The sequence below is a fragment of the Streptomonospora sediminis genome (assembly GCF_054778995.1).
Genome location: NZ_BAAGYZ010000112.1, coordinates 1 through 57,671, shown reverse-complemented (window position 1 = coordinate 57,671; position 57,671 = coordinate 1). Strand labels below are relative to the sequence as shown.

At 72.0% G+C, this 57,671-nt stretch carries 46 protein-coding genes and 1 pseudogene (1 of these 47 running past the window's edge); 27 read left to right on the top strand and 20 right to left on the bottom strand.

From position 1 onward, the window contains the following. The 9 genes from ACYVD5_RS21645 to ACYVD5_RS21605 form a co-directional block, all read left to right on the top strand. A protein-coding gene (locus ACYVD5_RS21645; protein ID WP_461002940.1) for a glycoside hydrolase family 18 protein crosses the window boundary here: on the top strand, window positions 1–630 show its 3' portion. 378 nt of this gene lie to the left of the window's left edge; 630 of the gene's 1,008 nt are visible here — the last part of the coding sequence; its start codon lies beyond the left edge, outside the window; it ends in the stop codon at window positions 628–630. 271 nt (window positions 631–901) lie between these two features. Beyond that, window positions 902–1,174: a 30S ribosomal protein S20 gene (rpsT, locus tag ACYVD5_RS21640; RefSeq protein ID WP_461002939.1), complete on the top strand. Its 273-nt coding sequence runs from the start codon at window positions 902–904 to the stop codon at window positions 1,172–1,174. Between the two features lie 165 nt (window positions 1,175–1,339). After that, window positions 1,340–2,371 (top strand): phosphotransferase, encoded by a 1,032-nt coding sequence (locus tag ACYVD5_RS21635; protein ID WP_461002938.1) that lies wholly within the window; start codon window positions 1,340–1,342, stop codon window positions 2,369–2,371. 99 nt (window positions 2,372–2,470) lie between these two features. Next, a complete protein-coding gene (locus ACYVD5_RS21630) occupies window positions 2,471–3,244 on the top strand; it encodes an SDR family NAD(P)-dependent oxidoreductase (RefSeq protein ID WP_461002937.1) in 774 nt (257 codons plus the stop codon). A gap of 709 nt (window positions 3,245–3,953) precedes the next feature. Next, window positions 3,954–5,297, top strand: a complete 1,344-nt coding sequence (locus ACYVD5_RS21625) for a helix-hairpin-helix domain-containing protein (RefSeq protein WP_461002936.1) — start codon at window positions 3,954–3,956, stop codon at window positions 5,295–5,297. Window positions 5,298–5,433: 136 nt separating this feature from the next. Beyond that, the gene (locus tag ACYVD5_RS21620) at window positions 5,434–7,956 is read left to right on the top strand and encodes a ComEC/Rec2 family competence protein (protein ID WP_461002935.1); all 2,523 of its coding nucleotides are present in this window, start codon (window positions 5,434–5,436) and stop codon (window positions 7,954–7,956) included. Between the two features lie 126 nt (window positions 7,957–8,082). Then, window positions 8,083–8,967, top strand: a complete 885-nt coding sequence (locus ACYVD5_RS21615) for an LLM class flavin-dependent oxidoreductase (protein WP_461002934.1) — start codon at window positions 8,083–8,085, stop codon at window positions 8,965–8,967. 62 nt (window positions 8,968–9,029) lie between these two features. Beyond that, window positions 9,030–9,998, top strand: coding sequence for a DNA polymerase III subunit delta (gene holA, locus ACYVD5_RS21610; protein WP_461002933.1), 969 nt, complete (start codon window positions 9,030–9,032; stop codon window positions 9,996–9,998). Window positions 9,999–10,095: 97 nt separating this feature from the next. Further along, window positions 10,096–10,881, top strand: a complete 786-nt coding sequence (locus ACYVD5_RS21605; protein WP_461002932.1) for a GNAT family N-acetyltransferase — start codon at window positions 10,096–10,098, stop codon at window positions 10,879–10,881. A 471-nt stretch (window positions 10,882–11,352) separates the two neighbouring features. Here the strand turns inward: ACYVD5_RS21605 and ACYVD5_RS21600 are convergent, their stop codons facing one another. Further along, a complete protein-coding gene (locus ACYVD5_RS21600; protein WP_461002931.1) occupies window positions 11,353–12,561 on the bottom strand; it encodes an amidohydrolase family protein in 1,209 nt (402 codons plus the stop codon). 286 nt (window positions 12,562–12,847) lie between these two features. After that, window positions 12,848–14,371: a GTPase HflX gene (gene hflX, locus ACYVD5_RS21595; protein WP_461002930.1), complete on the bottom strand. Its 1,524-nt coding sequence runs from the start codon at window positions 14,369–14,371 to the stop codon at window positions 12,848–12,850. Window positions 14,372–14,633: 262 nt separating this feature from the next. Here hflX and aceB point away from each other — a divergent pair, with 262 nt between their 5' ends. The 6 genes from aceB to ACYVD5_RS21565 all read left to right on the top strand — a co-directional run bounded on the left by aceB (window position 14,634) and on the right by ACYVD5_RS21565 (window position 22,195). Next, the gene (gene aceB, locus ACYVD5_RS21590; RefSeq protein ID WP_461002929.1) at window positions 14,634–16,238 is read left to right on the top strand and encodes a malate synthase A; all 1,605 of its coding nucleotides are present in this window, start codon (window positions 14,634–14,636) and stop codon (window positions 16,236–16,238) included. A 160-nt stretch (window positions 16,239–16,398) separates the two neighbouring features. Beyond that, window positions 16,399–17,862 (top strand): FAD-linked oxidase C-terminal domain-containing protein, encoded by a 1,464-nt coding sequence (locus tag ACYVD5_RS21585; RefSeq protein ID WP_461002928.1) that lies wholly within the window; start codon window positions 16,399–16,401, stop codon window positions 17,860–17,862. A 92-nt stretch (window positions 17,863–17,954) separates the two neighbouring features. Further along, a complete protein-coding gene (locus ACYVD5_RS21580; RefSeq protein ID WP_461002927.1) occupies window positions 17,955–19,217 on the top strand; it encodes an FAD-binding oxidoreductase in 1,263 nt (420 codons plus the stop codon). A 192-nt stretch (window positions 19,218–19,409) separates the two neighbouring features. Continuing rightward, window positions 19,410–20,738, top strand: a complete 1,329-nt coding sequence (locus ACYVD5_RS21575; protein ID WP_461002926.1) for a (Fe-S)-binding protein — start codon at window positions 19,410–19,412, stop codon at window positions 20,736–20,738. Window positions 20,739–21,041: 303 nt separating this feature from the next. Then, on the top strand, window positions 21,042–21,926 hold the full coding sequence (locus tag ACYVD5_RS21570) for an RpnC/YadD family protein (RefSeq protein ID WP_461002925.1): 885 nt from the start codon (window positions 21,042–21,044) through the stop codon (window positions 21,924–21,926). Window positions 21,927–21,970: 44 nt separating this feature from the next. Next, a complete protein-coding gene (locus ACYVD5_RS21565; RefSeq protein WP_461002924.1) occupies window positions 21,971–22,195 on the top strand; it encodes a hypothetical protein in 225 nt (74 codons plus the stop codon). A 27-nt stretch (window positions 22,196–22,222) separates the two neighbouring features. Here ACYVD5_RS21565 and dapF read toward each other — a convergent pair whose 3' ends face one another. Then, window positions 22,223–23,047 (bottom strand): diaminopimelate epimerase, encoded by an 825-nt coding sequence (gene dapF, locus ACYVD5_RS21560; RefSeq protein WP_461002923.1) that lies wholly within the window; start codon window positions 23,045–23,047, stop codon window positions 22,223–22,225. A 177-nt stretch (window positions 23,048–23,224) separates the two neighbouring features. Here dapF and miaA point away from each other — a divergent pair, with 177 nt between their 5' ends. Further along, window positions 23,225–24,187 (top strand): tRNA (adenosine(37)-N6)-dimethylallyltransferase MiaA, encoded by a 963-nt coding sequence (gene miaA, locus ACYVD5_RS21555; protein ID WP_461002922.1) that lies wholly within the window; start codon window positions 23,225–23,227, stop codon window positions 24,185–24,187. Between the two features lie 25 nt (window positions 24,188–24,212). On the opposite strand, the gene ACYVD5_RS21550 is transcribed toward miaA, so the two are convergent. After that, entirely contained in the window at window positions 24,213–24,893 is a 681-nt protein-coding gene (locus tag ACYVD5_RS21550; RefSeq protein ID WP_461002921.1) for a class III extradiol ring-cleavage dioxygenase family protein, read from the bottom strand. A gap of 186 nt (window positions 24,894–25,079) precedes the next feature. Here ACYVD5_RS21550 and ACYVD5_RS21545 point away from each other — a divergent pair, with 186 nt between their 5' ends. Both ACYVD5_RS21545 and ACYVD5_RS21540 read left to right on the top strand, forming a co-directional pair. Further along, window positions 25,080–25,838, top strand: coding sequence for a TetR/AcrR family transcriptional regulator (locus ACYVD5_RS21545; RefSeq protein WP_461002920.1), 759 nt, complete (start codon window positions 25,080–25,082; stop codon window positions 25,836–25,838). Window positions 25,839–25,860: 22 nt separating this feature from the next. Next, on the top strand, window positions 25,861–27,150 hold the full coding sequence (locus ACYVD5_RS21540) for a cytochrome P450 family protein (RefSeq protein ID WP_461002919.1): 1,290 nt from the start codon (window positions 25,861–25,863) through the stop codon (window positions 27,148–27,150). A gap of 54 nt (window positions 27,151–27,204) precedes the next feature. Here ACYVD5_RS21540 and miaB read toward each other — a convergent pair whose 3' ends face one another. The 4 genes from miaB to ACYVD5_RS21520 all read right to left on the bottom strand — a co-directional run bounded on the left by miaB (window position 27,205) and on the right by ACYVD5_RS21520 (window position 32,694). After that, window positions 27,205–28,671 carry a tRNA (N6-isopentenyl adenosine(37)-C2)-methylthiotransferase MiaB gene (gene miaB, locus ACYVD5_RS21535; RefSeq protein WP_461002998.1) on the bottom strand — a complete coding sequence of 489 codons (1,467 nt, stop codon included), beginning with the start codon at window positions 28,669–28,671 and terminating at the stop codon, window positions 27,205–27,207. Window positions 28,672–28,777: 106 nt separating this feature from the next. After that, window positions 28,778–31,075 carry a TRAP transporter permease gene (locus ACYVD5_RS21530; protein WP_461002918.1) on the bottom strand — a complete coding sequence of 766 codons (2,298 nt, stop codon included), beginning with the start codon at window positions 31,073–31,075 and terminating at the stop codon, window positions 28,778–28,780. Between the two features lie 52 nt (window positions 31,076–31,127). After that, window positions 31,128–31,718: a DUF1850 domain-containing protein gene (locus ACYVD5_RS21525; protein ID WP_461002917.1), complete on the bottom strand. Its 591-nt coding sequence runs from the start codon at window positions 31,716–31,718 to the stop codon at window positions 31,128–31,130. Next, on the bottom strand, window positions 31,705–32,694 hold the full coding sequence (locus tag ACYVD5_RS21520) for a TAXI family TRAP transporter solute-binding subunit (protein ID WP_461002916.1): 990 nt from the start codon (window positions 32,692–32,694) through the stop codon (window positions 31,705–31,707). The genes ACYVD5_RS21525 and ACYVD5_RS21520 overlap by 14 nt, the downstream gene beginning before the upstream one ends. 309 nt (window positions 32,695–33,003) lie before the next feature. On the opposite strand from ACYVD5_RS21520, the gene ACYVD5_RS21515 reads away from it, so the two are divergent. After that, entirely contained in the window at window positions 33,004–35,187 is a 2,184-nt protein-coding gene (locus ACYVD5_RS21515; RefSeq protein ID WP_461002915.1) for a S9 family peptidase, read from the top strand. A gap of 91 nt (window positions 35,188–35,278) precedes the next feature. Then, window positions 35,279–35,800, top strand: a complete 522-nt coding sequence (locus tag ACYVD5_RS21510) for a GNAT family N-acetyltransferase (protein ID WP_461002914.1) — start codon at window positions 35,279–35,281, stop codon at window positions 35,798–35,800. 38 nt (window positions 35,801–35,838) lie between these two features. Here ACYVD5_RS21510 and ACYVD5_RS21505 read toward each other — a convergent pair whose 3' ends face one another. The 4 genes and pseudogenes from ACYVD5_RS21505 to ACYVD5_RS21490 all read right to left on the bottom strand — a co-directional run bounded on the left by ACYVD5_RS21505 (window position 35,839) and on the right by ACYVD5_RS21490 (window position 39,413). Beyond that, window positions 35,839–36,414, bottom strand: a complete 576-nt coding sequence (locus tag ACYVD5_RS21505) for a regulatory protein RecX (protein WP_461002913.1) — start codon at window positions 36,412–36,414, stop codon at window positions 35,839–35,841. Next, complete coding sequence (gene recA / locus ACYVD5_RS21500) at window positions 36,407–38,677, bottom strand: recombinase RecA (protein ID WP_461002997.1); 2,271 nt, start codon at window positions 38,675–38,677, stop codon at window positions 36,407–36,409. Before recA ends, ACYVD5_RS21505 begins: the two co-directional genes overlap by 8 nt. Continuing rightward, window positions 38,669–38,896: pseudogene (locus tag ACYVD5_RS21495) on the bottom strand (recombinase RecA); the annotation flags it as partial. The pseudogene ACYVD5_RS21495 and the gene recA, both read right to left, overlap by 9 nt. A 322-nt stretch (window positions 38,897–39,218) precedes the next feature. Then, the gene (locus ACYVD5_RS21490) at window positions 39,219–39,413 is read right to left on the bottom strand and encodes a DUF3046 domain-containing protein (RefSeq protein ID WP_461002912.1); all 195 of its coding nucleotides are present in this window, start codon (window positions 39,411–39,413) and stop codon (window positions 39,219–39,221) included. Between the two features lie 175 nt (window positions 39,414–39,588). On the opposite strand from ACYVD5_RS21490, the gene ACYVD5_RS21485 reads away from it, so the two are divergent. After that, window positions 39,589–44,496, top strand: a complete 4,908-nt coding sequence (locus tag ACYVD5_RS21485; RefSeq protein ID WP_461002911.1) for a DEAD/DEAH box helicase — start codon at window positions 39,589–39,591, stop codon at window positions 44,494–44,496. A 10-nt stretch (window positions 44,497–44,506) separates the two neighbouring features. On the opposite strand, the gene ACYVD5_RS21480 is transcribed toward ACYVD5_RS21485, so the two are convergent. Further along, window positions 44,507–44,851: a hypothetical protein gene (locus ACYVD5_RS21480; protein ID WP_461002910.1), complete on the bottom strand. Its 345-nt coding sequence runs from the start codon at window positions 44,849–44,851 to the stop codon at window positions 44,507–44,509. Window positions 44,852–45,010: 159 nt separating this feature from the next. On the opposite strand from ACYVD5_RS21480, the gene ACYVD5_RS21475 reads away from it, so the two are divergent. After that, window positions 45,011–45,535, top strand: a complete 525-nt coding sequence (locus ACYVD5_RS21475; protein WP_461002909.1) for a GNAT family N-acetyltransferase — start codon at window positions 45,011–45,013, stop codon at window positions 45,533–45,535. A 181-nt stretch (window positions 45,536–45,716) separates the two neighbouring features. Here ACYVD5_RS21475 and ACYVD5_RS21470 read toward each other — a convergent pair whose 3' ends face one another. Beyond that, window positions 45,717–46,931 carry an ROK family transcriptional regulator gene (locus tag ACYVD5_RS21470; protein ID WP_461002908.1) on the bottom strand — a complete coding sequence of 405 codons (1,215 nt, stop codon included), beginning with the start codon at window positions 46,929–46,931 and terminating at the stop codon, window positions 45,717–45,719. Between the two features lie 261 nt (window positions 46,932–47,192). Here ACYVD5_RS21470 and ACYVD5_RS21465 point away from each other — a divergent pair, with 261 nt between their 5' ends. The 5 genes from ACYVD5_RS21465 to ACYVD5_RS21445 all read left to right on the top strand — a co-directional run bounded on the left by ACYVD5_RS21465 (window position 47,193) and on the right by ACYVD5_RS21445 (window position 52,682). Then, a complete protein-coding gene (locus ACYVD5_RS21465; RefSeq protein WP_461002907.1) occupies window positions 47,193–48,479 on the top strand; it encodes an extracellular solute-binding protein in 1,287 nt (428 codons plus the stop codon). 77 nt (window positions 48,480–48,556) lie between these two features. After that, a complete protein-coding gene (locus tag ACYVD5_RS21460; RefSeq protein ID WP_461002906.1) occupies window positions 48,557–49,555 on the top strand; it encodes a carbohydrate ABC transporter permease in 999 nt (332 codons plus the stop codon). Further along, window positions 49,552–50,481, top strand: coding sequence for a carbohydrate ABC transporter permease (locus ACYVD5_RS21455; protein ID WP_461002905.1), 930 nt, complete (start codon window positions 49,552–49,554; stop codon window positions 50,479–50,481). The genes ACYVD5_RS21460 and ACYVD5_RS21455 overlap by 4 nt, the downstream gene beginning before the upstream one ends. A 128-nt stretch (window positions 50,482–50,609) precedes the next feature. Next, window positions 50,610–52,067, top strand: a complete 1,458-nt coding sequence (locus tag ACYVD5_RS21450) for a glycoside hydrolase family 3 protein (protein ID WP_461002904.1) — start codon at window positions 50,610–50,612, stop codon at window positions 52,065–52,067. A 162-nt stretch (window positions 52,068–52,229) separates the two neighbouring features. Further along, entirely contained in the window at window positions 52,230–52,682 is a 453-nt protein-coding gene (locus ACYVD5_RS21445) for an RrF2 family transcriptional regulator (RefSeq protein ID WP_461002903.1), read from the top strand. A gap of 60 nt (window positions 52,683–52,742) precedes the next feature. Here the strand turns inward: ACYVD5_RS21445 and ACYVD5_RS21440 are convergent, their stop codons facing one another. The 6 genes from ACYVD5_RS21440 to ACYVD5_RS21415 form a co-directional block, all read right to left on the bottom strand. Beyond that, window positions 52,743–53,210, bottom strand: coding sequence for a Dps family protein (locus ACYVD5_RS21440; RefSeq protein WP_461002902.1), 468 nt, complete (start codon window positions 53,208–53,210; stop codon window positions 52,743–52,745). 237 nt (window positions 53,211–53,447) lie between these two features. Next, a complete protein-coding gene (locus tag ACYVD5_RS21435) occupies window positions 53,448–53,807 on the bottom strand; it encodes a helix-turn-helix domain-containing protein (protein WP_461002901.1) in 360 nt (119 codons plus the stop codon). Window positions 53,808–53,965: 158 nt separating this feature from the next. Continuing rightward, window positions 53,966–54,481 carry a CinA family protein gene (locus ACYVD5_RS21430; protein WP_461002900.1) on the bottom strand — a complete coding sequence of 172 codons (516 nt, stop codon included), beginning with the start codon at window positions 54,479–54,481 and terminating at the stop codon, window positions 53,966–53,968. Then, window positions 54,481–55,077 (bottom strand): CDP-diacylglycerol--glycerol-3-phosphate 3-phosphatidyltransferase, encoded by a 597-nt coding sequence (gene pgsA / locus ACYVD5_RS21425; protein WP_461002899.1) that lies wholly within the window; start codon window positions 55,075–55,077, stop codon window positions 54,481–54,483. Before pgsA ends, ACYVD5_RS21430 begins: the two co-directional genes overlap by 1 nt. Continuing rightward, window positions 55,074–56,522 carry a 30S ribosomal protein S12 methylthiotransferase RimO gene (rimO, locus tag ACYVD5_RS21420; protein ID WP_461002898.1) on the bottom strand — a complete coding sequence of 483 codons (1,449 nt, stop codon included), beginning with the start codon at window positions 56,520–56,522 and terminating at the stop codon, window positions 55,074–55,076. The genes pgsA and rimO overlap by 4 nt, the downstream gene beginning before the upstream one ends. A 172-nt stretch (window positions 56,523–56,694) precedes the next feature. Further along, window positions 56,695–57,671: DUF4115 domain-containing protein (locus tag ACYVD5_RS21415; RefSeq protein WP_461002897.1), on the bottom strand; the 977-nt coding region annotated here is incomplete at its 5' end.

The window sequence follows — 57,671 nt, the reverse complement described above, 5'->3', positions numbered from 1 at the left end:
CTGGACCTCGGCGACGAGGAATCGAGGGACCGCGTGGTCGGGGCCGCCGACGGGCTCATCGAGGCCGGGTTCGACGGCATCCACTACAACTTCGAACCCGTACCCAACAACGACCCCGGTCTCGTCTCGCTGCTGGAGCAGACCCGCGGGGAACTGCCCGATGGCACGCTGCTGTCCAGCGCGGTGCCGACGGTCGAGCCGCTGGGCGGGTTGGCCTTCACGCTCGGCCTGCTGCTGCCCAAGGACCCGTTCTGGTCGAGCGGGTACCTCGGCCGGGTGGCCGAACACCTCGACCAGGTCGCGGTGATGTCCTACGACACCGGGATGCCCACCGAAGGCCTCTACGGCGGTTTCGTGGTGCGGCAGACACAGGTCGCGCTGGATGCGGTTCCCGATGACGTGCAGCTGCTCATGGGCGTGCCCGCCTACTCCGACGAGCACGCCGCCCGCAACCCTGAGGCCGAAACGACCGGGACGGCGGCGCGTGCGATCCGCATCGGGCTGTCCGAGGGCGGCGAGCGCCGCGAACGGTTCGGCACGGCCTTCTACGCGGACTTCTCGGCGACCGACGGGCAGTGGCGGTCCTACCTGGAAACCTGGTCCCGTCCCGCGAACGCCGATGCCGGGTAACGGCGGTCAGGTGCTGACGCGGCGGCGGCGCCGGCCGGCTGCGGCGAGCGGCGGCCGGAAGACCTGGGGCCGCAACAGGTGCGTCCTGCGCACTCCTGCGCGCTGGCATAATGGGAATACCGTGTCTCGGATGTTCCACGTTCAGTTTTGAGCCCTTGGGACTCATACACCTGGCGTAGGCGCGCGACCGGCCCGCCCGCGGAACGGCTGCCCGCGGCCGGGACACGCGCGACCGACCCGTAGATCAGAAGTTACTGGAGCACGTTTACGCATGGCGAACATCAAGTCGCAGAAGAAGCGCATCCGGCAGAACGAGCAGGCCCGGCAGCGCAACCAGTCGGTGCGCTCCTCGCTGAAGACCGCCATCCGCAAGTTCCGGGTGGCGGCCGAGGCCGGAAACGTCGAGCAGGCCGTCGTGCTGCAGCGCTCGGCTGCGCGCCAGCTCGACAAGGCGGCAAGCAAGGGCGTCATCCACAAGAACCAGGCGGCCAACCGCAAGAGCGCCATCGCCAAGCGGCTGGACAAGGTGCAGAACGCCGGCTGAGACCGCGCCGGGCTTTCCCGACCGCGGTTTCCGTGTGCCAAGCCGCCTCCCGCCCAGCGGGGGGCGGCTTTGTGCTGCCAAGCCCGGTCCGGTCCCGGCGCGCCGGCGGGTGCACCGGGCCGGCTTCGCCCGGCCACGGCCCGCCCCATCAGTAGCGTAGAGCCCGTGGACTTCACCGACCTCCGACTGCGGTTGTGGGACGATCCCGGCCGACGCGACGGAATTCACCACTGGGTCCAGGCGTGCCTGGCCGAACGCGGTGAGCGGCTGCTGGCCGACCCTCCGCGGGTGCGGGTGCGGCCGTGGTCGACAACGGCGCGGTTCTCCTCCACGGCAGGGCCGGTCTGGTTCAAGGCCAACGCCCCGGGCGGCGCGTTCGAGGCGGCACTGCACGGTGCCCTGTACACGTGGGTGCCCGGCAGGGTCCTCACTCCGCTGGGCGTGGACGTCCAGCGCGGCTGGTCGCTGCTGCCCGACGCAGGCGGCACCCTGCGGGACCGGATGGCCGCCATCGACGACTTCGCCGTGTGGGAGGCGATTCTCGGTACTTACGGCGAGACCCAGCGCACGCTCGCGGCCCACGCCGCGGACCTGGTGGCCCTGGACGTGCCCGACCTGCGGCCGGCGGCGCTGGGACACCTGCTCGACGGCTTCCTCGCCGACCCCGGGGTGACCGCGGCCCTCGGCGACGGCACCGACCTGCTGATGCGCCACCGATCGGCGTTCGACGCCGACTGCAAGGCGCTCGACGACTCCGGTGTCCCGCCGTCGCTGGACCACTCCGACCTGCACGTCGGCAACGTCTTCGTGCTCGACGGCGGCTACCGGTTCGCCGACTGGGGCGATGCCGTGGTGAGCCACCCCTTCTTCAGCCTGCTGGTACCGCTGCGCATCGCAGCCCGCGAACTGGGCGCCGGCACCCGCACCCTGCAGCGGCTGCGCGACGCCTATCTGGAGCCCTGGACCCGGTCCCAACCCGCCCCGCTGCTGCGCACCGCAGTGCCGCGGGCCACCCGCCTGGCCGCCCTCAGCCGCTCGCTGGCCTGGAGCCGCGCATTCACCGAACTCCGCCCAACGGTGGGCCCGGCCCAGGACCGCGAGATCGCCGCGCTACTGCGTACGCTGACCGCCGCACCGGACGTACCGGGAACCGGCACGGCGGCGGCCGAAGACAACGACGGCGACGGCATGGGGTGAGATTGCCGCCTCGGAGCACCCGGCCGGAACGGCCCGTCCTTGCCATCAGCGCCCGGTAACCTTTGGCTTCCGCCGAACCGTCCGTCCTAGACTGCCGGCGTGATCGACCCAGGGCTCAAGGGCAAGACGGTGCTCGTAACCGGCGGCGCGATGAACATCGGTGCTGCGATCTCGCAAGCGTTCGCAGCACAGGGTGCGCGGGTGGCCGTGCACTACGTTGCAGGCACCGCCTCGGCACCGCGCGAGCATGCCCGGGCCCGACGAGAAGAGGCCGAGGCGTTCGCCGCGACGCTACCCGACGCAGTCACCGTGGAAGCGGACTTTCTCGAACCAGGAGAAGCGGGGCGCCTGCTCGACCAGGTCGAAGAGCGCCTCGGTCACATCGACGTGCTGGTCAACAATGCCGGGCACGCCGAGGACGAGGACACGTTCGACACTCTGGCCCAGGACGGTGTCGAACGTACCTTCCGCGTGAACGTCACTACTCCCGCGATGCTCGTGACCGAACTCTCGCGTCGAATCCCTGTCGACGCGGGCAAGGGGTCCCGGAGCGTGGTCAACATCTCGACAGATGCGGCTCGGGGATTCCCCGGGCAGGTCGCCTACGGTGCCTCGAAAGGTGCTCTGGAGTCTTTCACCCGCGGTGCGGCACTGGATCTCGGCCCCGTGGTTCGCGTGAACGCGATCGCTCCGGGGCCGGTGCAAACCGGGTGGATGAGCGATGATCTGATCGCCTCGGTGGAACCGAGCATCCCGCTGGGCCAGGTGGGCGACCCGAGCGATATCGCAGATGCCGCGGTCTTCCTCGCCTCCGACCAGGCCCGGTGGATCACGGGACAGGTTGTCCAGGTCGCCGGCGGGCACTGGCTCTGAGCGCGAGCGGACGACCGGCCGCCCTGATCGACTGGCCAACCCCTGCCGATTCCCATCAACGATCTCCAGAGGCGCGGCCGGGACCGATACCCGTTTTGGGTGATCAGGCTCGTCTCGTCCTTACGGAACCGTTCGGAAATCCGCGGGTTATCCACAGGCGGAAAATCCGAGCGGACGGCAAGGGGCCCAGGTATCTAGCGTCTTAACCATGTCGCCTGCTCCGTGGCGTTCCCGCCGCCCACCCGCCCACTCCTCTGCTTCCGGATCCGGATCCACCGGCTCCACGGCCGCTGCGCTGCACCGGCTGCAAGCCCTATCCTGCCGATCTGGGTGCGGCCCGCCGACCGGCGGGCGCCAACCGCACGAACCGACCGACCGGGCCGACCACAGCAACTACGCAGCCCCTGCCCACCGGGCCGCCCGAACCGGCCCGGCCGCTCGCGCACACCACACCACCCGAGGCATCCAAGCGCCCCGAACCGCCGATTGGCCGCGGCCATCCGGCACCGGGCAATCGCCTGAAACCTGCGCCGCTCGGGCGGTGGAGGCAGCGCCGCCTCCGCCCTATGCCATCCGCCCCGGAACCTCCCCGCCCGCCCGACCGCGGCAGCACCCGGCCGCCCCCGTCCTCCAGCACCGTAAACCGCCCCATCCGGCAAGTCCGGACGGCCTGTACCCGCCAAGCCCGGACAGTCCGGAGGATCCCCCCATGGCTTCGACCGCCGCGGCGGCCCGCCCCGCCGCCGGTGCGGCAACGCCTGCGCCCCGCGCGGGTCGTCATCGGCGCGCCGCGGATCCGGTCGGCGCGGGTGCTGAAGGCCCGGCCGCGCACGAGCCGCAGGCACCCGGCGCAGAGCACCCGCGCGGCAAACACGCGCGCAGCGGCCACCGGACCGGACAACCGGGCGGCGGCACAACCGCCCCGCAGGGCGATAACCGCTCCACCTCGGCCCCGCCGAACCCGCCACCCGAACCCACCGCGCCAACCACCGGAACCCGACCATGCGCAGACACCCGCGCACCCGCCCCGCAGACCGGTGACCACGCCGTCGGCACCGGGCCGGGCGCCGGGACCGACACTTGCAACCCGCTGCCGCCCGACTCGGACAACCGCAGTCCCCACACCAACCACGCCGGCACCGGCCGCGCCGACCCAGCGCCGCCGCGCGGCCATGGCACCGGCACCCGCACCCCCCGCCCACAACCAGACGCCGACGGCGGCCCCGATCCCGACAACGCACCACCACCCGACTGGAACAAACCCGACCCCGACACCACCCGCCCCTGGACCAGCGGCACCGAACCAACGCCACCGCGCGGCTACGACGAAGTCGGGCCCGGGCTGCTGCGGCGGTCCCCGGTGCAGATGCTCACCGAACGCTTCTTTCCGGGGTTGGCCGACCAGCCCCGGCTGGGACGCGCCGGCCTGCGCGCGCTCATCGCGGTGTGCCTGGTGGCCGCCGCTGCCACAGGGTGGTTTTTCGTCCAGGCCCGCCCGGCGCCCGAACCGCCACCGACGCTGCAGGCCGCCGCGTCCCCGCTGGCGGACACCGGCCGATCTGTTGCTGCCCCGTCGCCGCCCGCGGCCACCGGCCCCGCCGCCGACATCACCGTGCACGTCGGGGGCGACGTACGGTCGCCCGGCGTCGTCACGCTCCCGGCCGGTTCGCGCGTCGCCGACGCCCTCGACGAGGCGGGCGGTGCCGCGCCCGACGCCGATCCCGGAACGCTCAACCTGGCCCGCCCGCTGGTCGACGGCGAACAGATCCTGCTCGGCGCGCCCGCCGGTACCCCGCCCGCCGCCGCTCCGGGCCCCGCGCCTCCCGCAGGTGGGGCGGCACCCGCGAACACCCCGATCGATCTCAACACCGCGACCACCGGACAACTGCAGGAGCTGCCGGGAGTCGGGCCGGTGCTCGCCGAACGCATCATTGCGTTCCGCACCGAGAACGGCGGCTTCGCATCGGTCGACCAACTCCGCGAGGTCAGCGGCATCGGCGAGCAGCGTCTCGCCGACCTGTCCGGCCTCGTCCGCGTCGCCGGAGCCACCTGATGCCCGCCGTGCCCGGTCCCGTACACGCCGGGGCTGAGCACACGGTATCCGGTCCGGGTGCCCCTTGGGGCCGCTTGCGGGCTGCGGGCGGACTCCGGTGACCTACCTGGGCACTGACGCGCCCGACTATTCCGCAGTGCCGGATCTGCGGCTGGTTCCCGCGGCGGTGGGCACCTGGGGTTGCGCAGCAGCGCTGCTGGACGGCTCTTCCGGGGCCGCTCTCCTGGCGGCGGGGGTGCTCACCGCGGGCGCGGCCGGGGTCTGGACGCTTGGGCGGCGGCGAGCGGCGGCACCCGCCGGCCCGACCGGGCCTGCGGGGCCGGCGCCGATGGTCGCGGCGGTGCTGGTGTGCATGGCCGCGGTTGCGCTGGCCACCGGCGGGCGGCTGGCCGCGGTGGAGTCCGGTCCGCTGCCGGAGCTGGCGCGCGAGCGCGCGTGGGCCGAGTTCGAACTGGTCATCACCGCCGACCCCCGCAAACGCAGCGGCCCGCCCGCTGCCGGCCGTGCCCGGCTCGTGGTCGAGGCCCGTGCACAGGCGGTGCGCAAGAACGGCACCAGTGCCGGCGGGCACGTGGCCGGTGGCGGTGGCGGTGGCCGAGTGCGTATCCGGGTGCCCGTGGTCGTGCTGGCCTCCGGCGACGAGTGGCGCACGCTGCTCCCCAGCCAGCGTGTGCGGGCCGCGGGCACCGTATACCCCGCAGGCGGCGGCCTGGTGGGCGGGTTGCTGGTGGTGCGCGGGCCACCGGAGCACATCCGGCCGCCTTCGCCGTGGCAGGAGTGGGCCGGCGGCGCGCGCGAACGGTTGCGCGCGGCGGCTGCGGGCCTGCCCGATCCGGCGGCGGGGCTGCTGCCGGCGCTGGTCGTGGGCGACACGTCGGGGCTGCGGCCGCAGACCACGGCCGCGTTCGAGGACAGCGGCATGACCCACCTGCTGGCCGTCAGCGGCTCCAACCTCGCGATCATGACCGGGGTGGCGCTGGCGGCGTGCCGCAGTCTGGGGCGGACCGGCTGGACCGCGGCGGTGGTGGGTGCCGTCACCATTGCGGTCTTCGTGCTGCTGGCGCGGGCGGAGCCCAGTGTGCTGCGGGCCGCTTTCATGGCCGCGATCGCGCTGGCGGCGCTGGCCGCGGGCCGCCAGCGTGTCGGGCTGACCGCGCTCGCCGCCTCGGTGCTGGGGCTGCTGCTGTTCGACCCGGCGCTGGCCCACTCGTTCGGCTTCGCGCTGTCGGTCCTGGCGACCGGCGGGATCATGGTGCTCGTGCCCCGCTGGCGCGACCGCTGGTCGGCGCGGATGCCGCGGTGGATCGCCGAGGCGGTGGCGGTGGCACTCGCGGCGCACGTCGCGTGCCTGCCGCTGCTGGCGGTTCTGTCGGCAGAGGTCAGCTGGGTTGCGGTGCCCGCCAACGTGCTGGCTGCCCCGGCGGTACCCGTGGCGACGGTCGGCGGGTTCGCGGTGGCGGGCCTGGCGCTGGTCTGGCCGCCGCTGGCGGCGGCTGCGGCGTGGCTGCCGGGTGCGGCGGTGCTGTGGATCGGGGCCGTGGCCGCCGCGGCGGCCCGGCTGCCGGGCCGGGCGCTGCCCTGGCCCGATACCGCTGCGGGGGCCGTGGCGCTGGTCGTGGTGCTCGTGGTCCTGCTGGTTCTGCGCAGGCGGGTGCGCCTGGCCGTGTGCGCGGTGGCCGCGGCGGTGGCGTTGACCGCGCTGTGCGTGCACTGGCTGGCACCGGCCTGGCCTCCGGCGGGTTGGGCTCTGGTGGCCTGCCGCATCGGCCAGGGCGACGCGCTGGTGCTGCGGGCCGCCGACGGGCGCGCCGTCGTCGTCGACACCGGGCCGGACCCGGTAGCGGTGTCGCGGTGCCTGACCGATCTGCGCGTCAGCCGGATCGCCCTGCTGGTGATCACCCATGGCGACTCCGACCACGCGGGCGGCACCGCGGGCGCACTGGCGGGCCGCAGTGTGCAGACCGCCCTGCTGCCGCCCGGCTTCGACCATCCGGCGACCGTGCGGCTGCTGCGCAGCAAGGCCGTCCCAGTGCGCACCGGTACCGCAGGCCAGCGCTGGACACTCCGGCCCTGGACGCTGGATGTGCTCTGGCCCCGCCCCGGTTCCTCCGGCGGCAACGACGGCAGCATCGTGCTGCTGGCGCACTGGTCGCCCGAGCCCGGCGACCCGGCCGCACCAGCACGGATGCTGCTGACCGGCGACATCGAGGAACCGGCCCAGCGCGAACTCCTGCGCAGCACGCACGCCGTCCGCGGCGTGGACGTCCTCAAGGTGCCCCACCACGGAGCCGGATCCCAGGAGCCCGCGTTCATCGCCGCCACCCGGCCCGATGTCACGCTCACCTCGGTGGGCGCCGACAACCCCTACGGCCATCCCGAACCGGCGACCTGGGCGCTGCTGCAGTCGGTGGCGGCGGCCAACTACCGCACCGATGTGCACGGCGACATCGCCGTCGTCCCCGGCCCCGCGGGCCCGGGCGTCGTCTGCCGCGACCCCGGCCCCCGCCGCACCCCGCGCCGCGGTCGCCCCCGCCGGCTGCGCACGGTAGCGGCGCCCTGCGCCCGTCCACCCCCGCCGTGCGGCGCCGGTGCTGCGGCCCGGCGCTGTTCAGTGCCCCTCAGTACTGGGCGGCGAACCCGCCGACTTTACCTCAAGTAATGTTTAGGTTCTACGGTGAAAGGCCGAACGGAACCGGCGCATCGCACCGGACCCGGCCACGACCACACCCGACACGGCCCAGGCGCCCCGGTCCGCCCGCGGCCGCAACGCGCTACGGAGGCGCAAATGCAGATCAGCGCCACCCTGCCCATCTCCGGCGACGGCGTTCCCGACGTCGGTATGGCCCGGCACTTGGAAGACCTCGGTTTCGACCGGGCGGCGGTTGCCGACCTCCTCATCGGCGACGGCACGCCCGGGCTGGACCCCTCGCTCGTACTCGCCGCCGCAGCGCAGCACACGCACCGCATAGGGCTGGAGTTCGGCGTGCTCAGCCTGCCGCTGCGCCCGGTCGCGCTGGTCGCCGCGCAGATCCAGGCGCTGCAGCACCTCTCGGGCAACCGCACCCTCCTGGGCACCGGAATCGGCGGCTTCCCCGGATCCCCGTTCTGGCGCGCGGCAGGCGCGCCGCTGCGCGGGCGCGGGCGCTGGACCGACGCAGCGCTGGCCGCTCTGCCGGGGCTCGTCCGGGGCGAGCCCACCGAGGTCGGCGGCCGGCAGGTCACCCTCGCCCCCGGCGCCGCGGCCCCGCTGCTCTACATCGGCGGCAACTCCGAGGCCGCCATGCGCCGCGCCGTGCGCTTCGGCGACGGCTGGGTGCCCTCGCTCATCACGCCGGCCGGTCTCGCCGCGAAGACCCGGCGCCTGCGCGAGATCGCCGACGAACTCGACCGCCCGGTGCCCGCCATCACCGTTGGCGGCCACGCCGTACTCACCGACTCCCCGGGCGCGATACGGGAGTTCGTCGGCAACATGGTGCGGATGCACGGCGTATCCGCGCAGGAAGCCGCCGACATCCCGGTGACCGGCGATCCGGAGCAGGTCGCCGCGCGCCTCGCCGCCTACTCCGAGGCCGGCGCAGGGGCCGTAACGCTCGGCTTCGACGGCGGCGACTGGCCGGCGCAGGCCGAATCCCTGGCCCGGGCCCGGTCACTGCTGGAACCGGGCGGTTGAGCGCGCCGCCGCCCGCCTGTCAGCAGCACACAACGGTCCCTGCGGCATGGCATGCTGCAGCTATGGCCTCCAAGTCCGTGCCCCTGCTGTCCGTGGTCGTCGGCGACGAGGAACTGCTCGTCGACCGCGCCGTCGCCGAGATCGTCGCGGCGGCGCGTGCCGAGGAGCCCGACGTTGACGTGCACGACCTGATGCCCGCTCAGGTCACCGCCGGCAAACTGGCCGAGGCCACCTCGCCTTCGCTGTTCGGCGAGCGGCGGGTGGTGGTGCTGCGGGCGGCCCACGATCTGACCAAGGACATCGCCGCCGAGGTCACCGGCCTCCTGCAGGCCCCTGCCGACGACGTCATACTGGTGCTGGTCCACGCCGGCGGCGCCAAGGGCAAGGCGCTGCTGGAGACCGCCGCGAAGGCCGGCGCCCACCGGGTCGACTGCGCCAAGCCCGGCAAGGCCGGCGAACGCATCCAGTTCATCAAGGGCGAGTTCTCCCGCGCCGGCCGCCAGATCACCGGCGATGCGGCGCAGGCGCTGCTCGATGCGGTAGGAAATGACCTTCGCGAACTTGCGGCGGCCTGCACCCAGCTGGTCTCCGACACCGAAGGGCGCATCGACGCCGCGGCGGTGGCCCGCTACCACAGCGGCAAGGCCGAGGCCTCGGGTTTCATGGTCGCCGACCGCGCGGTGGAGGGCCGCCTACCCGAGGCGCTGGAGCAGTTGCGCTGGTGCCTGGCGGTGGGCACCGCTCCGGTGCTGATCAACAGCGCGCTGGCGGGGGCAGTGCGGGGCTTGGCGGTGGTCGCCCAGCCGCAGCGGGGCGCTTCCGACACCGAGCTCGCCAAGCGCGCCAAGGTGCCGCCGTGGAAACTGAAGACGCTGCGTCAGCAGGTGCGCGGCTGGTCGCCGCAGGGGGTGGCGCGCGCGATGGCGGCGGTGGCCGAGACCGACGCCCTGATCAAGGGTGCCGGACGCGATCCGGCCTATGCGCTCGAACGCGCGGTCATCGAGATCGCCACCGCCCGCAACCAGCGCTGACCCGGCCGCAGAGCGCCGGTGCAGCGGCGCCGGCCCGACGCGGTCGCGGGGGGTCGCGGTCGCCGTCCGTACATTGCGAACTGAGGGGGCGCTGCCGGTGCCATCGGCGCAATCGGGTGCAGAGCCGGCGCGGGGCCTGCAGGAGCGGGCGGCGCGGGCGCTGCCGGCCGAGCACACCGAAGACGCCGGCGGTTGGCTACTGCGCTACTGCCCCGGCGGCGCCTGGTGGGTGCAGACGGCGCTGCCGCACGGCGGAGCCGGACCGGACGAGATGCTGGTCAACGTCGCCGCCGCCGAGGCGTTCTACGCCCGGCACGGCGCCTCCGCAGGGTTCCAGGTCACGCCAGGGGCGTGTTCCCGCGGGCTCGACCGGATGCTCGCCCGGCGCGGCTACCGCCGCCGCGGTGCGCTGTCGCTGCAGTCGGCGCCGACCTCCGACGTGCTGCGGCGGGCGCCCGCGGACCCGCTGCCGGTCAGCGTGGCGGACCGGCCCACACGGGTCTGGTTCGACACCTGGCGCAGTGTGCAGGGCGGTGACGGAGGCGGATCCGGCGGCGCCGAATGGGAGCTGCTCCGCCGTGTCGCGCGGCCGTCGGCCTACGCCTGCGCACTGCTCGGTGGCGTCCCCGTGGCAGTTGGCCGCGCGGTCGCCGACACCGGCTGGGCGGGGGTGTTCGGCATGGCGGCGCTTCCTGAGGCGCGGGGCAGAGGAGCGGCCCGCAGTGTGCTCGCCGCACTCGCCGACTGGGCCGGCGAATACGGGCTCAGCGGCATGTACCTGCAGGTGGAGCAGTGCAACGCCCCGGCTCGGCGGCTTTACGCACGTGCCGGGTTCAGCGAGGTCTGCGGCTACCACTACCGCACCGCCGGAGGAACGGGTTGACCGGGATGAACGCTGCTGCGCCCCCGGGCGCGGGCGGGTAAGCGGCTCGGGTGCACTGTGCGGCCTTATGCGCGGCCGGGCGACGGGTGATCTGCGCAGGAAACCGGCACCGATTGACATCACCCCCCGGATAGGCGCGCGTGTGTCCGTTATGTCGGTTTTCCGTTTCTGATCATGCTGAATGCCGGGATCCGGCGCCCGATCCCGGCATTCAGCATGATCAGCGGTGCACAGGGGCCCGCCACCGGCAGGCGGGACCGTGGCCGCCCGCCCCGGGCCGCCCGCGGCCGTCGCCGCTGCTTTTCAGCCCAGGCCACCTGTTGCCGGCCGCGGACAAGGCCGCAGAGCGGACCCGTGCCCGCCCCGGCCCCCGGTCGGTTTTTCAGGCCGCCCCTCCACCGGGGACCTCGCCGGTACCCAGGCACCGACATACCGGGCAATCACGATCAACCAGGGCTTCTTAGGCAGTGTCTAGCGGATGGTCTCGCCGCCGCGCCAGACGCGGATGGTGTTGAGGCCGTAGGACCAGGCGAAGGCGCCTTCGTGGTCGGCGTCCCATTGGACGATGTCGGCGTAGTGGCCCGGCGCCAGCACTCCGCGGTCGCTCAGCCCCAATGCGAAGGCGCCGCCGACCGTGGCGGCGCGCAGCGCCTCAAGGACGCTCATGTTGAACATGGAAATGGCCATGGAGATCGCCAGGGGCAGCGACATGGTGCCCGACTGGCCGGGGTTGTGGTCGGTACCCAGTCCCACCGGAACGCCGTGGTCGAGCAGCGAGCGCACCGGCGGGGTGCGCCGCTCGTGCAGCGAGGTGGTGGGGCAGACCACGACCGGCGTGGAGGTCTTGGCCAGCGCGAGGACGTCGTCCTCGTCGGTCTCGTGCACCAGGTCGACCGAGGAGCACTGCATGTCGGCGCCCATGCGCACCGCGCCGTGGCGGGGTTTGGCACAGGCGTGCATGTGGGTGGCCAACCCCACGCCGCGCCCCGACGACAGCAGCCGGGCCGCGTCTTCGGTGGTGAACTGCTGGTTGTCGCAGTAGACGTCGACACCGTCGGCACCTGCCTGGGCGGCGTCGCTCAGCCACGAGGCAACGGCGTCGACGTAGTCGCGCGGGCGGCCGAAGTATTCGGGCGGCACGGCGTGCGCGGCGAAGAAGGTGACCTGCAGGCGCGGCATCCCCGGCTCTTCTTCCAGGGAGCGCAGCAGCCGCACGTCGGCGAGTTCGCCGTCGCGGGTGAGGTGGTAGCCGGTCTTGGCCTCGACCGTGGTGCAGCCGGAAAGCACCCAGTGCCGCAGCCGTTCGCGCACAGCGTTGCACAGTGTCCAGGGATCGGTGCCGCGTGTGACGGTGACCGTGGAGGCGACTCCTCCGCCCGCCCCGGTGATCTCGGATTTGGAGGCGCCGCTGGCGCGCATGGCGACCTCGGCGTAGCGGTTGCCGGCGTAGACCGGGTGGCAGTGGGCGTCGATCAGCCCGGGGGTGACCAGGCCGCCGCCGATGTTGTCGACCTCGTCGACGTCGACGATGTCGCCGATGACTCCCGGCAGGCTCTGCGGGAGGTCGGCGGCTGCGCCGACCCAGGCGACGCGGTCGTGGTGGATGAGCATGGCGGCGTTACTGAGCAGATCGGTGCCGGTCCACAAGCGCCCGATGTTGGTCAGCAGTCGTACTGTCATGGTCTCACCGGCCCGCCCCAGTAGTCATGGCCGCCGGATCGCGGGTGCGGACCGGTACACGCGAGTAGACATAGGCGACCTCGTTTTCGACTCAACTGGCGGGGGGAGGTGGTGCGGCCGGGAAGGCGGGCGACTCACGGGTCTGGTGCCAGTGGCTCAAAACCGTAGTTCATCCTCCGTTGCCGTGTACACCTCTCGATCCCCCGATTCACCCTACGCAGAAGACAACGGCGGAACCCCGCGCGGGGTTCCGCCGTTGGGTGCTCACAAGCTTCGGGCGGTTACTCTACACCTGCACCGCGGCGTATTCGTCGAGCTTGCCGGCGAGTAGTCCGGGCACGAAAGCGTGCAGCCGGGTGCCTTCGCCGGTGTGCTCCTGTTCGACAATGCGGCCTTCCTCGTAGACACGGGAGACCAGGTCGCCGCGCTCGTAGGGCAGCACGACCCGGACCTCGCTTTCGAGGCTGGGCAGCGCCGCCGCCAGTACCCCGACCAGGTCGTCGATGCCGGCGCCCGTGCGCGCGGAGACCTCGGCGGCCCGGGGTTCCTTGGCGCGCAGCTGCTTGAGCACCAAGGGATCGGCGGCGTCGGTCTTGTTCAGCACCACTACCTCGGGGACGCTGCCGGCGCCGATTTCGGCGAAGACCTCGCGCACCGACGACAGCTGCTGTTCGGGGTCGGGGTGGGAAGCGTCGACGACGTGCAGGATCAGGTCGGAGTCGGCGACCTCTTCCAGCGTGGACCGGAACGCCTCGACCAGCTCGTGGGGCAGGTGGCGGACGAACCCGACGGTGTCGCCGAGCGTGAACGCCCGGCCGTCGGGCGTGCGCGCCTGGCGCACGGTGGGGTCGAGCGTGGCGAACAGGGAGTCCTCGACCAGTACCCCGGCGTTGGTGAGCCGGTTGAGCAGGCTGGACTTTCCGGCGTTGGTGTAGCCGGCGATGGACACGGCCGGCACCTGGCGGACGACACGCTGGTCGCGCTTGACGTCGCGGGAGGTGACCATGTGGCGGAGCTGCCGGCGCAGTTTGGCCATGCGGGCGTTGATGCGCCGCCGGTCGGTTTCGATCTTGGTCTCGCCGGGGCCGCGCAGTCCCACGCCGCCGTTGCCGCCGCCGGCGCGTCCGCCGCCCTGGCGGGACAGTGCGGCACCCCAGCCGCGCAGCCGGGGAAGCAGGTAGCTGAGCTGGGCGAGTTCGACCTGGGCCTTGCCTTCGCGGCTGCGCGCGTGCTGGGCGAAGATGTCGAGGATGAGCGCGGTGCGGTCGATGACCTTGACCTTGACGATGTCCTCGAGCTGGCGCAGTTGTCCGGGTGCGAGTTCGCCGTCGCAGACCAGGGTGTCGGCGCCGGTGGCGGCGACGATGTCGTGCAGGTCCTCGGCCTTGCCGCGGCCGATGTAGGTGGCCGGGTCGGGCTTGCGGCGCCGCTGGGTGACGCCTTCGAGGACGGCGGCCCCCGCGGTCTCGGCAAGCTGTTTGAGCTCGATGAGCGAGTTGTCGGCGTCGAGTTGGGTGCCGCTGGTCCACACCCCCATCAGCACCACGCGCTCCAAGCGCAGCGAGCGGTTTTCGACCTCGGTGACGTCGGTGAGCTCGGTAGAGAGCCCTTCGACCCGGCGCAGCGCGTGGCGCTCGGCGAGTTCGAGCTCGCCCTGGTCGGGCCCGCCCGGACCTTCGGGCTGTTCGGGCAGCGCGGCTGCGGCGGTGTCCTGGTCGGTGAGCGGCCGGATGCCGGCCGCGCGGTCTGCGGGCTCCGCGTGGATCGCCTGAGCGGAGTCGAGCGGACCGCGTTGAACGAAAGTATTCATATCCCTCCGGTTAGTGCAACGCCAGGGCAACGGGCCGTTGTTCCCGCTGCCCGATGGTGGCACGCCCCGCGCCGGCGGGCACCCCCTTTTCGTCCGGTTTCTCCGCGGCGCGCGGCGGAAAAAGCGGCCGACATTGCCAAGGGGGCAAAGAGTTGGTGTGCGCCCGGCGCGTCCGCCGTTGACCGCGGTCAGACCCACCAGTAACGTCAATTCCACATAACAGAAATTATTTCCGCTTCGTGGAAGGACTCAGGGCATTCCGATGGCTGCCACCAGCGGGGTCGAGATCACCGGCCCCATGCACGAACGCTTCGACCAGATCCTCACCGACGACGCGCTGGCCCTGGTCGCCGAGCTGCACCGCCGGTTCGACGGGCGCCGCCGCGAACTCCTCGCCGCGCGCACCCGCCGCCAAGAGCAGATCTCGGCAGGCGCCGACCTGGACTTCCTACCCGAGACCCGCCGCATCCGCGACGACCCCGACTGGCAGGTCGCACCGCCCGCGCCCGGCATCGCCGACCGGCGCATCGAGATCACCGGGCCCACCGACCGCAAGATGACGGTGAACGCCCTCAACTCCGGAGCCAAGGTCTGGCTCGCCGACTTCGAGGACGCCAACACCCCGCTGTGGGAGAACATGATCGGCGGCCACCTCAACCTGCGCGACGCACTCGACCGCACGATCGACTTCACCACGCCCGAAGGCAAGTCCTACACCCTCAACGACGACACCGGACTGGCCTCCATCATCGTGCGGCCCCGCGGATGGCACCTGGACGAGAAACACATCCTCGTCGACGGCGCCCGCACCGCCGGAGGCATCGTCGACTTCGCGCTCTACCTCTTCCACTGCGCCCAACGCCAACTCGACAAGGGCAAAGGCCCCTACTTCTACCTGCCCAAGCTGGAGAGCCACCTCGAAGCCCGGCTGTGGAACGACATCTTCAATGCCGCCCAAGAGCACCTGGGCATACCCCGCGGCACCATCCGCGCCACCGTGCTCATCGAGACCATCCCCGCCGCGTTCGAGATGGAAGAGATCCTCTACGAACTGCGCGAACACTCCGCCGGCCTCAACGCCGGGCGCTGGGACTACCTCTTCAGCATCATCAAGGTGCACCGCACCCGCGGCCGCGGCTTCCTGCTGCCCGAACGCAACGCCGTCACCATGACCGCGCCGTTCATGCGCGCCTACACCGAACTGCTGGTGCGCACCTGCCACAAGCGCGGCGCCCACGCCATCGGCGGCATGGCCGCGTTCATCCCCAGCCGCCGCGACCCCGAGGTCAACGAACGCGCCCTCGCCAAGGTCCGCGACGACAAGGCGCGCGAATCCGGCGACGGGTTCGACGGCTCCTGGGTCGCCCACCCCGACCTCGTCCCCGTCGCCAAAGAGGTTTTCGACGGCGTCCTCGGCGAAGCACCCAACCAACTCGGCCGCCTGCGCGAAGACGTGTCGGTCAAGGCCGCCGACCTGCTCGCCGTCGACTCCGCCGCGGGCGGCATCACCGAAGCCGGCCTGCGCGGCAACATCAACGTCGCCCTGCAGTACCTCACCTCCTGGCTGGGCGGCAACGGCGCCGTGGCCGTCCACAACCTGATGGAGGACGCCGCAACCGCCGAGATCTCCCGCTCCCAGATCTGGCAGTGGCTGCACAACGACGTGACCCTCGACGACGGCCCCAAGGTCACCCGGGACCTGGTGCGCCGGCTCATCGACGAGGAAACCGCCGCCATCCGCCGAGAGCACGGCGACGCTTTCAACCCCGAACTGTTCGACCGCGCGCTGAAGCTGTTCACCGAAGTCGCGCTCGCCGACGACTACACCGAGTTCCTGACCCTGCCCGCCTACGAGAGCATGCCCTGACCCCCGGCCGGGCGCGGCGCCGCCGTCCGCTGCCGCGCAGCGCAGTGCGCTGGGCGGCGCCGCGCCCGGTTGGCCTTGCCCCCGCACGGGAAAGTGGGGAAGAGTACGGACCCGCCGCGGCCTCCCGCCGCGGTACCGACAACGGGGAGGGCGAGCCCCAATGCCCCAACCGCTCACCGCGCTGATCCCGCAACTGCGCCGGATCTGCGGCGACGACGGCGTCATCACCGACCCCAACCGCCGCCGCACCTACGAAAGCGACGGCATCACCTACCACGCGGCCGTACCGGGCGTGGTCGTACTGCCCACCACCACCGAACAGGTCGCCGCCGTGGTCCGGCTGTGCGCCGCCAACGGCGTGCCCTTCGTCCCCCGCGGCGCCGGCACCGGCCTGTCCGCCGGCGCGCTACCCAACAGCCAGGGCGTCCTCATCGTCACCTCCCGGATGCGGCGCATCATCGAGATCGACCCCGCGAACGAACGCGCCGTCGTCCAACCCGGCGTGGCCAACCTCGAGGTCACCCGCGCCGCCGCACCGCACGGCTACTACTACGCCCCTGACCCCTCCAGCCAGCAGGTCTGCTCGGTCGGCGGCAACATCGCCGAAAACTCCGGCGGCGCGCACTGCCTCAAATACGGATTCACCGTCAACCACGTGCTCGGCCTCGAAATCGTCACCCCCCAGGGCGACGTGGTGCGGCTGGGCGGCAAAGCCGCCGACGCCCCCGGCTACGACCTGCTCGGCGCCTTCGTCGGCTCCGAAGGCACCCTCGGCATCGCCACCGAGATCACCGTACGGCTGGTGCCCGCACCGCAGAAGGTACGCACCCTGCTCGCGGCCTTCGAGACCATGGACGCCGGCGGCTCGGCGGTCTCGGCCATCATCGCCGCCGGCGTACTGCCCGCCGCAGTGGAGATGATGGACGCGCTCTCCATCGAAGCCGCCGAAGCGGCCGTGGCCTGCGACTACCCGTCCGGCGCCGGCGCAGTGCTGATCGTGGAACTGGACGGCCCCGCCGCCGACGTCGACGCCCAATTCGACGAGGCCACCCGGCTGTGCGGCGACGCCGGCGCGTTCGCGATCCGCACCGCCGACGACCCCGCCGAACGCGCCCGCATCTGGAAGGGCCGCAAATCCGCCTTCGCCGCCGTGGGCCGCATCAGCCCCGCCTACATCGTCCAAGACGGTGTCGTGCCCCGCACCGCACTACCCGAGGTGCTGCGCCGCATCGCCGAACTGTCGGCCGCCTCCGGCATCCGGGTGGCCAACGTCTTCCACGCCGGCGACGGCAACCTGCACCCGCTGGTCCTCTTCGACGACGCCGAACCCGGAGCCTCCGAGCGGGCCGCCGAGGTGTCCGGCAAGATCCTGGATTTGTGCATCGAACACGGCGGCTCCATCACCGGCGAGCACGGTGTCGGCGTCGACAAGGCCTGCCAGATGCCGGAGATGTTCTCCGCCGCCGACCTGGAGACCATGGACCTGTTCCGCTCGGCATTCGACCCCGCGGGCATCGCCAACCCCGAAAAGCTGCTGCCGACCCCGCGGTTGTGCGGCGAACGGCCCGGGGTCCGCAAAGGCGTGCACCCGCTGGTGGCCGAAGGCGCGGCGGAGCAGTTCTAACCGTGTTCCGGCAGCCGGGGACAAAAGCGGGCCCGGCAGCCGGCCACCGCAGCCACCCGCACCCCGGCCGGCCACGAAGCGGGAGCACACCAGTGACACCGGACGACACCACCACCGCACCCCCCGGCGACGCCGCGGAGCTCAGCCGGAGCGGAGCGCCATTGCGCGCGGGCCGCCCCGGCGACGCGATCGGCGGAACGACCCCCCGCTACGTCGCGGCACCGCCCGACACCGCCGCGGCGGCCGAGCTGCTGGCGGCCGCCCACCGCCGCGGCCTGGCCACCGTCATCCGCGGCAACGGCACCGCCTGCGACTGGGGCGCACCGCCGCGGCGCTGCGACCTGGTGCTGGAGACCGCGGCGCTCACCGGCATCGAGCACGCCGCCGGCGACCTCGTCGTCCGGGCCGGCGCCGGCACATCACTTGCCGACCTGCAGTCGGCGCTGGCCGCGGCCGGACAGCGCCTCACCCTCGACGCGCTGGTGGCCGGCGGCACCGTGGGCGGAGCCGTGGCCACCGGGCTCAGCGGCCCGCGGCGCCTGCTGCACGGACCGCTGCGCGACCTCATCATCGGCATGACCGCGGTGCGTGCCGACGGCATCGCCGCATCCTCCGGTGGGCGGGTCGTCAAGAACGTCGCAGGCTACGACCTGGGGAAACTACACACCGGCGCTATGGGCACCCTCGGGTTGATCACCTCGGTCACCTTCCGGCTGCACCCCCTGCCGCAGGCGCTGCGCACCATCAGCGCCACCGCCCCCGATCCCGAAACCGCCCAAGAGTGGACGCAGCGCGTGCTGGTGTCGGGCGCCGTACCCGCCGGTGTCGAACTCGACTGGCCCGCGGACGGCCCGCCGACACTGCACGTCCTGCTGGAAGGTGCCGAAGGCGGCATCGACGCCCGCGCCCGCGCCGTCGCCGCGGTACCGGCCGGACCCGCCATCGCCGGGGACCCGCCCGCGGGCTGGGGCACCCTGCCCGGCGGGCCCGAGGACACGCTGCTCAAGGTCACCGCGCCCATCGGGCAGGTTGCCCCGGCCGCCCGCCTGGTGCGCGAGGCCGCCCGCGAAGAGGGCACCGCCGCCGGCATCCGCGGTTCGGCCGGGGCCGGCGTCCTGTTCGCGGCGCTGCCCGCATCGGCCGGCGCCGCGGCAGTGGGCGCCGTGGCGGCGCGGGTGCGCGCCGGCGCCGGCTCCGAAACCGGCCTCACGATCGCCCGCAGCTCCCCCGCGCTGGCCGGCGCGGATCTCGACCGCTGGGGAGAGGTGCCCGGCCTGGAGCTGATGCGCGCCGTCAAGCAGCGGTTCGACCCGCACGGGCTGCTGGCTCCCGGCCGCTTCGCCGGCGGTATCTGACCGGCCGGCTGCCCCGGGAGCGACCCGGCTCGCACGGATCCGGAAGGGTACGGCGGGATCCCGCACGACCTGACCGGGGATGACATGACATAAGAGCACAAAGACTTCCGGGCATGACGAACGGGGTGGGACCGGCACGGCCGCACCCCGCCCCCACCCCGCACCGAACACCGCGCGGAAAGGTAGGAGACCGTGACCGAAAGCGGTACCGCCCCAGGCGCCCACGAGGGCTCCCGCTCCTTCGACGACCTCCTGGACGACTGCGTCCACTGCGGGTTCTGCCTGCCGACCTGCCCCACCTATGTGCTGTGGGGCGAGGAGATGGACTCCCCGCGCGGACGCATCCACCTGATGGGCCAGACCCGAGAGGACGACGTCCTCAACGAGGCCGCCGTCAGCGCGTTCGACAACTGCCTGGGCTGCCTTGCCTGCGTCAGCTCCTGCCCCTCGGGCGTGGCCTACGACGCGCTGATCGAAACCACACGCGCCACGGTGGAACGCCAGCACCACCGCACCGCCGGCGAGCGGCTGCTGCGCACGGCCGTCTTCGCGCTGTTCCCCTACCGCCGGCGGCTGGAGCTGATGCGCGCACCGCTGAGGGCCTACCAGGCCAGCGGGTTGAGCCGGCTGGTGCGCCGCTCGGGCGTGCTGGAGCGGATCTCGCCTTCGCTGGCCACCATGGAGCGGGTCGCCCCGCCGCTGACCGGCGGCGTCCCCCGCCTGCCGGAGACCGTCCCGGCGCGCGGTCGGCGCCGCGCCGTGGTCGGCATGCTCACCGGCTGCGTGCAAGGGGCGTTCTTCCCCCAGGTCAACACCGCAACCGCACGGGTGCTGGCCAGCGAGGGCTGCGATGTGGTCATCCCGAGCACCCAGGGCTGCTGCGGTGCGTTGTCGGCCCACGCCGGCCGCGCTGAGGAGGCCGCCGACTTCGCGCGCGCCACCGTCGCCGCCTTCACCGAGGCAGGGGTCGACGCGGTGGTCGTCAACTCCGCCGGGTGCGGCGGCACGATGAAGCACTACGGGCGAGTGCTGGAGGAGGCCGGTGCAGGCGCCGCTGAGGTGCGCCGCGCCGAGGCGCTGTCGGCTCAGGTCGTGGACCTGGCCGAGTACCTGGCGGACCTGGGCCCGCGGGCGCCCCGCCACCCGCTGCCGGTGCGCGCCGCCTACCACGACGCCTGCCACCTCTCCCACGGCCAGGGGATCACCGCCCAGCCGCGCGAGCTGCTGCGGGCGATCCCTAACCTGGAGGTGGCCGACCTGCCCAACCCGGAGATCTGCTGCGGTTCGGCCGGGGTCTACAACCTGCTGCGCCCGCAGGCAGCCGCTGACCTGGGCGACCGAAAAAGCGCGGACGTGCACTCCACCGGCACCGACCTGCTGGTCGCGGGCAACCCGGGGTGCACGCTGCAGATCGCCTCGGCCATGCAGCGCGCCGGCACGCCGATCTCCGTCGCCCACACCGCCCAGGTACTCGACGCCTCCATCCGCGGGCTCGACCCGGCGGTGCTGCTCGGCCGCTGAACGTTGCGCATGGCGCGGTTGGGCGTCGGGCGTCGAGCCCCCGGTTTCGGGCCGTCCCGAGACCGCGGGAGCGATTACCGCTGCACTGGGCGCGCACGGATTTGCAGCACTGCATACGAAGCGGCCGCCGCAGGTCCTCGCCGCCGCAGCCGGGACGCCACCACTCAATCCGGGCTGTTGTGCCGCGTCAGTGCACGATCACGGTAAGTATCGGACACACAGGGTGAACAAACTTGCCCCCGAACGACCGCGAAATCAACGGAAACGCCGCCCGGCCTGGCGAGATGTCGGTAACTTTCCGCCATGCCCAGCACGAAACACGAGATGCCGCTGGATTTGCTGCGCCACCGCCCCGAAATGGCGGCGACGCTGCTGGAGATCTCCGGCGTCGACATCCCCGACCACGACCAAGCCGCCATGGGGTCCACCGAGTGCCCCGACATGCAACCCAAGGACTACAAGGCCGACGGGGTGGTCACCTTCACCCGCGCAGGCGTTGTACGCATGGCGGTGGTCGTCGAGGTCCAGAGCAAACCGGCGGTCCGCAAGGCCTACTCCTGGCCGGTCTATGTCGCCACCGTCCGCGCGCGCCTGGAGTGCCCCACGGTGCTCCTGGTGATCTGCGACCAAGATGCCACGGCCAGATGGGCGGCCGAGCCCATCGCGCTGGGCAACCCCGATTCGTACCTGGTACCGCTGGTACTCGGTCCCCAGCAGATGCCGGTGGTGACCACACCGGAGGAAGCGCGGGAGATGCCCGAAATCACCATCCTGTCGGCCGTCACCCACGGCGACGACAACGAGAAGACCCTCTTGGCCAGCATCGACGCGTTGAAATCACTGCCCGAGGAGGAGTCCGCGCTCTACTATGACTTCCTACGCAGCATGTTGTCCGAGGGCACCTGGAAAAAGTTGGAGGACATGATGGAGAAAACCACCGACAGGTACCACAGCGAGTTCGCCCGCAAGTACGCCAGCCAAGGCAAGGTCGAAGGCCTAGCGGAAGGCCGGGAGGAAGGCAAGGCCGAAGCCAAGGCCGAATCCGTCCTCCGGGTGCTGAAGGCCCGCGGCATCACCATCTCCGAGGACAACCGCACACGCATCACCACCTGCACCGACCCCGAAACACTCAACACCTGGCTCGACCGCGCCGTCGACATCCACACCGCCGACCAACTCTTTGCCTGAGCACCACCCACAACCGACCACCACAGCCCAAGGAACCAAAGGCGATGACCGCCGCCCACCCGTACCACAGCGAGTTCGCCCGCAAGTACTACGGCCGGGGCAAGGCCGAAGGCAAGGCCGAATCCGTCCTCCGGGTGCTGAAGGCCCGCGGCATCACCATCTCCGAAGAAGACCGCACACGCATCACCACCTGCACCGACCCCGAAACACTCAACACCTGGCTCGACCGCGCCATCGACATCCACACCGCCGACCAACTCTTCCGGTGAGAATCCGGCCGTCGGTGACGGGGGCGGCTATGTGCCCAGGTCCAGCAGGACTTCGCCCTCGGCGACGATAGTGGCGGGGCCGCGGAGGCGGGCGCCTTCGGCGTCGAGGTAGACGAGGCACTCGCCGCCCGGGACACGCACCCGCCAGGTGGCGCCCTCGCCGGGTGTGCTCGCGGCCGCCGCAACGGCGACGATGCCGGTGCCGCAGGAACGGGTCTCGCCCGAACCGCGCTCATTGACGCGCATCTCCAGGACCCCGGGGGCCGCTGCGGCGAACACTTCGACGTTGGCGCCTTCCGGGAACTCCGCGGTGTCCAGGCGCGGGCGCCCGCTCAGGTCGATCTCGGCCGGGCTGCGGTCGACGCGGCAGGCCAGGTGCGGGTTGCCCACCCATACCCGCGTGCCTTCGACGGTGCCGTCGGCCAGCACCGCACTGCCCTGGCCGAGCAGCTCGGGGCGGCCCATGTCGACGGTCACGTCGCCGCCGTCCTCCAAGACCACCCGGCGCGCACCGGCGCGGGTGCCCACCGACAGTTCGCGACCCTGTGCCAGGCCGCGGTCGTGCAGGTAGCGGGCGAACACCCGCACCCCGTTGCCGCACATTTCGGCGACACTGCCGTCGGCGTTGCGGTAGTCCATGAACCACTCGCATTCGGCCGCCGAGGCGGCGGGGCCGGTCAGCGTCTCGCCCAACGCGGCGGTGCGCACCACGCGCAGCACGCCGTCGCCGCCGATACCGGCGCGGCGGTCGCACAGCGCGGCCACCGCGGCGGGGCGCAGGTCCAGTGCACCGTCGGGATCGGGGAGGATCACGAAGTCGTTCTCGGTGCCGTGTCCTTTGGCGAATCGCATGGCCTTCATCCTAAGCGGCCATCCACCGGCGCCGCGCCGTGCTGCGCAGCCCCGGCCGGGCGGCGGGCGGCCGGTTGCGGTTCGGCACTGCTGCCACACTGGAAACCGGACAGCGCGGCACCGCAGGCAGGGCGGTGGGCGCGCGAGGCGAGACGGAAACCGCGAGGTGCAGTACCCGTGAACAGTCGGCAGGACGGTGCGCAGATCCCGGTCATCGCCGTAGTCGGGGCCACCGCCGCCGGAAAGTCCGACCTTGCCGTCGAACTGGCGCTGCGGCTGGGCGCCGGAACCGGCGGTGCCGAGATCATCAACGCCGACTCCATGCAGCTCTACCGCGGCATGGACATCGGAACCGCCAAGCTGGACCCGGCCGAGCGCCGCGGGGTGCCCCACCATCTGCTCGACATCTGGGAGGTCACCCGCACCGCCAACGTCGCCGAGTACCAGGAGCTGGCCCGGGCCCGCATCGACGGGCTGCGCGAGCGCGGCGCGGCACCGGTCCTGGTGGGCGGCTCGGGCCTGTACGTGCGGGCCGCACTGGACGAGTTGGACTTTCCTGGCACCGATCCGGCGATCCGGGCGCGGTTGGAGTCCGAACTGGGCGAGCACGGACCCGCCGCGCTCCACGCGCGGCTGGCCGGACACGACCCGGCAGCGGCGGAGGCCATCCTGCCCGGCAACGGCCGGCGCATCGTCCGGGCGCTGGAGGTCATCGAACTGACCGGGCGGCCGTTCACCGCGACCCTGCCCGCGCACACCTCGCGCTACCCCTGCGTGCAGATCGGGGTGCACGTGCCGCGGCCCGAGCTCGACGCGCGCATCGAGGAGCGCGTGCAGCGGATGTGGCGCGCCGGGCTGGTCGAGGAGGTGCGCGCGCTTTGCGGGCACGGCCTTGCCGGGAGCCGCACCGCGTCGCGCGCGCTGGGGTATGCCCAGGTGCTGCGCTTTCTGGAGGGGTCCTGCAGCGAGGAGGAGGCCCGCGCCGAAACCGTGCGCGCCACCCGCCGCTTCGCGCGCCGCCAGGAGTCCTGGTTCCGGCGCGACCCGCGCGTGCACTGGCTCGGCCACGACGACCCCGGCCTGGTCGAGCGGTCGGTGGAACTCGTCCGCACCGCGCAGACCGCCGCCCGCTCCTCCTGAACCACCGCCCCGCCCAAGCGCCCGCTCAGCGCCACAGCGCCGCAAAGTAGCCCACACCGTAGGGCGCCTCGTGGGCCAGCAGCTCCCCGCGCAGTCCTGCGCCGGTTGCCGCGCCCGCCAGCACCTGCCAGGCCGCCCGGCCGCCCGCCATCAGCTCGGCCGCCGTTGCGGGGCCGATCCGCTGCAGCGCGGCGGTGTCGGCCGCGGCCAGCGCCCCGGCCACCCCGGTGTCGAACGGGTCGGCGCGTTCATCGGGGATGCCGGGCGCGTGTTCGCCGCGGCGCGCGCTGCCGTCGCCCATGACCAGCAGCGCCACCCGCTCGGCCGCCGCGGCCAGCCCGGCGCCGCGCTCGGCGCACTCCTGCGGTGCGGTGGAGGCGCCAACCTCGGCGTAGTGATCCGGGCGCAGTCCTGCCCGCTCGGCCAGCCACCGGCCCACCGTCAGCGACAACGGCAGCACCCGCGGTCCGGGACCGACCCGCACGGGCACGCCGTAGTCGTCCAGGGCGCCGGAGGCGTCCGGGCCGTGCGTCCGGTCGGCGCCGCCGCACCCCACGACCGCGACCGTGTCCGGACCGGATGCGGCCAGCGCAGCGGCGGCCCGGTCGCAGGCCGCCCGCAGCCCCGCCAGCTCGCCGGCGGCCCCCTGCGCGACCTGCGGCAACAGCAGAGGCGGGTGGGGGCACACGGCGGCGGCGATCAGCACAAGGGCGAGGCTACCGCGCGCGCCGGCGGGTCTTTACGGCTTTCTGACGTTCGGCGCCCTTGCGCCCCGCTGGGGCGGTGCTAGCGTCAAGTCATGACCGCATGACCAGATTTGAAATCGAGTCAAACCGTCATAAGAGCGCACCGAACAACCCGCACCAAGCACGATCCAAGGAGTCAGCACGCCGTGGCCCAGCTCGACCAGGCAGCAAGCGGCCCGCAGCCCCCGGGCGCAGATGCCGAACGCGACGCACGCGCCGAACGCATCCTCGACACCGCCTGCGAACTGCTCGTGGCATGGGGATACCGCCGCGTGACGATCGGCGACGTGGCCAAACGCGCCGGAGTCGGCAAAGGCACCGTCTACCTGCACTTCCACACCAAGGAACTGCTGTTCCTCACCGTGCTGATGCGCGCCCAGGCCGCCATCCTCCGCCGGCAGATCGACGCGATCCGCCACGACCCCGAACGCGCCCTGCCCAGCGCCTTTGCCCGCACCAACTACCTCATGCTCCTGGAGAACCCCATCGCCCGGGCGATGCTGCTCGGCGACAGCGAGACCCTCGGCTCGCTCACGCAGAGCGGCACCCGCGAGCTCCACGACTACGCGCAGGTCCGGGTGCAGGTCATGACCGGCTACTTCGAGGTGCTGCGCGAGCACGGGGCGGTGCGCACCGACACCCCGCTGGAACTGCAGCTGCACGCCTACTTCCGCGTCTTCTACGGCTACATCGCCACCGAGACCGCCACCGAGACACTGCGCACCAGCGGGGACTCCCATGCCCAGGACGACGCCGACATGCTCGCCCACATCCTGAACTCGTCCCTGGAAACCCCAGGTGACGACCCCGCTCCGGTCCGCGCGGCCGCGCCCCGCGTCGTCGGGCTGCTGGAGCGGCTGCTCGCCCGCGTATACGAAGAGATCGACCGCCAGAAGCGGACCTGAAACCGCCAAGGAGGGCACAGCCATGAGCGCTTCCACCCAAGACACGACTCCGGACCCCGGTCCCGGCATCATCGACCCGCTCGACCCCGAACTCCTCCGCGACCCCTACACCGGGTTCGGGCGCATCCGCGAGCAGGCGCCGGCCGTGCGCGCCCGCAACCTCGACGGGTCACTGCTGTGGCTGGTCACCCGGCACGACGACGTCCGCCACGTCCTGGACGACCCGCGCTTCGCCAACAACCCGGTCTCCGTGCCGGGAATCGAAACCGACAAGCGCGCCGAACTCCTGGCCACCCTTGGGCTTCCCGAGGAGTACGTGCCCTATCTGGCCGACACCATGCTGGACAGCGACCCGCCCGACCACACCCGGCTGCGCAAGCTGGTTTCGCGCACCTTCACCGTGCGCCGCGTCAGCGAACTGCGGCCCCGCGTCGAGCAGATCACCGCCGACCTGCTCGACGCCCTGCCCGACCACGCCGAGGACGGCGTCGTCGACCTTGTCGAGCACTTCGCCTACCCGCTGCCCATCACCGTCATCTGCGAGATGGTCGGCGTGCCCGAGCAGGACCGGCCGCTGTGGCGCAAATGGGGCAACGACCTGGTCAACCTGCAGTCCCCGGAACGGATGGGGCCCGCAGTGGTCGACATGGTCGAGCACATCCGCACGATGATCGCCGAGCGGCGCGAAGCACCGGGCGACAGCCTCCTCGACGCCCTGATCGCCGTGCGCGACGACGACGGCGACCGGCTCACCGAGGACGAGCTGATCACCATGGTGCTCACTCTGGTCATCGCCGGGCACGAGACCACCGCCCACCTGATCGGCAACGGTGTCACAGCCCTGCTCACCCACCCCGACCAGCTCGCCCTGCTGCGCGGCGACCCCGAGCTCGCGCCGCGCGCCGTCCACGAGCTGATGCGCTGGTGCGGGCCGGTCATGGCGACCCGGCCGCGGTGGGCCACCGAGGACACCGCAATCGGCGATACGCAGATCCGCCAGGGCGATTCAGTGCAGGCGCTGCTGGTCACGGCCAACCGCGACCCGCGCAGGTTCGACGATCCCGCCCGGCTCGACATCACCCGCACCTACGAGACACGCGGCGAGCAGCACACCGGGTTCGGGCACGGCCTGCACTACTGCCTGGGCGCCGCACTGGCCCGCCAGGAAGGCGAGGTCGCCTTGACCGGCATCTTCGACCGCTACCCCGGCCTGGCGCTGGCCGTGGCTGAAGACGACCTGGAATGGATGCCGCGCCCGGGCCTGCGCCGGTTGATCCGGCTGCCGCTGCACCTGGGCGGCAGCCGGAGCTGAGGCGGGGCGGCACCGGCCGCACCGGCCGCCGCGGCGGGGCGCCCCGCCGCGGCCTCAGCCGGCCCCGCAGCCTTCAGTGGCCGCAGGCAGGGGTTCGGGGGCACCGACCGCGGGCATGCCCAGCAGCACACCGGGCTGGGCGGGTTCGCGGCCGTTGCGGGCCGCCCACGCGTCGCCGGCCCGGGTGTGGCGCACCGCACGCACACCGGAATCGGCCACCAAGTGGTGCGGGGCGGCGTAGGTGAGCTCGACGGTGGCGAGATCGCCCGGCCGCAGCGACGCCGCTGTGTCGTCGTCGACGGAGAAGTGCACCAGCCGGTTGTCGGGGGCGCGCCCCGACAGCCGGCGCCGCTCGCCGTCCTTGCGCCCTTCGCCTTCGGCCACCAGCAACTCGACTTCGTTGCCGACCAATTTCCGGTTCTCCTCGGCCGAAATCTGCTCCTGCAGGGCCACCAGGCGCTCATAGCGCTCCTGGACAACCTCCTTGGGCAGCTGGCCCTCCATCTCGGCGGCCGGGGTTCCGGGGCGCTTGGAGTACTGGAAGGTGAACGCAGCGGCGAAACGGGCCTCGCGCACCACGTTCAAGGTTTCCTGGAAATCGTCCTCGGTCTCGCCGGGGAAGCCCACGATTATGTCGGTGGTGATGGCGGCGTCGGGCATGGCGGCGCGCACCTTGTGCACGATGCCCAGGTAGCGCTCCTGGCGGTAGGACCGCCGCATCGCCTTCAGCACCCGGCTGGATCCCGACTGCAGCGGCATGTGCAACTGCGGCATGACATTAGGGGTCTCGGCCATCGCCTCGATGACGTCGTCGGTGAAGTCGCGCGGGTGCGGCGAGGTGAACCGCACGCGCTCCAGGCCCTCAATGCCGCCGCACGCCCGCAGCAGCTTGGAGAACGCCTGCCGGTCGCCGAACTCGCTGCCGTAGGCATTGACGTTCTGGCCCAGCAGGGTGACCTCGGCGACCCCCTCGCCGACCAAGGCCCGGACCTCGGCCAGGACGTCGCCGGGGCGGCGGTCCTTCTCCTTGCCGCGCAGCGCGGGGACGATGCAGAACGTACAGCTGTTGTTGCAGCCCACCGAGACCGACACCCAAGCGGCATAGGCGGACTCGCGGCGGCTGGGCAGTGTGGAGGGGAAGGTCGAAAGAGACTCCTCGATCTCGACCTGGGCCTCGCGCTGCACCCGGGCGCGCTCCAACAGCACCGGCAGCGACCCGATGTTGTGCGTGCCGAAGACCACGTCCACCCACGGCGCGCGGCGCACGATCTCGCCGCGGTCCTTCTGCGCCAGGCACCCCCCGACCGCGATCTGCATACCGGGTCGGGCGTCCTTGACCGGGCGCAGATGCCCGAGGTTGCCGTAGAGGCGGTTGTCGGCGTTCTCCCGGACCGCACAGGTGTTGAACACGACGACGTCGGCGGCGGTGCCCTCGGCTGCACGTTCGTAGCCCGCGTCCTCCAGCAGGCCCGAAAGGCGCTCGGAGTCGTGGACGTTCATCTGGCAGCCGTAGGTCCGCACTTGGTAGGTACGACTCTGGCTCACGCCCCCAGGCTAGGCCATGCCCGGCGGGCCGCCGTCCTGCCGGCGGGCCCGTCCCGGCGCAGGGACGGGCCCGCCGCGGCCCTCAGGGCACCGCCGGAGCCTGCGTGGGGCGGTCGCCCTGCGGGGCGCCGCGCGGGCCGCGGTTCCTCCAGAACTGCCAACCCAGCACCGCCGCCGCAACGGCCAACCCCGCGGCATCGCTCTCCCAGCCCGCGTGCAGCATCGCCAGCCCGGCCGCACCCACCAGCAGGCGCAGCGACCAGTGCAGGCGGGCCTGCACGTAGCCGACGACGGCGATACCCACCAGCCACACGCCCACCAGCGAGGTCGCCACCACCCAGGTGCCGGTCAGCCATGTCACGTCCTGCAGCAGCAACTGCGGGGAGAACACGAACATGTAGGGCACCAGGAACCCCGACACCGCGATCCGCACCGAGTGCACACCCGTCATGATCGGATTGCCGCCGGAGATCCCCGAGGCCGCATACGCCGCCAGGCAGACCGGCGGCGTGATGTCGGCCATCACCCCGAAGTAGTAGACGAACATGTGCGCCATCAGCAGCACCGCGACCGTGTTCTGCTCCACCCCCGGCTCCAGGATCACCATGATCGCGGGAGCGGCCAGCGTGGCGGTGATGACGTAGTTGGCCGTCGTGGGCACACCGATGCCCAGGATCAAACACGCCAGCATCGTCAGCACCAGGGTGCACAGCAGCAGCCCGGTCGTGGCGTCGAGCAGGCCGAAGGTGACCACCTGCAGCGCCGGAGCCAGAATCGACTCGGCCACACCCACCAGCCCGTCGCTGAGCTTGTTGCCCAAACCCGTCAGCGTGATGACACCGGCGATCATGCCCGCCGCCGCGCAGGCCACGATGATCGGCAGTGCAACCCGCGCCGCATCCACCAGGCCGTCGACCAGGCTCCACGGCGTCAGCCGGTCCTCCATCCCGCGCCAGCGCCGCAGCGCGAACATCACCACCTGCGTCAGCAGGTTCACCCCGACCGTCAGCCCGATCGCGCCCATCGCCGAGAAGATCGGCGAATAGCCCACCGACAGCAACCCGAACAGCCCGATGATCGGCACCAGCAGGTAGCCGCGGGTGGCCAGCAGCAACCGCACGTTGGGCAGCACGCTGCGGGGCATGCCGCGGATGCCCATCTTCTTGGCGTCGTAGTGCACGACCACGAACTGCGCGACGAAGAACAGCACCGCCGGGATGATCGCCGCCTGCAGGATCTGCAGGTAGGGGATGCCGGTGAACTCGATCATGATGAACGCCGCCGCACCCATGATCGGCGGCGCGATCTGCCCCCCGGTGGAGGACGCCGCCTCGACCGCGCCGGCATAGTTGGCCGGATAACCCGACCGCTTCATCATCGGGATGGTGAACGCGCCGTTGCTGACGGTGTTGGCCACCGAACTTCCGGTGATGGTGCCCGAGAACGCGCTGGTGACGATCCCGACCTTGGCGGTACCACCGGTCGCGCCACCGGTCAGTCCCAGCGCCAGGTCGGTGAAGAACCGTTCCATGCCCGTGCGGGTCAGCATCGCCGCGAAGATCAGGAACAGAAAGATGAACGTCGACGAGATCCCCAGCGGAGTGCCGAACACGCCCTCGGTACCCAGGAACAACTCGGTGACGATCCGGTCGATCGTGTAGCCGGAGTGGTGCAGGAAACCCGGCAGAATCGGGCCGAAGAACGCGTAGGCCACCATCAGCCCCGAAAGCACCACCAGGGCCGCGCCCAAGGTCCGCTGCGCAGCCACCAGCACCAACAGGATGCCCACTGTGCCCACCGCCACATTCGCGGGGTCGATGATGCCCTGGGTGCGCACGATGTCCTCATAGAACACGAACAGGTACAGCCCCGATCCGGCGCCCAGCACCGCCAGGACCACATCGGCCGCCGGAATCCCCATCGGCCGCAGCGGCACATAACGGGCGGCCTGCACCAGGGCCAGAACCGCCACCGCCGGAGCCAGCACGTACCACTCGGCGATGCCTTCGACAACGGTGTAGATGACGATGCCGACACCCGATGCCGTCAGCGCCCAGCCGTACCACCGCTGGCGCTGGGTCTCCTGAGGGGTGTGCGGGTACAGCAGAAACACCATGCCCAACCCCAGGGCCAGGTGGAACGCCCGCTGCTGCAGACCCGGGAAGGTACCGAAGTAGCCCGTGTAGAGGTGGAAAAGGCTCAGCAGCAGCCCCACCCCGAAGATCGTCCAGCGCCACAGCGGTCGTATGTCGCCGCGCACACCCGCCGTCTCGGCGGCGACATTGTGCTGTTCCAGTTCGGCGACCGCCTGCTGCGCATCGATGTCACTGAAGTCGGCGCCCTCCCCCGGCGGCGCCGCCGGCCGCGAGTCGCTCGTCATCGGCCATCCCTTCTTCGTTTCTCACGCCCGGTTCGTGCCCGGGCCGGCGCGCTCAGGGCCGGGCCCCGGGCCCGCCCTCGACGCTCCACTCCAGTCGTGTGCCGTACTCGGCGATGTCCAGCAGCCGTACGCGCCGCCCGTCCGGCAGCGACAGCACCTGGCCGGAATCAGGGCTGTTGACCATCAGCTGCAACGTGCCCAGCGGCCTCCCGTGGTGCAGCACCCGGTAGCCGTCCGGCTCGTGCAGGAACGTGGTGGTGGTCGAACCGATGTGCTCGGGCCCCACCGGCAGGTTCGCCCCGAAGGTGTCGAAGCGCATCTCCTCCATGGCCAGCAGGCCGGGCTCGGCGATCGAGAACTCCTCGGCCACCGGCCGTTTGCTCACCGAATGGGTGTAGCGCAGCGTCAGGTGCTCGCCTGCGGCAACCGGGCACGACAGCACCACGCGGCCCCGCTCGGTATCGGTGACCACGAAACGGAACCGCCGGCCGGCAGCACCGGAAGAGGTGGCGAGCAGCACGAGCAGGGCCGCGGCAAGCGCGCCCGAACCCGCGCGCACAGCACGGCGGCGCGCGAGAACCGGCCCGCGCGCCGCCGGTGCCGTCCCTCCCTCGGGCGGCCGGTCGCCGCTACCCGAGAACACCCTCTTCCTCGTAGTAGCGCTGCGCACCCGGGTGGAGCTCGACCGCGCCCATGCCTTCGGTGGCGGTGTCGAGCTTGACCTGCTCGCCGACGTCGTGTCCGATCTCGCCGGCACGCTCGTACATCTCCTTCACGAGGCTGTACGCCGTCTCCTCATCCAGGTCGGCCGTCGTGTACAGCGTCGCCCAGTTGGTGACGGTCTCAGCGGCTTCGTCCTGGTTGTTGTACGTGCCGGCCTCGATCGTCAGCGGGCTGTAGCTCGGGTTGTCGGAAGTGAGCGTGTCCAGGCCATCGCCGGTGATGTCGACCAGGTTCACGTCGCTGGTGGTGGCGACCTGCTCGATGCTGCCCGCCGGCAGCGCCAGGATCGCGAACGCGGCGTCGGTCTGGCCGTCGCTGAGCTTGGAGGAGGCGTCCTCGAACGTGCTGTTGAAGGTCTCCATGTCGTCCATGCTCATGCCATAGGCCTCGATGATCTGCTGGGCGGCCACGGCCGTGCCGCTGCCGGGCGGGCCGATGTCGACCCGCTTGCCCTCCAGATCCTCGATGGTCTCGATGCCGGACTCCTCGGTGGCCACGATCTGCAGCACCTCGGGGTAGACATTGCCGAGCATGCGCACGTCGCCCGGGTTGGACAGGGGCTCGTCGGAGAAGTCGGCGGCGCCGTCGACCGCATTGGCCGCGACCCCGTTGATCGCCATGACCAGCTCGTTCTCGCCCTGGTCGAGCAGCCGCATGTTCTCCACCGAGGCGCCGCTGGACTGCGTACCGACGTTGACGCCCTCGATGTTGTCCGACCAGATCTGGGCGATCTCGCTACCAAGGGGGTAGTACGTGCCGCCGGTGCTGCCTGTCGCCATGGTCATTTCGCCGCCGGCCCCGGCATCGCCGACACCGCAGCCCGCGAGCGCGATGACGCCTGCGGCGGTAGCCGCCGTGACGCCCGCAAGCCGCCCGGTCGTGAGTCCCGTCCTCATTGCGCGAGTCCTCCTCGAAGAGTGCGCTGCGGCGGTGCTGTAGCACCGACGCGAGCCCCTGAAGTGCCTAGCGTGGTTACCGGCCCTGAACATTGGCTGGACTATAGGCAGCACCGTGATACGTCATCGCGCACGGCGGATTACAACTAGGGAACGAATGGCCGGATACGGTGGCCCCGCGGCACCGGAGCACCCCATGCACGGCACCGCACGACCACCCGCCTGCCTGGCCGTCCTACTGCGCTGACGGCCTTATACCACTAAGGTCGACATGTCATTCCTAAAGCCCACAGAGTGCAAAGTTTCCCCATGACCGACCGCGTGACGGCCCCCTACGGCGCCTGGCCATCGCCCATCGCTGCGAGTGACGTCGCCCAAGGAGAACGGCGGCTGGGCTACCCCAGCGTCGCGGGCGAGCAGACCTGGTGGGAGGAGTCCCGCCCCGACCAGGGCGGACGCACCACCGTCATGCACCGGGACGCCGACGGCGCACTGAGCGAGCTGCTCGGCGCGACCTGGGACGTGCGCACCCGCGTCCACGAATACGGCGGCCGCTCCTACCTGCCGGTACCACCCCGCGACGGCACGGACCCCACCCGCTACGGCATCGTCTTCGCCAACCGCGGCGACCAGCGGCTCTACCTGCTGGAGCACGGCGCCGCCACACCCTCGCCCCTCACCCCCGAACCCCGCACTCCCGCTGGGCTGCGCTACGCCGACCTCACCCTCAGCCCTGACGGCGAACGCATCATCTGCGTCCGGGAAAGCCACCCCGCCCCCGGCGGCCACGGCGGGGACGGCGACCAGCAGGGCCAACACGGCCAAGACCCGCAGCGCCCGACCCGATCGATCGTGTCCGTGCCGCTGTCGGGCCGCGCCGCAGGCGACCCCGGCGCCGTCACCGAACTCGTCACCGGCGCCGACTTCTACGCCTGCCCCACCCCCGCACCCGGCGGAGAACACCTGGCCTGGATCACCTGGAACCACCCCCGCATGCCCTGGGACGGCACCGAACTGCGCGTGGGCACCCTCGAAAACGGCACGGTCACCGGCGCCTACACCCTCAAAGGCGGCGTCAACGAATCGGTGCTCTCCCCCGCATGGCGCGACGACACCACCATCGCCTTCCTCTCCGACTGGCCCGGCTGGTGGAACCTCTACGAGATCGGCCTGACCGGACCGGCCCTCGCGCTCTACCCCGCCGAAGAAGAGTTCACCCACGGCTTCTCCCTGGGCATGCAGCCCTACCAGCGGCTCGACGACGGCCGCCTGGTCACCCTGCACGGCCACACCGACCTCACCCCCGGTGTCTACAATCCCGCAACCGCGGAACTGTCCCTTTTGGAAACCGGGCTGGAAAGCTGGCAGACCCTGGCCGGCGACGGACGCACCATCATCGGGCTCGCCGCCGGCACCCGCACCCCCCAGAGCCTGGTGCGGCTCGACCCCGGCGACGGCAGCGTCGAGGTGCTGCGCCGGTCGCGCGACGACCTGCCCGAAGCCGACTACCTGCCCACCCCGCGCACCACCACCTTCAGCGGTCGCTACGGCGGCACCGTGCACGCCACCGTCTACCCGCCCGCCAACCCCGGTGCCACCGGCGAGGGACCCGCCCCCTACGCGGTGTGGGTGCACGGCGGCCCGGTCGCCAAAGCGCTCACCGCACTCGACCTCACCAAGGCCTACTTCACCAGCCGCGGCATCGGCATCGTGGACGTCAACTACGGCGGTTCCATCGGGTTCGGGCGCACCTACCGCGAACGCCTGCACGGGCAGTGGGGCGTCGTCGATGTGGAGGACGCCACCGCGGCCGCACAGGGCCTGGTCCAGGAAGGCGCCGCCGACCCCGAACGCCTGGCGGTGCGCGGCGGCAGCGCCGGGGGGCTGACCACGCTGCTCGCGTTGTGCGGCGACACCTTCGCCTGCGGAACATCGCAGTGGGGCGTGACCGACCTGCTGCGGCTGGCCGCCGAAACCCACGACTTCGAGTCGCGGTTCCTCGACGGACTGGTCGGGCCGCTGCCGGGCTACGCCGCCACCTACCGCGAACGCTCCCCCATCAACCGGGCCGCCGAATTGTCGGCGCCGGTACTGATCCTGCAGGGCACCGACGACCCCGTCGTACCACCCAACCAGGCCCGCGCGCTGGCGGCCGGGCTGGGCGAACGCGGTGTCCGGCACGCTCTGGTGGAGTTCGACGGCGAAGGGCACGGCCTGCGCTCCGCCGCGAACCAGCAGCGGGCGCTGGAAGCGGAACTGGCGTTCTACGGCGAGGTCTTCGGGTTCACCCCGCCCGATGTGCCCTCGATCGAACTGGTCACCGAGTACGCCGCCGGCGGGTCCGGCCCCGGCCCCGCCGACCCGCCGGACACCGCGGCAGCAGACACCCCAACGGCCGAACCCGGCCACGGTGATGCCTCCGACGCCGACCTGGTCGCCGAGCCCCTGCCCCCGCTCGAAGACCGCACCGACGAACGGGCGCACCGCTCTTAGAGCCGCGGGAACCGCCGGCCGGGTGGACCGGGCAGACCGGTTCGGCCCGGCCGGCGGTTCCCGCGCACCGTCGCATACCCAAGGACCCGCAATGCCCACAACGCGGCTCGTATCCGCCGACGATGCACCCGTCCTCGCCGAACTGCTGCGGAACAACCGGGAGTTCCTCGCTCCCTGGGAACCGGCCCGCGACGACCGCTACTTCACCGCAAAACACCAGCAGGCCGTTGTCCTGCACGCACTGCGCGAGCACGCGGCCGACCGGATGCTGCCGCAGGTCATCCTCGACGACGCCGCACAGGTTGTCGGCCGGATCACCGTGAACGGCATAGTCCGCGGCGCGTTCCAGTCGGCGAGCATCGGCTACTGGGTCGGCCGGAGCCACAACGGCCGCGGTCTGGCGACCAAGGCCGTCAACGAAACCGTGCACACCGTCTTTGCCGGGCTGGGGCTGCACCGGCTCCAAGCCGAGACCCTGCCGCACAACACGGCATCGCAGCGGGTACTGCAGCGCAACGGTTTCGCCGCCTACGGCAGAGCCCCGCAGTACCTGCAGATCGCCGGCGAATGGCAGGACCACATCCTCTACCAACTCCTCAACCCGAGCTGGTGACCCGGGCGCGCCGGGACCGCCCCGGCGCCGGCGCAGCGCTACTCCGTATCGGGATCGGGCAGCTCGACCTCGGCGCCTTCGGCCTCCAGTTCCTCGCGCACCACCCGGTAGGCCAACCCCGCCGAATACCCCTTGCGCGCCAGCATGGCCAGGGTGCGCCGCGCCCGCGCCGCGGAGTCGTGCCCGCGCGAACCACCGAGTTTGCGCCGCGCGAGCCGGCGGGCGGTCTCCTCCTCCTGATCGGCGCTGAGATCGTCGACCGCGTCGCGGACCGTGTCCTCGGCCACGCCGCGCCGCCGCAGCTCGGCCGCCAATGCCTTGCGCCCCAGCCCGCGCCCCGCATGCCGGGAGTCGACCCAGGCATCGGCAAATGCGGCGTCGTCGATCAGCCCGACCTCGCTGAAGCGCCCCAGCACGGACTCGGCCACGTCTTCGTCGATCCCGCGACGCCGCAGCGCCTGGGCGAGCTGGGCCCGCGTGCGCGGAGCCGAGGTCAGCAGGCGCAGGCAGATGCCGCGCGCCTTGGCCTCGGGGTCCTCGCAGTCAACGGACCCGCCCGCCCAGGAACCGGGTTCGGGGACGTTGTCGCCGATGGTGTCGTCCGGATCAGGCATCCGCAGGCGGGGTGGCCTTGGTCCGGCTCGTCCGCTTGGCCGCCGCGGGTGCTGCGGCCGCCGCGTCGGTGTCCTTGCCCGCTGCGTCCTTACCTGCGGCGTCCTTGGTGCCGGTGTCCTTCGCCGGGGTCTTGGTGTCGGCCGCCTTGGTGTCGGTGGCGCCCGCGGAACCGGCGGAGTCGTCGCCGGCGCTGGGCACGCCCAGCTTCTCCTTGATCTTCTTCTCGACCTCGTTGGCCATGTCGACGTTCTCGCGCAGGAAGTTGCGCGAGTTCTCCTTGCCCTGCCCGAGCTGGGTGCCCTCGTAGGTGTACCAGGCGCCGGACTTGCGCACGACGCCCTGCTCGACACCGAGGTCGATCAGCGCGCCCTCGCGCGAGATCCCCACCCCGTAGAGGATGTCGAACTCGGCCTGCTTGAACGGCGGCGCGACCTTGTTCTTCACGACCTTGACCCGGGTCCGGTTCCCGACCGCGTCGGTTCCGTCCTTCAACGTCTCGATCCGCCGCACATCCAACCGCACCGACGAATAGAACTTCAGCGCACGGCCGCCGGTGGTCGTTTCGGGACTCCCGAACATGACTCCGACCTTTTCGCGAAGTTGGTTGATGAAAATCGCGGTTGTCCCGGTTGAGTGCAATGCACCGGCAATTTTGCGGAGGGCCTGCGACATCAGGCGTGCCTGGAGACCGACGTGGCTGTCGCCCATTTCGCCCTCGATCTCGGCGCGGGGGACCAGTGCGGCCACGGAGTCGACGACCAGGATGGAGACCGCGCCCGAACGGATCAGCATGTCGGCGATTTCCAGCGCCTGTTCGCCGGTATCGGGCTGGGAAAGCAGGAGATCGTCGGTGTTGACGCCGATCTTCTTTGCGTATTCCGGGTCGAGCGCGTGCTCGGCATCGATGAATGCGGCGATCCCGCCGGCCTTTTGCGCGCTGGCCACGGCGTGCAGGGCGACGGTGGTGTTGTGGGACAGCATGCCTTCGGCCACGAAGCTGTGGGTGTCGGGCAGCATGAGGTCGAAGGTGGGCTGGAGCCCGCCGTCCTCGATGGCGGCGACCGCCTCGTAGGTGTGGGGGGCCGCGGCGAGGTGGCGCAGGTAGTCCAGGACCGGCCGGATGGACGGGCCGATCAGGTGCGGGCGGTCGTCGGCCCAGCGGATGATGTTGCGCAGGGTCTCGCGGCCGCAGGGAACATCGACATCGGTGCGGAAGAGGTCGCCCGCCACGTCGTCGAAGTGGCGGTCGCCGCCGACCGAGTCGCGCAGACTGCGCACCAGGCCGCTCAGGTGCGGGATGCTTTCCAGGCGGGCATTGTGCAGGGTCAACCGGAAGTTGCGGTCGATCTGGGCCTGCCGGCGCGCGGAGCGGAACCCGACCTCGTCGAGGAAGCGGTGGGTGACTGTCGGGTTGACAGTGACGCTCCAGTACGTGCGCTGGTATTCGGCGTTGTACTTGCCGTAGATCGAAGCGGGCACGCCCAACCCGTAGAGCAGCAACTGGACGTCGCGGGCGAGCTGTTCGGATGCGGTGCCCAGGCCCACGGTGGAGCCGGAGTCGATCCATCCGTCGCCCTCGAACAGCGCCGAAAGGAAGGCGCGCTGGGCCTTGTCGCCGGCGGTGCGGACGCAGCGGGGGACGGTTTTCTCGGCTGCGCCGCAGTAGCCCAGGCCGTAGGTGTCGGCCACGCGGGCGCGCACCGCCTTGCCGGAGACCACATACTCGGTGCAGTTCTTGCCGGCGTACTCGCGGACCTCGGTGTCGAGGAGCCAGCGGGCCAGCGCGCTGAACTCGGCGCCGACCTCGGGGTCTCCGTTGGTGAACTGCAGCTTGTAGGGATCGCCCAGCGTGCCCTCGGCGACGAGGTAGCCGAGGAAGACGGCCTCGTCCTCGCTGAGGCCGTCGCCCGAGGCGGCCTCCTTTGCGCCGAACCGGGCCGAGACGACGGTGTCGCCGGTGGAGATGTCGCCCGCCTTGCGCCAGACGATGTATCCGTCGGTGTTGATGACACGGAGCGGGTGGTTGTGCGTGACCGAGATGCGGCGGCCGGATTCGAGGGTGATGCGCAGTACGGGTTTGCGGTTGTTGTGGGTGAGCGCGGCGACGGGTTCGAGTTCGCCGCGCTCGTTGACGGCGCGGATGCCCTGGTCGCGGATATCGGTGGTGCGGCTGGTGCAGGAGGCGGGCTGCCCGGCGCGCTCGAACAGTTCCTCAACGGTTTCCAGCCCGCGGTCGGTCCACACGCGGGTATCGGCGACCAGACACTTGCCGGAGGACTCGGGCCCGTAGATCTCAACAATACGGCCGCGCGGAATTCCGCCGATCCCCAGGGCGAGGTCGAGGGAAATGGAGCCGGAAGGGAAGTATTCGATCGGGGGGCGTTGGTCATCGCCGAGGCGCATGACGGAGCCCTTGCCGAACTGGCGCTCGATCTGAGCGAGCGCGGTTTCGAGAGCCTTGTCTCGATCTGCAGCAGCCACGGGGAACCCCTGTTGGGTCGACGTCTTCTTGTTCATATTGGGAGCGACGCTACGCGGTGGCTAGGACAAACCTCGACCGCGTTGGCGCGCCTGTGGACAAGTGCGGCGGTCTGGTGACGGCCGCCGGCAGGTGCCCGCTCGCAGACGCCCGGCCCAGGGGCGCCGTGGTCCGGGCGGAGGCCGACGCGGCGATCCCACCGGCCCCGGATACACCACCAGCCTACCCGAACCTCTGTTCGACCGCCCGCCGTCCCCAGGCATCCCGGCGCGTCGCCGCGGGCACGCAGCCGTCCGGCCGCGCCGGATCCGGGCCTGCCCGCGGTCAGCGCGCGCCGGCCGGGAGGTCGAAGGTCTCGCAGACAGCGCGCCACACCTCCTTGGGGTTGACGCCGGCGGAGAGGGCCTGTTCGACCGTGCGCGAGCCGAGGATGTCGATGACGTGGTCGCGGGCGAGGCTGTCGGCGTAGGCCTCGCCGAACTGGCCGTACATGCGCTCCCAGAAGTGCGAAAGTCTCATTGCCTCCAGTATCGAACCCCCGCGGCGGTGCTGTCACCTCCGGGGACGCCGGCCGGAAGCGCACCGGGCCGCGGTCGGGCGCCCGCTCGGGGCGCAGCCGCCCGCACTCCGCGCCATCCGCCGTACTCGCCGTATGCTGCTCGGTTTCGTCGGTACCGCGTTGCAGACTGGTCACATGTCCTCTGTTGGCGATCCCGGCTCCAGTGCCTCCGGCACCGGCCGCGGCGGGGGCGGCGCCCATCCGCTGCGCCGTTTCTCGCAGGCGACACGTACCTGGTTTGAGGGGGCTTTTCCCGCAGGGCCCACTCCGGCGCAGATCAGCGCGTGGGATTCGGTGTCGCGGGGCGAGAACACGCTGGTGGTCGCCCCGACCGGGTCGGGCAAGACCCTTTCGGCATTCCTGTGGGCGCTGGACGGTCTCGCTGCGGCGCCGGTGCCCGATGACCGGGTGCGGCGCTGCCGCGTGCTGTATGTGTCGCCGTTGAAGGCGCTGGCCGCCGATATCGAGCGCAACCTGCGGGTTCCGCTGTCGGGTATCCGGCGGGCGGCCCAGGCGGCGGGTCTTGAGCCGACGGAGCTGTCGGTTGGGATGCGCACCGGCGATACCCCCGCCAACGAGCGGCAGCGGCTGGCGCGGCGGCCGCCGGACATCCTGATCACCACGCCGGAATCGCTGTTTCTGGTGCTGACCTCGCAGGCGCGGGCGGGGCTGGCCGGTGTCGAGACCGTGATCGTCGACGAGGTGCACGCGCTGGCGGGCACGAAGCGGGGTGCGCATCTGGCGCTGAGCCTGGAGCGGTTGGACGCGCGGCTGGATGCTCCGGCGCAGCGGATCGGATTGTCGGCGACCGTGCGGCCTCCCGAGGAGGTCGCGGCGTTTCTGGGCGGGCCGCGGCCGGCTTCGGTGGTGGCGCCGCCGAACACGCCGTCGCTGGATGTGCGGATCGCGGTGCCCGTCGAGGACATGGCCGAGTTGGAGTCGGCGGTGCCGGCGGGGCGGTCGGACGACCGGGCGTCCAAGGCGCGCAGGTCGATCTGGCCGCATGTCGAGGAACGGGTGCTGGATTTGGTCGAGGGGCACCGCTCCTCGATCGTGTTCTGCAATTCGCGGCGGGTGGCCGAGCGGTTGTGTGCGCGGTTGAACGAGCTGGCCGAGGAACGCCGCGCGGTCGGCGGGGGTGCGGCCGGGCCGGGTGGATCGGCGGGGGCTGCTGCTCCGCCCGGCGCGTCTTCCCCCGCGCCGGGCGGTCCGGCCGCACCGCGGTTGTCTCCTGCCGAGGTGATGGCCGAGGCGGGGCAGGGTTACGGGGCTGAGCCGGGGGTGGTCGCGCGGGCGCACCACGGTTCGGTGTCCAAGGATGAGCGCGCGTTGATCGAGGCCGACCTGAAGGCGGGGCGGCTGCCGTGCGTGGTGGCGACCTCCAGTCTGGAGTTGGGCATCGATATGGGTGCGGTGGACCTGGTGGTGCAGGTGGAGTCGCCGCCTTCGGTCGCCAGCGGGCTGCAGCGGGTGGGGCGGGCCGGCCACCATGTGGGCGAGGTTTCACGGGGGGTGCTGTTTCCGAAGTACCGGGGCGATCTGCTGACGGCGTCGGTGGTGGTGGAGCGGATGCGGCAGGGGCGGATCGAGGAGTTGCAGATGCCGCACAACCCGCTGGATGTGCTGGCCCAGCAGGTGGTGGCGATGGCGGCGATGGAGGAGTGGGAGGTGGCGGGGCTCGGGGCGCTGGTGCGCCGGGCGGCTCCGTTCGCGTCGCTGCCGGATTCGGCGCTGTCGGGGGTGCTGGACATGCTGTCGGGCCGCTATCCCTCCGACGAGTTCGCGGAGTTGCGGCCGCGGTTGGTGTGGGATCGCGACGGCGGGAGCCCGGGTTCGGGCGGCACGGTGTCGGGGCGGCCGGGTGCGCAGCGGCTGGCGGTGACCAGCGGAGGGACCATTCCCGACCGGGGCACCTATGCGGTGCATCTGGCCGCGGGCGGCGGCGGTGGTCCCAGCCGGGTGGGTGAGCTGGACGAGGAGATGGTCTACGAGTCGCGGGTGGGCGACGTGTTCGTGCTGGGTGCGAGCGCGTGGCGGATCGAGTCGATCACCGCCGACCGGGTGACCGTGTCTCCGGCGCCGGGGCGGCCGGGCCGGCTGCCGTTCTGGAAGGCCGATGCGCAGGGGCGTCCGGCGGAGTTGGGCCGGGCGATCGGGGCGATGGCGCGCGAGTTGAGCGGCGCGGAGGGGCCGGCGGCGGTCGAGCGGGCGCGCGGGGCGGGGCTGGACGAGTGGGCCGCGGCCAACCTGGTGGATTACCTGGGCGAGCAGGCGGAGTCGACCGGGTGGGTGCCCGACGAGCGCACGGTGGTGGTCGAGCGGTTCCGCGACGAGTTGGGCGATTGGCGCGCGGTGGTGCATTCGCCGCTGGGCGCGCGGGTGCATGCGCCGTGGGCGCTGGTGATCGGTGCGCGGTTGCGGGAGCGCTACGGGATGGATGCGCAGGTGGTGCACGGCGACGACGGGATCGTGGTGCGGCTGCCGGATGTGGACGATCCGGGCGGGGGCGGGACTGAGGGCGGGTCCGGGAGCGGTACCGCGCGCTCGCGCCGCGGCGGTGCCGGTGGAGGTGCCGGTGGATTGGCGGATTCGCTGGTGGTGGCTCCCGAGGAGGTCGAGGACGCGGTCACCGCGGAGTTGGGCGGGTCGGCGCTGTTCGCGGCGCGGTTCCGGGAGTGTGCGGCACGGGCGCTGCTGCTGCCGCGGCGCCGCCCGGGCCGGCGTATGCCGTTGTGGCAGCAGCGGCAGCGTTCGGCGCAGCTGCTGGCGGTGGCGGGCCGGTTCGGGTCGTTTCCGATCGTGTTGGAGGCGGTGCGGGAGTGCCTGCGCGATGTGTTCGACGTGGGCGGCTTGGTCGGGCTGATGGCTGATGTGCGCGCGCGGCGGGTGCGGGTGGTCGAGGTCGAGACCCAGCGGGCGTCGCCGTTCGCGCAGTCGTTGCTGATGGGGTACACGGCGGCGTTTCTGTACGAGGGCGACGCCCCGTTGGCGGAGTTGCGGGCGCAGGCGCTCACGTTGGATTCGGAGCTGCTGGCCGACCTGCTGGGGCAGGCGGATCTGCGGGAGCTGCTGGATGCCGAGGTGGTCGCCGAGTATGACGCGTGGTTGCAGCGGTTGGTGCCGCAGCGGCGGATGGATCCGGCGCTGGGGCGGGAAGGTGCGGCGGATCTGCTGCGGGAGTTGGGGCCGCTGACCGAGGAGGAGGCCGCCGAGCGGGGGGTTGGCGCCGAGTCGTTGGCGGAGCTGGGGCGGGTGCGGCGCGCTGTGCGGGTGCGGGTGTCAGGCGAGCGGCGGTGGGCTGCGGTGGAGGACGCGGCGCGGTTGCGCGATGGTGCAGGGGCGGTGCTGCCGGACTGGTTGGCGGGGGCGGCGGCTGAGCACGGGGCTCCGCGGGGTGGTGCGGATGGCGGTGCTGGTGATGGCGCTGATGGGGGTTTCGCCGGGACCGCCGCGGCGTTCGCGGCGCCGGTGGCCGATCCGCTGGGGGATCTGGTGCTGCGGTATGCGCGTACGCACGGCCCGTTCACTGCCGGTGCCGCGGCGGCACGGTTCGGGTTGGACCGGGGCGCGGTGGCCGAGGTCCTGCGCCGGCTGGCGGGTGCGGGGCGGATCGTCGAGGGCGAGTTCCGCCCGGGCGGCCAGGGCACGGAGTGGTGCGACCCCGATGTGCTGCGGGCCTTGCGGCGGCGGTCGATCGCACGGCTGCGCCGCGAGGTGGAGCCGGTGCCGCAGCGGGCGCTGGGGCGGTTCGTGCCGGCGTGGCAGCATGTGGGGCCGGTGGGCGGCGGGGGTGCCGCCGAGGGGCGGCTGCGCGGGCCCGATGCGGTGTTGGAGGCGGTGGAGTCGTTGCGGGGGGCGCCGGTTCCGGCGTCGGCGTTGGAGACGCTGGTGCTGCCGGCGCGGGTTGCGGGGTATACGCCGGCGCTGCTGGATGAGTTGACCCACGCGGGCGAGGTGCTGTGGGCGGGGGCGGGTCCGCTTGCGGGCAATGACGGGTGGGTGTGCCTGGTTCCGGCCGATGAGGCTGCGGAGCTGCTGCCGGAGCCCGTCCAGGTGCCGGCTGAGTCGGCGGAGTCGGCGGAGCCGGCGGGGGCGCAGGCGGCGGTGTTGGCGGCATTGCGGGCGGGCGGCGCGCTGTTCTTCCGCGATATCGCCGACCGGGTGGTGCGCGCCGCGGGGGTGGCGGCGGTTTCGGATGCCGCGGTCGTGGCGGCGTTGTGGGAGCTGGTGTGGGCGGGCCTGGTCAGCAATGATTCGCCGGCGCCGTTGCGCGCGCTGCTGGGTGCGGGTTCCACGGCGCACCGCAGCAGGTCGCGGCGGCCGGTGCTGCCGAGCCGGATGGGTCCGCCGACTGCTGGGGGGCGGTGGTGGCTGCTGCCGGAGCGCGCCGATGCGACTCGGCGGTTGGCGGCGGGCACGGCTGCACTGTTGGACCGCTACGGGGTGGTGACTCGGGGGCCGGTGGTGGCCGAGCAGGTCCGCCGCGGCGACCGCCGTTCGGGCGGCCGGGGTGCGGGCGGGTTCAGTGCGGTGTATCCGGTGCTGCGGGGGTTCGAGGAGGCGGGGCGTGCGCGGCGGGGGTATTTCGTCGAGGGGTTGGGGGCGGCCCAGTTCGCGCTGCCGGGTGCGGTTGACCGGTTGCGTGCCGTTGGCGGCGCGGGGGCGGCGGATACCGAGGAGCCTCCGGTGGTGCTTGCCGCGGCGGATCCCGCCAATGTTTACGGTGCTGCGCTGCCGTGGCCTGCTGCGGCGGGGTCCGCGGGGCGTCCGGGCCGCAAGGCGGGCGCGTTGGTGGTTCTGGACGGCGGGGTGGCGACCCTGTATTTGGAGCGCGGCGGCCGTTCGGCGCTGACGTTCGGTTCGTCGGTGCGGCGGTTGGAGCGTGCGGCGGGGGCTCTTGCGGAGCTGGTGCATGCGGGCGGTGTGGAGTCGTTGACGGTGGAGCGCTGCGATGGTGCGGAGGTGTTCGGCACGCCGTTGGATGCGGCGCTGGCCGGCGCGGGCTTCCATGCCACGCCGAAGGCGCTGCGGTTGCGCCGCTGATTCGGCCGGGTCAGGGGTCGGCGGGGTGCCTGGACCGTTTGCACTTGGTGCACCGGCGGTTGCTGACGGGGTCGGTCGTGCCGCAGCAGGTGCAGATCCACGTGTCGGCGGGGTGGTGTCCGTGCCGGATGTCGTCGAGGAGCACCCATTCGACCTTGATTTCGCGGCGGGTGCCGAACCGGCGGGGCAGCGGTTTCTTGCAGTTCCAGCAGTCGGCGAGGAAGCCGCGGTCGGCGTTGACGGCCGACTGGCAGTGGGGGCATGCCGCGAGCCGGAGCAGGGCGTGGCCGTCGTTGCCGGGGGGCACGGCGACCCGGGTGCCGTGTACCGCTCGTCCCCGTTCGACGTTGTCCATGCTCGGCAGGTTATCGGGGTGTTTCGGGGCGACGCAGCAGAACCGGCGCATCGCGGCGGTTGCGGGGCCGAGCCGGGGAAACCGGTTGGCGCGGGCGGTTGCGGCGGCGCGAGGATGGGGCCCGCTGATACCGCCGAGTCCGCCCGCTGCGAGGTATTGATGTCCGCTCCCCTGGTACCCGTCCCGATCCGGCCGATGCGTGCGGATGAGACCGATGCGGTTGCGGAGGTGAGCCGGGCCGCTGGAGCGCTGTTCGCCGAGGCGGGGTTGGTACTGCCGCCCGATGATCCGCGGGAGGTACTGGCGAGTGCCCGCTGGGTGCTGGTCGCCTGCGAGCCGGTGCGGGCGTTCGCGGCGGTGGAGGTGTTGGACGGGGCGGCGCACTTGGCGGAGTTGGCGGTGCACCCCGACCACGGGCGCCGGGGTGTGGGCACCGCCTTGGTGGAGGCGGTGTGCGGGCTCGCCGGCAGCGAGGGGTTTGCCGCGGTGACGTTGACGACCTTCCGCGACCTGGCGTGGAACGCGCCGTGGTATGCGCGGCGGGGCTTTGCCGAGCTGGCGCGGGCCGAGTGGGGGCCGCAGTTGTGCGAGCAGTGGCGGCGCGAGGAGGCGGCGGGCATCGTGGTGGCGCCGCGGATCGCGATGTGCCGCCGGTTGGCCGCCGCCGGGGCCGGGGCCGGCTGATCAGCGGGCGGGCCCGGACGGGCCGCCCGGCAGGGCGCGGCGGGATGCGGCGGCGCCCCGCTGCACCGCCGCGCCATTGCCCGCGCCGCCCGCTACCTGCCGCCCCTCCCCCGGCCGCCGGAACCGGGCCGCTCCGGCTCGCCGCCGGGCGCCGGTCCGGTCTGCTGTTCCCCGTTGCCGTTCATTCGACGGTGGAGTCGAAGACGTCTTCGCGTGCGTGCTGCAGCGCCGACAGCAGGGCGCCCCGCAGTACCGGCGATTGGACCCGGCCGACGCTGACCTGGGGTGCGTTGGGTCCGATGCGGGCGGCGGCTCCGGCGACGCGCCGGGCGAGGTCGTCGCCGCCGCTTTCGGCGACCTCGCCGCCGAGTACGACGAGGCCGGGGTCGAGCACCACGCAGACCGCCGCCACGCCGCGGGCGATGCGTTCGGCCAGCTCGTCGAGGAAAGCGTCGCCGGCGGACCCGGCCTCGCCGGCGGCGGCAAGGATGTCGCCGACGGTTTTTCCGCTGTATCCGTGCGACTCGCCCAGTGCCCGGATCTCCTGGGCGCCGACGAGCGCTTGGAAGCCGTGGGCGATGGTGGGCCGTTCGGATGTGCGGCGCAGTGACTGGTAGCCGCCGGGCAGGCCGACGTCGCCGGGCAGCGGCGCGCCGGGAACGGGCAGGTAGCCGATTTCGCCGGCGCCGCCGGTGGCGCCCCAGTGGATGCGGTCGTCGAGCATGATCGCCATGCCGACGCCGCCGCCGGCGCCGAGCCAGATGAGGACGAAGTCGGAGGTGTCCTCGCCGGCGCCTTCGGCGTGTTCGGCCAACGCGGCGAGGTTGACGTCGTTTTCGATCCGGACCGTGGGGCCGAGTTCGGCGCGCAGTGCCCGGAACGCGCCTTCGAGCCAGCTGTGCAGGTCGAAGGAGAACCGGACGCCGCCCGTGCGGGGGTCGACGACGCCGGGTGTGCCGATGGTGCAGGAGCTGAGGAGTTCCGGGGTGACTTCGCAGGTCTGCAGGAGCCGGTTGACGGCGTTGCGGACCTGTTCGACGGGGTCGCCGGTGTCGGAGGGGTCGAGGGAGAACTCGCCGGCGACGTGGCCGGTGATGTCGGCGAGCGCGCCGGTGACCTCGGTGGCGCGGATGTCCAGGGCCAGGGCGTAGGCGGCGGAGGGCACGACGGCGTAGAGGGCGGCGTTGGGGCCGCGCCCGCCGGCCTGGCTGCCGACGACGTGTACGAGCCGGCGTTCTTCGAGGCGGGCGAGCAGTTGGGAGGCAGTGACCTTGGACAGGCCGGTCTCCTGGCCGAGTTGGGTGCGCGTCATCGGCCCCGACGCGAGTAGGAGCTCCAGAGCGGCCCGGTCGTTGAGTTGGCGCAGCAGGCGCGGAGTCCCAGGACGTCGAGACATAACCGTGACACCCCGTTCTCTATCCATTAGGAAAGTTTCTTGTTAGTTTAACGCCCAATCCGCGGAGCCACCGCACCGACACCTCCTCTACAGTTCCGCGGCACCCGCCGGACAGGGCGGAGACAACAACACAGTGCTATCCCAGCACACCTTGCGAACAGACGACGAAGCCCGCACCGCGCTTGCAACCGACCAAGAGATGTCCGGGGGCGTCCTCTCGACGCAACGTCGCGCGTGGCAACGCGTGAAGGGAGATACACCATGAGACCGGTGAGAACCGCAGCCCTTTCGACCGCGGTGCTGCTCGCCGCCACCGCCTGCGGCGGAGGCGGCTCCGAGAGCGGCGGGTCGCAAGCTCCCGACAGCCTGACCGTGTGGGTGATGGGCACCGCCCAGAAGCCCATCGAGAAGTACTTCGACACCGTCGAGGAGCGCTACCAGCAGGACCACCCCGGCACAAAGGTCGAGGTGGAGTTCATCCCCTGGCCCGACGCCCAGCAGTCCATCAACAACGCCCTCGCCGGCGGCGACGCCCCCGACGTGCTGGAGGTCGGCAACGACCAGGTCGCCAACTGGGCCGCCCAGGGCGCCGTCATGGACATCACCTCGCGCACCGCGGACTGGGGCGCGGTGGCCGACATGGACCAGGCGGCGGTCGACTACGGCAAGTACGACGGCTCGCAGTACGGCATCCCGTGGTTCGCCGGCGTACGCACCCTGTACTACCGCGCCGACTGGCTGTCCGAGATGGACATGGAGCCGCCCGAGACCTGGGCGGAACTGGTCGAGGTCGCCAAGGCCATCGAGGAGGAGCAGGGCGTGCCCGGCTTCGCCGCGCCCACCGACTTCACCAACGGCATCGCCAGCTTCATCTGGAGCAACGGCGGCAAGATCGCCACCCGCGAGGGCGGCGAGTGGCAGGCGCAGCTGTCCTCCCCCAAGACCCGCGAGGCCATCGAGTTCTACGCAGGGCTGACCACCGAGGAGAAGACCTCACCGCAGTCCTACGTCGGCGAGAACGAGCTGGTCCCGCTCGCCGACATGGCCAACGGCGAGGTCGGCATGTACATCGACGGCGGCTGGGCGCTGACCTCGATGGAGGAGCAGGCCCAGGACCCCGCGGTGCTGGACGAAATCGAGGCTGCGCCCATCCCCGGAGCCGACGGCACCGCCCCCGCCTTTGCGGGCGGTTCGGCGCTGACCCTGTTCGCCACCACCGAGCACCCCGATGCCGCATTCGAGCTGCTCCAGGTCATGGGCGACAAGGAGGGCGGCCGGGGCTACGCCGATGCGGCGGGCTACTTCCCCGCCTACCCCGGGATGCTCGACGACGAGTCCTACCAGTCCGACCCGGTCACCGCGGCCGCCGCCGAGCAGATGAAGAAGACGCAGTTCTTCCCGGCGACACCGAACTGGAACGCCGCCGACCAGGACGGCAAGATCCTGCCGAGCGCCGTGCTGGAGATCGTCAAGGGCGGGGACCCCGGCAAGGTCCTGGAAGAGGCCGACAAGGAACTGGCCGAAGCGCTGAACAAGCCGGTCGCCTGAGCATCGGCCCCGGTAAGTGCCGGGGCGGCGACCACCCGCGCGCCGCCCCGGCCCCGACCTGAATGCGGAGTCCTGCCATGGCACAGACCGCTGAAGCGGTACGGGCCGATCCCCCGCCGCAGCCGCCGCAGGGCGGCGGGAGCGGGCCCGGCCGTCCGCGCCGCCGCCGCAGAGTTCCCACGCCCTACCTGCTCATCGCGCCGGCCCTGGCCGTCCTGGCACTGGTGCTGGTGTGGCCGGTCGTGCAGATGGTGTGGAACTCGCTGCTCGACTTCACCGTCCGCAATCTGCTGCCCAACGCGCCCGCGCCGGAGTGGAACGGGTTCGCACACTACCGGCGCCTGCTGGGCGACCCGGAGTTCTGGACCATTCTGCGCAACACCGTGGTGGTGTGCGTGCTGATGGTGGGGATCACCATGGTGCTGGGCACGCTGGTGGGCATCCTGCTGCACAAGCTGCCGCGCTGGTTCTCGGTGACGGTTTCGGTGGGCATGATGCTGGCCTGGGCCACCCCCGCCATCAGCGCCTCGCTGGTGTTCCGCTGGCTGTTCCTGCCCGAGCGCGGCCTGGTCAACGTGGCATTGGACCGGCTGCCCGACCAACTGGTGGGCGGCGGCTGGCTGGACTACAACTGGTTTCTGGAACCGGTCTCGCTGTTCAGCGTGCTGATCCTGGTCATCGTGTGGCAGTCGTTCCCGTTCATCGCGGTATCGGTGCTGGCCGGGCTGAAAAGCATCCCGCACGAGCTGTACGAAGCCGTGCGGGTCGACGGCGCCGGCGGCTGGCGCTCGTTCTGGAGTGTCACGTTCCCGATGCTGCGCCCGCTGTTCGCGCTGCTGCTGGTGCTGCAGGTCATCTGGGACCTGCGGGTGTTCACCCAGCTCTACATCCTGGCCAACAGCTTCCAGAACAAGTCGGTCTATCTGCTCTCGTACTACATCTACCAGCAGGGGTTCTCGGCGAGTCCGGCCAACTACGGCATGGGGTCGGCGATCGCGGTGGTCATGACCGTGCTGATCCTCGCCGTCACCGCCTACTACCTGCGCATCATGATCCGCCAGGGGGAGACCCGATGACCGCGACAGCGAGGGCGGCCGCGGCGCCGCCCGCCCCGCGGCGCCGCCGGCGCCGCACGTCAGTCCCGGCGCTGCTGCGCAGGGCGGGCCTGTACTGCGCCGGCGCCGCCGTCTTCCTGTTCGCGGTGTTTCCCGTCTACTGGATGGTGGCGACCGCGTTCAAACCGGTCGGCGAGATCTTCGCCAAGAACCCGCGGCTGTTTCCGGGCACGCTGACCTTGGAGCACTTCGACCGGGTCCTCAACGGCCAACTGATCCCCGGTGTGGATTTCTGGGAGTTTTTGGCCAACAGCCTTGCCGTCACGCTGGGGTCGGTCGCCGCCGGCGCGGTGCTGTCGCTGCTGGCCGCCGTTGCGGTGGCCCGGTTCCGGTTCCGGATGCGCAGCGCGTTCATCGTGCTGCTGATGGTGATCCAGATGGTGCCGGCCGAAGCGCTGATCATCTCGATCTTCATCAATTTCCGCCGGTTCCAGGACGCCACCGGGTTCCAGATGCTGGGCAACCTCGCGGGCATCCTCGTCGTCTACACCGCGGTCTCGCTGCCCATCACGATCATGATGCTGCGCGGCTTTGTGGCGGCGGTGCCCAAGGAGCTGGAGGAGGCGGCCGCCATCGACGGCGCCGGCCAGTGGACGGTGTTCTGGCGGGTGCTGATGCCGCTGGTCGCGCCGGGGCTGGTGGCCGCCAGCATCTTCGCCTTCATCACCGCCTGGAACGAGTTCATCGTCGCGCTGACGTTCCTGGGCCGCAGCACCGAGGAGTACACGCTGCCGCTGACGCTGTCCTACTACTTCGGCCGTTTCGGCACCGAGTGGGGCGCGATCATGGCCGCCTCCACGCTGCTGACTCTGCCGGTGATGGCGTTTTTCCTGTTCGTCCAGCGCCGCATGGTCTCCGGTCTGACCATGGGCGCGGTCAAGGGCTGAGTCCCGCGCCGCGCCCCGGCCGCGAAGCCGGGGGCGGGGCCGTACCTGCCCCTGGTGCGCCCCGCCCCCGCCGGGCGAGCGCCCGGCAGCGCCGCCATCGTCCTCGCCTTTCGTGAAACGGAGTCTTCATGCCCGCAGATCCGCACCTGGATCGCCTCGCCAACGCCACGCTGCTGGTGCCGTTCGAGTCCCAGGACGCCCCGCGGTGGGTGCTCGACGGTATCGCCGGCGGTATCGCCGGTGTGTGCCTGTTCCACAACAACATCGCCGGGCCCGAGCAGGTGGCGGGGCTGAACGCCAGGCTGGCCGAGGCGGGCCGGGCCGCGCCGCCGCTGATCGCGTTGGACGAGGAGGGCGGCGATGTCACCCGCATCGGCCAGCACCGGGGCAGCGGCTATCCCGGCAACGCCGCGCTGGGGGCGGTCGACGACACCGGCCTGACCCGGGCGGTGCACCGTTCGCTCGGGGCCGAGCTGCGCGAGCTCGGTTTCACCCTGGACCTGGCGCCTTCGGCCGACGTCAACACGGTGGCGGAGAACCCGGGGATCGGTACGCGCTCCTTCGGCGCGGACGCGGAACTGGTGTCGCGCCACACCGCGGCCGCGGTCGCCGGGCTGCAGGAGGGCGGGGTGGCGGCCTGCGCCAAGCATTTCCCCGGCCACGGCGCCACCCACCAGGACTCGCATCTGGAGCTGCCGGTGATCGGCGCCGACCGGGACCTGCTGTTCGATCGGGAGCTGCGCCCGTTCCAGGCGGCCATCGGCGCGGGCGTGCGCAGCATCCTGACCGCGCACATCGAGCTGCCCGAGCTGGGGTTGAGCGGGCCGGCGACCCTGGCGCCCAGTGTGGTGACGGATCTGCTGCGCACCGAACTGGGGTTCGAGGGCGCCATCGTCACCGACGCGCTGGAGATGGACGGTGTCAGCGCCCGCATCGGGATCCCCGAGGCCGCGGTGCGGGCCCTGATCGCCGGCTGCGACCTGCTGTGCCTGGGCAGGTTCGTCTACGCCGAGCAGGTGGAGCGGGTGCGGGCCGCGGTGACCGGCGCCGTGGCCGAAGGGCGGCTGAGCGGGGAGCGGTTGGAGGAGGCGGCCTGGCGCACCGCGCAGTTGCGGTCCTGGACGGCCCAGCGGTCCGCGGCCCGGCCGTTGGGCGGCATCGGCCTGGATTCGGCGCGGCGGGCGGTGCGGGTCGAGGGCGAGGTGGGCACGCTGCGCGATCCGGTGGTGGTGGAGATCGACGCCCCCGCCGGTATCGCGGTGGGCGAGGTGCCCTGGGGGTTGTCGCCGTGGTTTCCCGGTACGCGGCGGCTCGATGCGGCCGCCGCCCGCTCCTCCGACGTGCTGGCCGCCGCCCGGGGCCGCGACCTGGTCGTGGTGGTGCGCGATGCGCACCGCTACCCCGACACGCGGGCGCTGGTCGCCGAGGTGTGCGCGGCGCTGCCGGAGACCGTGGTCGTGGAGATGGGCCTGCCGGTGTGGCGGCCGCAGTGCCGTGCGCATATCAGTACCTACGGCGCCGCCCGGGTCAACGGGCAGAGCGCCGCCGAGCTGCTGGGGGCGCCGGCGGGCGCATCGGTAGGCTGAGGGCGGGAGCGGGCGCCGGGCGCCCGCTCCCCGGCCGGGCGCTTGTGCGTCCCTGTCACCGATTCCCGGTAGGAGAAGTACAGATGCAGGTCAACGCAGCCGCTCCGCCACTCCGCGCACCCGCTGGCGCGCGAACCGCGCGTTTCACGGCATAATCGCAGCATGCGCCTTTCTGCCCGGGTCGATTACGCATTGCGTGCCGCGGCCGAGCTCGCCGCCGCCAGCGGCGGCCCGGTGACGGCCGAACAGCTTGCGCGCGCCCAGGCCATCCCCGGTAAATTCCTGGAGAACATCCTTACCCAGCTGCGCCGCGCCGGCCTGGTGCGCAGCCAGCGGGGGCCGGTGGGCGGCTACTGGCTTGCCCGCTCCCCCGCCGATATCTCGCTGGCCGATGTCATCCGGGCCGTCGACGGCCCGCTGGCCAACGTGCGCGGCGAACGCCCCGAACACGTCGACTACGACGGTGCCGCACGCAGCCTGCAGCAGGTGTGGATCGCGCTGCGGGCCAGCGAGCGCTCCATCCTGGAGAGCGTGACCTTGGAGGACGTCTCGACCGGCAAGCTGCCGCCGACCGTGCGCACCCTGTCGGAAGACCCCGACGCCTGGGCCAGTTGAGCGGGCCGGCGCACGCCGCGAACCGATCGGGGCGTGCGCCGGCCGGGCGCTGCGCGGGCCTCAGCGCATGGCCTCGAACATCCAGTGCTGCTGTTCGAGGTCCTCGGCCGCCGCGATGAGCCGGTCCTGGGTGACCGGGTCGGTCTCGCCGGTGGTGTCGATGCGTTCGCGGAAGCGCCCCACCAGGCCGCTCAGGGCGTCGGTGACCACCGCGATGACCTTGTCGTCCTGCAGGTAGCCCGGGTCGGGCTGGGATATGCGGGTGTCGCTTGCGACCTTCACCGACCGCCCGTCGGGGTTGACGCCGATCGCGACGGCCCGCTCGGCCAGCACATCGGTGTGGTTGCGTGCGACGTCGACGAGTTCGTCCAGCTGCAGGTGGACCGATCGGAACGAGCGCCCGACCACGTTCCAGTGGCACTGCTTGGCCGCCAGCGACAGGTCGATGAGGTCCACGACCGATCCTTGCAGCGCCTCGCCGGTGGTCTTGCGCGCGCTGTCCGCAAGCGGTCCGTGAATCTTCGTCATGGCGATCATCCCCCGATACGACGTTGCTGCCTGCCGGGTACCCGCTGCCCCGCGGACCGGGCCGGAAAACGCCCGTGCGGTGCTGAGCGCAACCGCGGCCGGCGCCGGCCGGGGCGGGGCCCGGCCCCAGCGTGCTCAGCGGATGCGAAAAGGCGCCGACCGCGGGATTTGCGGCCGGCGCCTTCGCCGTTTGCGCGCCGTGGGGCCACGGGCGTGGGTTCAGGGGTTGGGCGGGCGTTAAACACCCACCATGTCGACGACATCGGGGACACGGTCGGGTACCGAGTCGATGCCCAGGTGCTCGGGGGAAGGGACGGAATCGGCCGGGACCGATCCGCTGAGCAGTGCGGCCTCCTGCAGTTCGGCGAGAGCGAGGTGGTCGGCGACCTCGCGCAGCACCTGGGAGAGCGGTACGCCCAACGCTCCGCAGATCGAGGAGAGCAGTTCGGAGGAGGCCTCCTTCTGCCCGCGCTCGACCTCGGACAAGTACCCCAACGACACTCGTGCATCGGCCGACACCTCGCGGAGGGTGCGGCCCTGTCGCTGCCTCAGCCGCCGTAGCACGTCACCAGTCAGGTGACGAAGCAGGACCATCATTCGCGCTCCCTCCCACCGGTAGCGACCTTCATAAAAAACACCGTACCTGTCTCTGGCCCGATCGTCGCACCTCACGGCTTCCTGTTCGCTGCAGGGATAACACGATCTTGGTGACGGTTTGTTCCCTGGAACGGCCTGTTGGAACTGCACGGCGGCCGTTATTTGCCCGTGATAGCAGCCACTTCGGCGGCGAGCAGGCGAAGTGCCTGTTCAGCGGTTTCGGCGCGGATGGCCGCCCGGTCGCCGGTGAGATCGAACTCGCCTCCGCGGCAGCGGCCGCCGGGAACGCAAACGGCGGCGTAGACGGTGCCGGCGGATTTCCCGTCCTGGGGGTCGGGTCCGGCGACGCCGGTGACGGCGAGGCCGTAATCGGCCGCCAATCGGGTGCAGGCGCCCTCGGCCATTGCGCGGGCGACATCGGGGTCGACCGCGCCGCGTTCGGCCAGCAGGCCGCCGGGGACGCCCAGCAGTTGCGTCTTGAGGTCGGTTGCGTAGGCGACGACGCCGCCGCGGTAGAGCGCCGAAGCGCCGGGGACGCTGGTCAGCGCCGCCCCGATCAGGCCGCCGGTCAGCGACTCGGCGGTTGCCAGGGTGGCGCCGGCCGCCGCGAGCTCGGCCAGCGCCGCAGCGGCGGCCTGGGCGCCGGGCAGCGGCGCCTGCGCCTCCGCGTCCATCAGGCCGCGGAGTCCGGTGTGCGGCTGCCGCGCAGCCGCACCGCCTGCACGACGTAGTCGGCGCCGGTCCACAGGGTGACCGCAACGGCGGCGGCCATGGCCGCGTGCGCCACGATCATCAGCGGGTCGGGCAGCGGGAACAGGTAGATGGAGATCGCCACGATCTGGATCACGGTCTTGAGCTTGCCGCCGCGGCTGGCGGGGATCACGCCTTGGCGGATCACGGCGAAGCGCAGCAGTGTGATGCCGAGTTCGCGCACCAGGATCGCGGCGGTGACCCACCACCACAGCTCGCCCAGCATCGACAGCACCACGAGGGCCGAACCGGTCAGCGCCTTGTCGGCGATGGGGTCGGCGATCTTGCCGAAGTCGCTGACGAGGTTGCGCCGCCGGGCGAGCTCTCCGTCGACGCGGTCGGTGATGGCGGCCACCACGAACACCGCAAAGGCCGCGAAGCGCCAGGCCGGGTGGTCGAGGAACATGAACGCGACGAACAGCGGGACCATCACCAGCCGGCTGAGGGTCAGCACATTGGCGATGTTCCACAGCGGGACGCGGTCCGGCGCGGGGGCGGGGGCGGAGTCGTCGGGGCTCATCGCGCTACCGCGGTTTCGCCGGTGGCTTCGGCGACCAGGTCGGCGCCCATGGCTTGGGTGACCGTGGCCTCGACGAGGTCGCCCACGGCCAGGTCGGCGCCGAACACGATGGTGCTGCCGTCGACCTCGGGCGCCTGATGGGCCGAGCGGCCCTCGTAGGCGCCGTCCTCGAGCTCGGACTCCACGAGCACTTCGACGGTGGAGCCGACACGCTCCTCGGAACGTTGCGCCATGAGTTCCTCCGCTAGCCGGTTGAGGGCGTCGGCCCGTTCGGCGATGGTGTCGTCGGGGAGCTTGCCCTCAAGCCCGGCGGCTTCGGTGCCGTCTTCGTCGGAGTAGCCGAACAGGCCGACGGCGTCGAGCCGGGCCTCCTCCAAAAAGGCGGTGAGTTCGGCGACGTCGGATTCGGTTTCGCCGGGGAACCCGACGATGAAGTTGGAGCGGACCCCGGCCTCGGGCGCGGCCGCGCGGACGGTGGCCAGCAGCTCCAGGAACCGCTCGCGGGAGCCGAAGCGGCGCATCCGGCGCAGCAGCGGTTCGCTGGCGTGCTGGAAGGAGAGGTCGAAGTAGGGCACCACGCCGGGGGTGGAGGTCAGCACCTCGACCAGGCCCGGCCGGATCTCGGCGGGCTGCAGGTAGCTCACGCGTACCCGCTCGATGCCCTCGACGCCGGCCAGTTGCGGCAGCAGGTGTTCCAGCGCCCGCAGGTCGCCGAGGTCCTTGCCGTAGGAGGTGGAGTTCTCGCTGACCAGGAAGAGCTCGCGTACGCCCTGGCCGGCCAGCCACTCGGCCTCGCGCAGCACGTCGTCGGGGCGGCGGGAGATGTAGGCGCCGCGGAAAGCGGGGATCGCGCAGAAGGTGCAGCGGCGGTCGCAGCCCGAGGCGATCTTGAGGTTGGCCAGCGGCCCGCCGGCCAGCCGGCGCCGCGGGATGCGCGGCCCCGATGCCGGTGCCACGCCTTCGGGCAGCGGCGTGAGGGGGTCGACGGGTGCGTGCCCGGGCACGTGGGCGTCCTGGCCTCCGGGGCGCTCGACCGGGGAGATCGGCAGCAGGGTGCGGCGGTCGCGGGGTTCGTGCGGGGTGAGGCTGCGGCCTTCGAGGACATCGTCGAGGCGCTCTGCGATGCCGGTGTAGTCGTCGAAGCCGATGACCTGGGCCTCTGGCAGCTCCTTGGCGAGTTCGGAGCCGTAGCGCTCGGCCATGCAGCCGGCGGCCACCACCTTGGTGCCGTCTTCGGCGGCGGAGAGCAGCGCGTCGATGGAGTCCTGTTTGGCCGCGTCGATGAACCCGCAGGTGTTGACCACGACGACGTCGGCTTGTTCACCGCCGCCGGAGTCGACGAGGTCCCATCCGCCCGATTCCAGGCGTCCGGCGAGTTCCTCGGAGTCGACCTCGTTCCGAGCGCAGCCGAGTGTGACGAGCGAGACTTTGCGGCGCGATGACATGGCTTCCAAGAATGTGGGGAGCGGATCGTGGGCGGGACTCCCCGCCCCTCCCAGGGTAGGTCCTCTTCCCGGCGGTTTGGGACTCTGCCCGCTCCCGGCTGGGTTCCTTCGGCGGCCGGGGGCGCCGGCCTGCGCCGGGGCGGCGGATGCCGGCGGTGGCGCGGTCGGCGACTCAGACCAGGTCGGTGGCCGAGTATGTGATGTGGGCCACGCGTGCCGACGATGCGGGAGCGCCGCGGTGGTCGCCGTTGACCGTGACCCGCACCGCCGAAGCCTTGCCCAGGTGCAGCCGCAGCTCGTCGGGGTCCTTCCAGGCGCGCACCGTGCCCTTGTCCAGTACTCCGGTGAAACGGTTGCGGCCCTGTGCATCGACGACCTGCAGCCACACCCGCTCGGTTGCGGCGATGGTGAGGTGGACCGCCTCGGCCTTGCGCTCGCCGGCGACGACACCGCTCAGGCCGGCGCCGCGGTCGGCCGCCCCGCTCGGGCTGAGCGGCCCGGTGTCGGCGGATACGGGTGCGGACGCCGGTGCGGACGCTGGTGCGGATGCCGGTGCGGAGGCGGACGCCGGTGCGGACGCCGACGCAGGCGCGGACTCAGGCACAGGCACAGATGGGGGCGCCGACGCGGATGCGGGCGCCAGCGTTGGCGCGGGTCCGGCGGCTTGACCGACCCCCGGGTCCTCACGCTCGAAAAAGGGGCCGATGCCGCCGCTTTTGCCTAAACCGCCCTCGGGCCAGGAGACCGCCGCGGCGGCAACCGCCGCCCCGGCGATGACCGTGACCACCGCCAGCGGCCACGAGCGGCGCGCCGCGGCGATGGCCGCCGACAGCAGGGAGGCCGTGCGCCCGCGCCGCTGCGCGGGGACCCGGTCGCCGCCCGTCTCCGCTGTGCCTGCGGTGCCGGTGCCCTGTTCGGCGCGGTCGGCACCATCTGCAGCGCCGCCGGTGCCTCCGGTGCCTCCGGTTCCGGGGGCGCCGCCGGCGGAGTCGCGGTGGTCGGCGGGCGCGGGCCGGCCGTGCTTTGCGCGGTGGGTCGGCTCAGCGGCGCCGCCCGTGTCGGCCCCGCCGGTGCCGGCGCCGTGCTGCTGCCCGGTGTGCCCGGTGCCCTGGGCGCCGTGCGCGCCCTGCCGGCGCCCGGCCTCCTGCG

Bases quoted from the DNA above. Each gene is read 5' to 3' on its own strand.
- ACYVD5_RS21490 (WP_461002912.1), bottom strand. From the start codon at position 39,413: ATGAGACTTTCGCACTTCTGGGAGCGCATGTACGGCCAGTTCGGCGAG.
- ACYVD5_RS21615 (WP_461002934.1), top strand. From the start codon at position 8,083: ATGCAGATCAGCGCCACCCTGCCCATCTCCGGCGACGGCGTTCCCGAC.
- ACYVD5_RS21540 (WP_461002919.1), top strand. From the start codon at position 25,861: ATGAGCGCTTCCACCCAAGACACGACTCCGGACCCCGGTCCCGGCATC.
- ACYVD5_RS21520 (WP_461002916.1), bottom strand. From the start codon at position 32,694: ATGAGGACGGGACTCACGACCGGGCGGCTTGCGGGCGTCACGGCGGCT.
- ACYVD5_RS21570 (WP_461002925.1), top strand. From the start codon at position 21,042: ATGCCCAGCACGAAACACGAGATGCCGCTGGATTTGCTGCGCCACCGC.
- ACYVD5_RS21625 (WP_461002936.1), top strand. From the start codon at position 3,954: ATGGCTTCGACCGCCGCGGCGGCCCGCCCCGCCGCCGGTGCGGCAACG.
- ACYVD5_RS21565 (WP_461002924.1), top strand. From the start codon at position 21,971: ATGACCGCCGCCCACCCGTACCACAGCGAGTTCGCCCGCAAGTACTAC.
- ACYVD5_RS21485 (WP_461002911.1), top strand. From the start codon at position 39,589: ATGTCCTCTGTTGGCGATCCCGGCTCCAGTGCCTCCGGCACCGGCCGC.
- dapF (WP_461002923.1), bottom strand. From the start codon at position 23,047: ATGCGATTCGCCAAAGGACACGGCACCGAGAACGACTTCGTGATCCTC.
- ACYVD5_RS21450 (WP_461002904.1), top strand. From the start codon at position 50,610: ATGCCCGCAGATCCGCACCTGGATCGCCTCGCCAACGCCACGCTGCTG.
- ACYVD5_RS21505 (WP_461002913.1), bottom strand. From the start codon at position 36,414: ATGCCTGATCCGGACGACACCATCGGCGACAACGTCCCCGAACCCGGT.
- rpsT (WP_461002939.1), top strand. From the start codon at position 902: ATGGCGAACATCAAGTCGCAGAAGAAGCGCATCCGGCAGAACGAGCAG.
- ACYVD5_RS21455 (WP_461002905.1), top strand. From the start codon at position 49,552: ATGACCGCGACAGCGAGGGCGGCCGCGGCGCCGCCCGCCCCGCGGCGC.
- ACYVD5_RS21460 (WP_461002906.1), top strand. From the start codon at position 48,557: ATGGCACAGACCGCTGAAGCGGTACGGGCCGATCCCCCGCCGCAGCCG.
- aceB (WP_461002929.1), top strand. From the start codon at position 14,634: ATGGCTGCCACCAGCGGGGTCGAGATCACCGGCCCCATGCACGAACGC.
- ACYVD5_RS21475 (WP_461002909.1), top strand. From the start codon at position 45,011: ATGTCCGCTCCCCTGGTACCCGTCCCGATCCGGCCGATGCGTGCGGAT.
- ACYVD5_RS21470 (WP_461002908.1), bottom strand. From the start codon at position 46,931: ATGTCTCGACGTCCTGGGACTCCGCGCCTGCTGCGCCAACTCAACGAC.
- rimO (WP_461002898.1), bottom strand. From the start codon at position 56,522: ATGTCATCGCGCCGCAAAGTCTCGCTCGTCACACTCGGCTGCGCTCGG.
- ACYVD5_RS21435 (WP_461002901.1), bottom strand. From the start codon at position 53,807: ATGATGGTCCTGCTTCGTCACCTGACTGGTGACGTGCTACGGCGGCTG.
- holA (WP_461002933.1), top strand. From the start codon at position 9,030: ATGGCCTCCAAGTCCGTGCCCCTGCTGTCCGTGGTCGTCGGCGACGAG.
- ACYVD5_RS21600 (WP_461002931.1), bottom strand. From the start codon at position 12,561: ATGACAGTACGACTGCTGACCAACATCGGGCGCTTGTGGACCGGCACC.
- ACYVD5_RS21480 (WP_461002910.1), bottom strand. From the start codon at position 44,851: ATGGACAACGTCGAACGGGGACGAGCGGTACACGGCACCCGGGTCGCC.
- ACYVD5_RS21465 (WP_461002907.1), top strand. From the start codon at position 47,193: ATGAGACCGGTGAGAACCGCAGCCCTTTCGACCGCGGTGCTGCTCGCC.
- ACYVD5_RS21515 (WP_461002915.1), top strand. From the start codon at position 33,004: ATGACCGACCGCGTGACGGCCCCCTACGGCGCCTGGCCATCGCCCATC.
- ACYVD5_RS21510 (WP_461002914.1), top strand. From the start codon at position 35,279: ATGCCCACAACGCGGCTCGTATCCGCCGACGATGCACCCGTCCTCGCC.
- pgsA (WP_461002899.1), bottom strand. From the start codon at position 55,077: ATGAGCCCCGACGACTCCGCCCCCGCCCCCGCGCCGGACCGCGTCCCG.
- ACYVD5_RS21530 (WP_461002918.1), bottom strand. From the start codon at position 31,075: ATGACGAGCGACTCGCGGCCGGCGGCGCCGCCGGGGGAGGGCGCCGAC.
- ACYVD5_RS21445 (WP_461002903.1), top strand. From the start codon at position 52,230: ATGCGCCTTTCTGCCCGGGTCGATTACGCATTGCGTGCCGCGGCCGAG.
- ACYVD5_RS21430 (WP_461002900.1), bottom strand. From the start codon at position 54,481: ATGGACGCGGAGGCGCAGGCGCCGCTGCCCGGCGCCCAGGCCGCCGCT.
- ACYVD5_RS21585 (WP_461002928.1), top strand. From the start codon at position 16,399: ATGCCCCAACCGCTCACCGCGCTGATCCCGCAACTGCGCCGGATCTGC.
- ACYVD5_RS21440 (WP_461002902.1), bottom strand. From the start codon at position 53,210: ATGACGAAGATTCACGGACCGCTTGCGGACAGCGCGCGCAAGACCACC.
- hflX (WP_461002930.1), bottom strand. From the start codon at position 14,371: ATGAATACTTTCGTTCAACGCGGTCCGCTCGACTCCGCTCAGGCGATC.